General features: G+C 45.4%; 52 protein-coding genes and 1 pseudogene (1 of these 53 only partly in view). 27 read left to right on the forward strand and 26 right to left on the reverse strand.

The features are described 5' to 3' along the window. The 3 genes from ACR9Y8_RS03800 to ACR9Y8_RS03810 form a co-directional block, all read right to left on the reverse strand. Positions 1 to 463 carry the 5' portion of a hypothetical protein gene (locus tag ACR9Y8_RS03800; RefSeq protein ID WP_481211903.1) on the reverse strand. 722 nt of this gene lie to the left of the window's left edge, so 463 of the gene's 1,185 nt are visible here — the first part of the coding sequence; it begins with the start codon at positions 461 to 463; its stop codon lies off the left edge, out of view. Positions 464 to 473: 10 nt separating this feature from the next. Further along, positions 474 to 1,307, reverse strand: coding sequence for a hypothetical protein (locus ACR9Y8_RS03805; RefSeq protein ID WP_481211904.1), 834 nt, complete (start codon positions 1,305 to 1,307; stop codon positions 474 to 476). A 75-nt stretch (positions 1,308 to 1,382) separates the two neighbouring features. After that, on the reverse strand, positions 1,383 to 1,835 hold the full coding sequence (locus ACR9Y8_RS03810) for an Hsp20/alpha crystallin family protein (protein ID WP_481211905.1): 453 nt from the start codon (positions 1,833 to 1,835) through the stop codon (positions 1,383 to 1,385). Positions 1,836 to 2,033: 198 nt separating this feature from the next. On the opposite strand from ACR9Y8_RS03810, the gene ACR9Y8_RS03815 reads away from it, so the two are divergent. Beyond that, positions 2,034 to 2,954 carry a universal stress protein gene (locus ACR9Y8_RS03815; RefSeq protein ID WP_481211906.1) on the forward strand — a complete coding sequence of 307 codons (921 nt, stop codon included), beginning with the start codon at positions 2,034 to 2,036 and terminating at the stop codon, positions 2,952 to 2,954. On the opposite strand, the gene ACR9Y8_RS03820 is transcribed toward ACR9Y8_RS03815, so the two are convergent. Next, entirely contained in the window at positions 2,951 to 4,417 is a 1,467-nt protein-coding gene (locus tag ACR9Y8_RS03820; protein WP_481211907.1) for a trypsin-like peptidase domain-containing protein, read from the reverse strand. The two genes, ACR9Y8_RS03815 and ACR9Y8_RS03820, sit on opposite strands and share 4 nt — an antisense overlap. A gap of 154 nt (positions 4,418 to 4,571) precedes the next feature. On the opposite strand from ACR9Y8_RS03820, the gene ACR9Y8_RS03825 reads away from it, so the two are divergent. The 3 genes from ACR9Y8_RS03825 to ACR9Y8_RS03835 all read left to right on the forward strand — a co-directional run bounded on the left by ACR9Y8_RS03825 (position 4,572) and on the right by ACR9Y8_RS03835 (position 6,102). Then, on the forward strand, positions 4,572 to 5,225 hold the full coding sequence (locus ACR9Y8_RS03825) for a BON domain-containing protein (RefSeq protein WP_481211908.1): 654 nt from the start codon (positions 4,572 to 4,574) through the stop codon (positions 5,223 to 5,225). 78 nt (positions 5,226 to 5,303) lie between these two features. Beyond that, complete coding sequence (locus ACR9Y8_RS03830) at positions 5,304 to 5,528, forward strand: glycogen debranching enzyme N-terminal domain-containing protein (protein ID WP_481211909.1); 225 nt, start codon at positions 5,304 to 5,306, stop codon at positions 5,526 to 5,528. 115 nt (positions 5,529 to 5,643) lie between these two features. After that, positions 5,644 to 6,102 (forward strand): pyridoxamine 5'-phosphate oxidase family protein, encoded by a 459-nt coding sequence (locus ACR9Y8_RS03835; RefSeq protein WP_481211910.1) that lies wholly within the window; start codon positions 5,644 to 5,646, stop codon positions 6,100 to 6,102. On the opposite strand, the gene ACR9Y8_RS03840 is transcribed toward ACR9Y8_RS03835, so the two are convergent. Genes ACR9Y8_RS03840 through ACR9Y8_RS03850 form a run of 3 tightly spaced genes read right to left on the reverse strand, consistent with a single transcriptional unit; the run spans position 6,087 to position 11,443 of the window. Then, positions 6,087 to 8,594: a cation-translocating P-type ATPase gene (locus tag ACR9Y8_RS03840; protein WP_481211911.1), complete on the reverse strand. Its 2,508-nt coding sequence runs from the start codon at positions 8,592 to 8,594 to the stop codon at positions 6,087 to 6,089. The genes ACR9Y8_RS03835 and ACR9Y8_RS03840 overlap by 16 nt on opposite strands. A gap of 14 nt (positions 8,595 to 8,608) precedes the next feature. After that, positions 8,609 to 11,020 carry a phosphoenolpyruvate synthase gene (gene ppsA / locus ACR9Y8_RS03845; protein WP_481211912.1) on the reverse strand — a complete coding sequence of 804 codons (2,412 nt, stop codon included), beginning with the start codon at positions 11,018 to 11,020 and terminating at the stop codon, positions 8,609 to 8,611. Between the two features lie 27 nt (positions 11,021 to 11,047). Next, positions 11,048 to 11,443 (reverse strand): hypothetical protein, encoded by a 396-nt coding sequence (locus ACR9Y8_RS03850; RefSeq protein ID WP_481211913.1) that lies wholly within the window; start codon positions 11,441 to 11,443, stop codon positions 11,048 to 11,050. 133 nt (positions 11,444 to 11,576) lie between these two features. On the opposite strand from ACR9Y8_RS03850, the gene ACR9Y8_RS03855 reads away from it, so the two are divergent. The 3 genes from ACR9Y8_RS03855 to ACR9Y8_RS03865 are packed head-to-tail and all read left to right on the forward strand — an operon-like array spanning position 11,577 to position 15,036. Then, a complete protein-coding gene (locus ACR9Y8_RS03855; RefSeq protein ID WP_481211914.1) occupies positions 11,577 to 12,344 on the forward strand; it encodes an LOG family protein in 768 nt (255 codons plus the stop codon). 35 nt (positions 12,345 to 12,379) lie between these two features. Beyond that, positions 12,380 to 13,981, forward strand: a complete 1,602-nt coding sequence (locus tag ACR9Y8_RS03860) for a sensor histidine kinase (protein WP_481211915.1) — start codon at positions 12,380 to 12,382, stop codon at positions 13,979 to 13,981. Further along, positions 13,978 to 15,036 (forward strand): response regulator, encoded by a 1,059-nt coding sequence (locus ACR9Y8_RS03865; RefSeq protein WP_481211916.1) that lies wholly within the window; start codon positions 13,978 to 13,980, stop codon positions 15,034 to 15,036. The genes ACR9Y8_RS03860 and ACR9Y8_RS03865 overlap by 4 nt, the downstream gene beginning before the upstream one ends. 6 nt (positions 15,037 to 15,042) lie before the next feature. On the opposite strand, the gene ACR9Y8_RS03870 is transcribed toward ACR9Y8_RS03865, so the two are convergent. Beyond that, positions 15,043 to 15,879, reverse strand: a complete 837-nt coding sequence (locus tag ACR9Y8_RS03870) for a universal stress protein (protein ID WP_481211917.1) — start codon at positions 15,877 to 15,879, stop codon at positions 15,043 to 15,045. Positions 15,880 to 16,017: 138 nt separating this feature from the next. Here ACR9Y8_RS03870 and ACR9Y8_RS03875 point away from each other — a divergent pair, with 138 nt between their 5' ends. Continuing rightward, positions 16,018 to 16,677, forward strand: a complete 660-nt coding sequence (locus ACR9Y8_RS03875) for a DUF998 domain-containing protein (RefSeq protein WP_481211918.1) — start codon at positions 16,018 to 16,020, stop codon at positions 16,675 to 16,677. 74 nt (positions 16,678 to 16,751) lie between these two features. Further along, positions 16,752 to 17,757: pseudogene (locus tag ACR9Y8_RS03880) on the forward strand (alcohol dehydrogenase catalytic domain-containing protein). A 123-nt stretch (positions 17,758 to 17,880) separates the two neighbouring features. Here the strand turns inward: ACR9Y8_RS03880 and ACR9Y8_RS03885 are convergent. Both ACR9Y8_RS03885 and ACR9Y8_RS03890 read right to left on the reverse strand, forming a co-directional pair. Further along, entirely contained in the window at positions 17,881 to 18,642 is a 762-nt protein-coding gene (locus ACR9Y8_RS03885; protein ID WP_481211919.1) for an SDR family oxidoreductase, read from the reverse strand. A 462-nt stretch (positions 18,643 to 19,104) separates the two neighbouring features. Further along, positions 19,105 to 19,947 carry an RteC domain-containing protein gene (locus tag ACR9Y8_RS03890; protein WP_481211920.1) on the reverse strand — a complete coding sequence of 281 codons (843 nt, stop codon included), beginning with the start codon at positions 19,945 to 19,947 and terminating at the stop codon, positions 19,105 to 19,107. A 1,120-nt stretch (positions 19,948 to 21,067) separates the two neighbouring features. On the opposite strand from ACR9Y8_RS03890, the gene ACR9Y8_RS03895 reads away from it, so the two are divergent. The 5 genes from ACR9Y8_RS03895 (at position 21,068) to ACR9Y8_RS03915 (ending at position 24,774) form a co-directional block, all read left to right on the forward strand. Then, positions 21,068 to 22,084 carry a hypothetical protein gene (locus ACR9Y8_RS03895; RefSeq protein ID WP_481211921.1) on the forward strand — a complete coding sequence of 339 codons (1,017 nt, stop codon included), beginning with the start codon at positions 21,068 to 21,070 and terminating at the stop codon, positions 22,082 to 22,084. Between the two features lie 37 nt (positions 22,085 to 22,121). After that, entirely contained in the window at positions 22,122 to 22,514 is a 393-nt protein-coding gene (locus tag ACR9Y8_RS03900; RefSeq protein ID WP_481211922.1) for a S41 family peptidase, read from the forward strand. Next, a complete protein-coding gene (locus tag ACR9Y8_RS03905; RefSeq protein WP_481211923.1) occupies positions 22,507 to 23,556 on the forward strand; it encodes a sensor histidine kinase in 1,050 nt (349 codons plus the stop codon). The genes ACR9Y8_RS03900 and ACR9Y8_RS03905 overlap by 8 nt, the downstream gene beginning before the upstream one ends. A gap of 2 nt (positions 23,557 to 23,558) precedes the next feature. Then, positions 23,559 to 24,272 (forward strand): LytR/AlgR family response regulator transcription factor, encoded by a 714-nt coding sequence (locus ACR9Y8_RS03910; RefSeq protein WP_481211924.1) that lies wholly within the window; start codon positions 23,559 to 23,561, stop codon positions 24,270 to 24,272. Between the two features lie 79 nt (positions 24,273 to 24,351). After that, positions 24,352 to 24,774, forward strand: a complete 423-nt coding sequence (locus tag ACR9Y8_RS03915; RefSeq protein ID WP_481211925.1) for a helix-turn-helix transcriptional regulator — start codon at positions 24,352 to 24,354, stop codon at positions 24,772 to 24,774. Positions 24,775 to 25,913: 1,139 nt separating this feature from the next. On the opposite strand, the gene ACR9Y8_RS03920 is transcribed toward ACR9Y8_RS03915, so the two are convergent. Continuing rightward, complete coding sequence (locus ACR9Y8_RS03920) at positions 25,914 to 26,219, reverse strand: helix-turn-helix transcriptional regulator (RefSeq protein WP_481211926.1); 306 nt, start codon at positions 26,217 to 26,219, stop codon at positions 25,914 to 25,916. Between the two features lie 577 nt (positions 26,220 to 26,796). On the opposite strand from ACR9Y8_RS03920, the gene ACR9Y8_RS03925 reads away from it, so the two are divergent. From ACR9Y8_RS03925 to ACR9Y8_RS03945, 5 genes are all read left to right on the forward strand, one after another. Further along, complete coding sequence (locus ACR9Y8_RS03925) at positions 26,797 to 27,102, forward strand: hypothetical protein (protein WP_481211927.1); 306 nt, start codon at positions 26,797 to 26,799, stop codon at positions 27,100 to 27,102. After that, the gene (locus tag ACR9Y8_RS03930; protein ID WP_481211928.1) at positions 27,074 to 27,784 is read left to right on the forward strand and encodes a hypothetical protein; all 711 of its coding nucleotides are present in this window, start codon (positions 27,074 to 27,076) and stop codon (positions 27,782 to 27,784) included. The genes ACR9Y8_RS03925 and ACR9Y8_RS03930 overlap by 29 nt, the downstream gene beginning before the upstream one ends. 208 nt (positions 27,785 to 27,992) lie before the next feature. Further along, positions 27,993 to 28,985, forward strand: coding sequence for a histidine kinase (locus ACR9Y8_RS03935; protein WP_481211929.1), 993 nt, complete (start codon positions 27,993 to 27,995; stop codon positions 28,983 to 28,985). 253 nt (positions 28,986 to 29,238) lie between these two features. Next, complete coding sequence (locus ACR9Y8_RS03940; RefSeq protein ID WP_481211930.1) at positions 29,239 to 29,652, forward strand: hypothetical protein; 414 nt, start codon at positions 29,239 to 29,241, stop codon at positions 29,650 to 29,652. A gap of 174 nt (positions 29,653 to 29,826) precedes the next feature. After that, positions 29,827 to 30,096: a hypothetical protein gene (locus tag ACR9Y8_RS03945; protein WP_481211931.1), complete on the forward strand. Its 270-nt coding sequence runs from the start codon at positions 29,827 to 29,829 to the stop codon at positions 30,094 to 30,096. A 574-nt stretch (positions 30,097 to 30,670) separates the two neighbouring features. Here the strand turns inward: ACR9Y8_RS03945 and ACR9Y8_RS03950 are convergent. The 12 genes from ACR9Y8_RS03950 to ACR9Y8_RS04005 all read right to left on the reverse strand — a co-directional run bounded on the left by ACR9Y8_RS03950 (position 30,671) and on the right by ACR9Y8_RS04005 (position 41,673). Further along, entirely contained in the window at positions 30,671 to 30,889 is a 219-nt protein-coding gene (locus ACR9Y8_RS03950; protein WP_481211932.1) for a LytR/AlgR family response regulator transcription factor, read from the reverse strand. Positions 30,890 to 31,065: 176 nt separating this feature from the next. Continuing rightward, on the reverse strand, positions 31,066 to 33,063 hold the full coding sequence (gene mobC / locus ACR9Y8_RS03955; RefSeq protein WP_481211933.1) for a conjugal transfer protein MobC: 1,998 nt from the start codon (positions 33,061 to 33,063) through the stop codon (positions 31,066 to 31,068). A gap of 24 nt (positions 33,064 to 33,087) precedes the next feature. Continuing rightward, positions 33,088 to 33,699 (reverse strand): hypothetical protein, encoded by a 612-nt coding sequence (locus ACR9Y8_RS03960; RefSeq protein ID WP_481211934.1) that lies wholly within the window; start codon positions 33,697 to 33,699, stop codon positions 33,088 to 33,090. Next, positions 33,671 to 34,612: a relaxase/mobilization nuclease domain-containing protein gene (locus ACR9Y8_RS03965; RefSeq protein WP_481211935.1), complete on the reverse strand. Its 942-nt coding sequence runs from the start codon at positions 34,610 to 34,612 to the stop codon at positions 33,671 to 33,673. Before ACR9Y8_RS03965 ends, ACR9Y8_RS03960 begins: the two co-directional genes overlap by 29 nt. Then, positions 34,597 to 34,986 carry a plasmid mobilization protein gene (locus ACR9Y8_RS03970; protein ID WP_481211936.1) on the reverse strand — a complete coding sequence of 130 codons (390 nt, stop codon included), beginning with the start codon at positions 34,984 to 34,986 and terminating at the stop codon, positions 34,597 to 34,599. Before ACR9Y8_RS03970 ends, ACR9Y8_RS03965 begins: the two co-directional genes overlap by 16 nt. Before the next feature lie 240 nt (positions 34,987 to 35,226). Further along, positions 35,227 to 36,039: a hypothetical protein gene (locus ACR9Y8_RS03975; protein WP_481211937.1), complete on the reverse strand. Its 813-nt coding sequence runs from the start codon at positions 36,037 to 36,039 to the stop codon at positions 35,227 to 35,229. A gap of 90 nt (positions 36,040 to 36,129) precedes the next feature. After that, the gene (locus tag ACR9Y8_RS03980) at positions 36,130 to 36,396 is read right to left on the reverse strand and encodes a hypothetical protein (protein WP_481211938.1); all 267 of its coding nucleotides are present in this window, start codon (positions 36,394 to 36,396) and stop codon (positions 36,130 to 36,132) included. 357 nt (positions 36,397 to 36,753) lie between these two features. Next, positions 36,754 to 36,969 carry a hypothetical protein gene (locus ACR9Y8_RS03985; protein WP_481211939.1) on the reverse strand — a complete coding sequence of 72 codons (216 nt, stop codon included), beginning with the start codon at positions 36,967 to 36,969 and terminating at the stop codon, positions 36,754 to 36,756. A 256-nt stretch (positions 36,970 to 37,225) separates the two neighbouring features. After that, complete coding sequence (locus ACR9Y8_RS03990; RefSeq protein WP_481211940.1) at positions 37,226 to 38,224, reverse strand: AAA family ATPase; 999 nt, start codon at positions 38,222 to 38,224, stop codon at positions 37,226 to 37,228. A 279-nt stretch (positions 38,225 to 38,503) separates the two neighbouring features. Further along, positions 38,504 to 38,821: a helix-turn-helix domain-containing protein gene (locus ACR9Y8_RS03995; protein ID WP_481211941.1), complete on the reverse strand. Its 318-nt coding sequence runs from the start codon at positions 38,819 to 38,821 to the stop codon at positions 38,504 to 38,506. Positions 38,822 to 39,427: 606 nt separating this feature from the next. Continuing rightward, positions 39,428 to 40,420, reverse strand: coding sequence for a hypothetical protein (locus ACR9Y8_RS04000; protein ID WP_481211942.1), 993 nt, complete (start codon positions 40,418 to 40,420; stop codon positions 39,428 to 39,430). A gap of 782 nt (positions 40,421 to 41,202) precedes the next feature. Further along, complete coding sequence (locus ACR9Y8_RS04005) at positions 41,203 to 41,673, reverse strand: JAB domain-containing protein (RefSeq protein WP_481211943.1); 471 nt, start codon at positions 41,671 to 41,673, stop codon at positions 41,203 to 41,205. A gap of 314 nt (positions 41,674 to 41,987) precedes the next feature. Between ACR9Y8_RS04005 and ACR9Y8_RS04010 the strand changes: the two genes are divergently transcribed. The 4 genes from ACR9Y8_RS04010 (at position 41,988) to ACR9Y8_RS04025 (ending at position 43,704) form a co-directional block, all read left to right on the forward strand. Next, positions 41,988 to 42,200: a DUF6965 family protein gene (locus ACR9Y8_RS04010; RefSeq protein WP_481211944.1), complete on the forward strand. Its 213-nt coding sequence runs from the start codon at positions 41,988 to 41,990 to the stop codon at positions 42,198 to 42,200. Between the two features lie 4 nt (positions 42,201 to 42,204). Further along, positions 42,205 to 42,465 carry a hypothetical protein gene (locus ACR9Y8_RS04015; RefSeq protein WP_481211945.1) on the forward strand — a complete coding sequence of 87 codons (261 nt, stop codon included), beginning with the start codon at positions 42,205 to 42,207 and terminating at the stop codon, positions 42,463 to 42,465. Further along, positions 42,452 to 43,324 (forward strand): SOS response-associated peptidase, encoded by an 873-nt coding sequence (locus ACR9Y8_RS04020; protein WP_481211946.1) that lies wholly within the window; start codon positions 42,452 to 42,454, stop codon positions 43,322 to 43,324. The genes ACR9Y8_RS04015 and ACR9Y8_RS04020 overlap by 14 nt, the downstream gene beginning before the upstream one ends. 83 nt (positions 43,325 to 43,407) lie before the next feature. Then, positions 43,408 to 43,704 (forward strand): hypothetical protein, encoded by a 297-nt coding sequence (locus ACR9Y8_RS04025; protein WP_481211947.1) that lies wholly within the window; start codon positions 43,408 to 43,410, stop codon positions 43,702 to 43,704. Positions 43,705 to 43,804: 100 nt separating this feature from the next. On the opposite strand, the gene ACR9Y8_RS04030 is transcribed toward ACR9Y8_RS04025, so the two are convergent. Then, complete coding sequence (locus tag ACR9Y8_RS04030) at positions 43,805 to 45,004, reverse strand: hypothetical protein (protein WP_481211948.1); 1,200 nt, start codon at positions 45,002 to 45,004, stop codon at positions 43,805 to 43,807. A gap of 703 nt (positions 45,005 to 45,707) precedes the next feature. On the opposite strand from ACR9Y8_RS04030, the gene ACR9Y8_RS04035 reads away from it, so the two are divergent. The 4 genes from ACR9Y8_RS04035 to ACR9Y8_RS04050 are packed head-to-tail and all read left to right on the forward strand — an operon-like array spanning position 45,708 to position 52,253. Continuing rightward, a complete protein-coding gene (locus ACR9Y8_RS04035) occupies positions 45,708 to 46,442 on the forward strand; it encodes an ImuA family protein (RefSeq protein ID WP_481211949.1) in 735 nt (244 codons plus the stop codon). A gap of 1 nt (position 46,443) precedes the next feature. Next, positions 46,444 to 47,946 (forward strand): Y-family DNA polymerase, encoded by a 1,503-nt coding sequence (locus ACR9Y8_RS04040; RefSeq protein WP_481211950.1) that lies wholly within the window; start codon positions 46,444 to 46,446, stop codon positions 47,944 to 47,946. 15 nt (positions 47,947 to 47,961) lie between these two features. Beyond that, positions 47,962 to 51,186, forward strand: coding sequence for an error-prone DNA polymerase (locus ACR9Y8_RS04045; protein WP_481211951.1), 3,225 nt, complete (start codon positions 47,962 to 47,964; stop codon positions 51,184 to 51,186). 17 nt (positions 51,187 to 51,203) lie between these two features. Further along, positions 51,204 to 52,253, forward strand: coding sequence for a hypothetical protein (locus ACR9Y8_RS04050; protein WP_481211952.1), 1,050 nt, complete (start codon positions 51,204 to 51,206; stop codon positions 52,251 to 52,253). Positions 52,254 to 52,370: 117 nt separating this feature from the next. Here ACR9Y8_RS04050 and ACR9Y8_RS04055 read toward each other — a convergent pair whose 3' ends face one another. Beyond that, positions 52,371 to 52,742, reverse strand: a complete 372-nt coding sequence (locus tag ACR9Y8_RS04055) for a hypothetical protein (RefSeq protein WP_481211953.1) — start codon at positions 52,740 to 52,742, stop codon at positions 52,371 to 52,373. 1,075 nt (positions 52,743 to 53,817) lie between these two features. Then, positions 53,818 to 57,669: a PIN domain-containing protein gene (locus tag ACR9Y8_RS04060; RefSeq protein WP_481211954.1), complete on the reverse strand. Its 3,852-nt coding sequence runs from the start codon at positions 57,667 to 57,669 to the stop codon at positions 53,818 to 53,820. Positions 57,670 to 57,671: the final 2 nt, after the last annotated feature.

Below are 57,671 nucleotides of genomic sequence, written 5' to 3' on the forward strand. Positions count from 1 at the left end.
GCCCAATAGTACCATTGATTTTCAATTTTCCGGCTCCGGATTTTACATAACCTTTGACAATACCATTCATCAGTACCTCGCCACCACCAGCCAGCAGGCTGCCGGATATAACAGCCGTCCTGGCTATCTGTACATCGCCTCCTGTGATTAACAGGTCTCCGCTAACATCTTTCTCAAGCAGAAGCCTTCCCCCTGCGCAACGGATATCATCGCCCACGAAACCTCTAAAGGTGATCGTTCCTCCTGCTACCAGGATATCGTTGGTGACGGAATCATTAATGGTGACAGTACCGCCCGCCAGGACCAAGTCCCCGTGTACCGGGGCATTAATCGTAATTTTACCAGCGGTGATATAGAGGTCGCCATCCACTGGTTTATCTATAGTCACCTCAGATCCATATCTGAATTGCTGGCCTATTGCCAATACCGGGAGCATTAGCAGTATAATCAATAACTTTTTCATGATCTGCTTATTAATAGTGAGCAATAAAGACAGGTTGGCTGATCAGTCTTACCACAGGTGTGGCATGACTGGGCGCAAAGAAACCGGACAGCTGCCCTCTTCCAAAAGCGCCCATTACGATCAACCCGTTCTTCTGCGTCAGCAGGTATTCGAGCAAGCCCGCCCTGAGATGCTTGTCTTCCAGCACCACCAGGTCAATGTCGTTGTAATGTGCTCTTAGCCATTCCTTTAGCTTATACTTGTCTTCCATAGCGGTATCACCGGGCTTTGTAATATTCAATATCACCGCCTTACGGTCACGCAATTCGGGAAACAGATGAGTGAACTCTTTAATAGCAAATACGGAAGAGCGGGAATGATCGAAGGTGAAGATGACCCGGTCTATACCTTCAAAGGCATCGGGGGCAATTATCACCGGACATTCCGCGCCTCTCAGCACTTCCTTCACAAAACCGGTGGGAATGTTTTCCCGCTGATCGCCAAATGTGATAGACGGGTCTATCACTATAAGGTCTGCATACCTGCTTTCACTTACCACTTCGGCAGCGGGCATTCCACGGTCGCGGTGAATATGGCAATTCACCCCTCTCCTTTCGCAGCCCTCTTTGAATGTTTTGATCTGCTGTTCGCAGTAGTTTTCTTTTATCGTCCGAACCGAAGCATCCGGCATTGCTGTTGATACCGCGAGCTGCTGCAGCGTTTCCTTTGAGCGCACTTCATTTTCCATGTTCTCCAGGAAAACGCCAATGAGCCTTGAATGGGTAAGATTGGCAAGAAAACATGCAAAATCCAGGTGCTGCATGTTGAGTTTTACCGCATCTGTAACAAATAATATTTTTTCCATAAAATTGGTTTTTAATAGTGAAAGCCCTGCCCGTTTAAATTAGACAGGGCTTTTCAGCGCACAACCCAATTAATTTTATTTCACATCAATGTGCATGCTGGTCTCTGCCTTTTTAGCTTCTTCTTTCTTAGGCAGTTTCAGTTTCAGGACACCATCTTCGTATTGAGCTTCGATCTTGTCCTTACTTACTGCCTCAGGAAGGCTAAAGCTGCGGGAGAAACTGCTGTAGTTATATTCCTGGCGGCTGAATTTCTCGTTTTTTTCTTCTTTCTTTTCCTCTGTTTCAGCGCTAATGGTAAGCACATTACCATCCAGGTCGATCTTGAAATCGCCTTTCTTCATACCAGGCGCCGCCAAAGACATACGATAAGCGTCTTTATCTTCGCTGACGTTCACTGCAGGAACAGTCAGAGCGGCAAAAGAACGACCGCCATTAAAATCCTGCGCCCATTCTCTCCAGGGCTTAAAAAAGTCTTCAAAAAAAGATGGAAACAACGTACCGGATTTGGTTAATGCTTGAGATGCCATAATAACCTCCTTTTTTTTGTTTAATAATTTTATTTAACGCTAAATTAGGCCCTATCAAAGGATAGCCGAATGACCATGCTCAAGTCAGCAAATGATTATTATCAACTGAAGCGGTTCGGCCCAAATCATTCCCGGAACTGACAGCTGTCATTGAGCGAAACAACTCTGCAGGGGTATATTTGGAAAAAACCCGCAATTATGGAAAAGATATTATTAGTTGTGATCGGGTCTGCACCTGCAGCGAACGCGCTGGAATTTGCCTGCCACTTATCCGGGATGAGCCGGTCTAAACTGGCGGGATACTTTTTTGAAAGCAGCCAGTATGCTGCGCGTCCCAGCATGAAAACAGTATATGGCATGCCTTATGTGGAAACGATCCTGTCGACCGACATACCTGACTATGGCATAAAACATAAAAAGATGGAGGAGCATATTCGCTTATTCCAGTCTACCTGCGATCAGAAAGGTATTCCGGCATCCGTACACTACATGGAGGAGCCTGTTCTGGAAGGGCTTATAGCAGAAAGCCGCTTTGCCGACCTGATAGTGGTAGATGCAGCTGCATCTTATATGGCGAACAGCCTGGAGGCGCCTAGCCCCTTTGTAAAGGAACTGCTGGCAGGCGCCCAATGTCCCGTCATGATCGCGCCATCTGTTAATACTGCTATTGATGAAATCGTATTTTGTTATGATGGTAGTCCCTCTGCCTTATTTGCCATGAAGCAGTTCACCTATCTTTTACCTGAGCTAAGCGATACCAGAGGCACCATCGTCCAGGTCAGGAAGAGTGACGAGCTCCCGGCTGATGAAAAAAGACGTGCCTGCGCATGGTTAAGCCGGCATTTCAGCTATTCAGACTACGTTACATTGGAAGGTAAGCCGGAAGATGAGCTGATCAGCTACCTGCTTAAAAAGAAATATTGTATGGTGGTAATGGGCGCATATGGCAGGAATATGGTATCCAGGTTTTTCCGGCACAGTCATGCTGACCTGTTGATAGAGAACATTGACTTACCCACTCTTCATCACCCATTACTGATCTTAACCGGATCTTATCAAAAAGGAAAGGCCGGGCAGCATGGTAACTGCCCGGCCTTTTTTATGTTCTGTTACTATTAAAGGTCAAATGCTGCATAATACAGCGCCTGTGGATAATCATCATATATACCTGCTATCATTACCCGGCCTTTCAGACCTTTCAGTACCTCCAGCAACTCCACCCTCGACCCTACCGGCCGCCCATTTAACTCCAGGATCACAAAACCAGGTTCTATACTCGTTGAACGGAATATCTTGCCATTCCGTACCTTGATCACCCTTACCCCGCCGCCTTTAATGTTCAGCAGCGCTGTCTCATTGCTGTCGAGGTCTTTTACCTCAATACCCAGCACATTCAGCAGGTAATCATTCCCCAGGTTCATTTTTTCGACAGTCTCCTCGCAACCGTCTAATATCACTTTCAGATCGAGCTCTTTATTCTTACGCACAACAGTTACTGTTACCTGGTCACCAGGGCGCCGCGTGAGCATTATTTCATTAAAGGTAGCTTCTACTTCGATCCGGCGGCTTTCCACCGCAACGATCCTATCTCCTGCCCTGATGCCGGCTTTGGCAGCTGGTCCGCCGTGCAGCAGGCTATCCACCTGTACGCCGTGCATGTCTTCCACATCTTTCAGAAAAACACCCATATAGGCTCTATGTGCAATGCCATATCGTAGCAAATCATTGCAAACCTTTTTTACTATTTCTACAGGAATTGAAAACGCGTATCCCGTGAATTCACCTGTGGGTGTAATGATACCGGTATTGATACCTACCAGCTTTCCATTCACATCTACCAGTGCCCCACCACTACAGCCATCATTCATTACAGCATCCGTCTGTATAAATGAATGAAGCCCGCCTTTTTCTTCCAGGGTATTGACCGATCTTGACTTTGCGCTTACAATACCGGCTGTTACTGTGGAAGCCAGATTAAATGGATTACCGATAGCCAGTACCCAATCGCCTACTGACACTGAATCAGCAGCGCCAAAAGTGACAAAAGGCAGATCCTTTTCATCTATTTTTATCAGTGCCAGGTCTGTAAGGGAGTCGATGCCGATTACCCGCGCTTTGTAGGAGAGCTGGCTGTACAGGATCACCTCAATATCTTTGGCGCCTTTTACAACATGACAATTGGTAACAATATAACCGTCATTGCTGAGCAGCACGCCTGACGCGCTTCCTTTATCGCTATCAGTAGCATGATGCAGAGAATTAGGCCATATATTGTCCGGGTAGAACCGTGAATAAGGATATAACAGATCACCCCTGAAACCGGGGCGATAAGTTGATAATATATGCACTACTCCAGGAAGCGCTTTACCTGCCGCATAACGAAAACTAATATTTGCAGCGGGCGCTTTCATTGAAGGCGCCGCACCTTTTTTGTCGATGGCCACTGCCTGTTTTTCTTCAAACGTTGTGAAGGCCGGCCGGCCGGCAATGATATTCATCACTTTCTCCTGGGCGAAACAAAAGGGCAAAGACAAGTTATATACCAGGAATAATATGGCGGAGTGAAAGACCAGCTTTTTCATAGTTATTATTTTAGCTTCAAAACTACTCCGCACCATAGCAGGTGGAAATGATAAAGATCAGTTGGCGGGATAACAGCTGTCATTCGGATGGTACCCGGGTGAAGATACCTTTGTTCACAGCATACTTTCCTACCATCTTTAAAAAAGTTGTTTTATGCATACAGATTCTGAAATACAAAAGAACGTGATGGATGAGCTGAAATGGGACCCGATCCTGAATTCAGCTGAAATCGGCGTTGCAGTGACAGAGGGGATCGTCACCCTCATGGGCTATGTAGACAATTACAGTCAACGGCTGGCTGCGGAAAATGCCGCCAAGAGAGTGAAAGACGTCCGGGCGGTGGCCATCGATCTGGCCATCAGTCTTCCTGATGGGCAGCGGTGCTCAGATACAGATCTTGCGGCCGCAGCACTGAATGCACTGAAATGGAGCAGTTTTGTGCCGGAGGACAGGATCAGGCTGAAAGTGGATGGCGGATGGATCACTATGGAGGGAGAGGTGGAATGGCAGTTCCAGAAAGAATCCGCCTACAGTGCTGTGAGTGATCTTATCGGGGTTCATGGCGTCATTATCCGAATCACTGTCCGGCCTAATATTACTCCTGTTATTGTAAAGGATGTCATCAAAAAGGTGCTGGAGCGCAGTGCGGATATTGAAGCAGACAGTATTAACATTTCAACAGATGGTGGAAGGATCGTGCTGAAAGGTAAAGTACGCTCCTGGGCTGAACGGAAGGAAGTACAACGGGCTGTATGGGCAACTCCGGGCGTAATAGAAGTAAAGGATGAACTGATCATTGCCCCTTAAAAGCCTATTATATGGAAACCAGCCAGATAATACGTTTTCGAAGCGACATCATGTCTGCTCCGGAGAAGGCTATCAGCCGTGAATTCCGATGACGACCATGTGCTCCTGTCCTCACTGGATGAAAAAGTGATCGGCGGGGGAACTGCCTGGCGGCTAAGCACTCATCACTATAAGGACACATTTTATCCCGGAGGTTACCGGTATATCACTGAATATGTTGCCTGTCCCGCGCCACAATGGACGTATAGGTTTGGGAACGCTGTCCTGAAAAAAGAGCTGCTATTGAATGCGAGACGCAATTAACACTTACCGGCAGCTATACCTATACATTCCGGGTATTTGCCAAACACCCGCTGCTTCCTCACGGCAGGATTTCCCGCTGGTAATGTGGATCTGATAACAAAATAAACGATAGCATATGTTGGGCAAATTAAATACAGACCAAATCGATGCGGTGCTGGCTGCCAATGTAACCGGCCGCATCGGCTGTACTGATGGAGAAAAGGTATACGTGGTTCCTGTCAGCTATGCCTTTAATGGCAATTACGTGATCGCACACTCCAGGGAAGGCATGAAGATCAGCATGATGCGGACGCATCCGCATGTATGTTTCCAAGTGGATGAGATAGACGACTACGCCAACTGGCGCAGTGTGATTGCCTGGGGAGATTACGAAGAAGTAACGGACCCGCGGGAGCGGTACTATGCCATGAAATACCTGGTGGGCCATTTAATACATAGGCAGGTGAGCGAGACCGCCGGCGTAGACGAAATGCGCAAGGCGGTGGAAGATGCGCACGAACCCGATCATCACCCCCGGCCTGTTGTATACCGTATCAGGTTAAACGAAAAAACCGGGCGCTACGAGAAGAAGTAAGACCGCCCAGTTTTATATGCTTCAAACCAGCCTACGCTTAGCAGCGCAGTCGCGGTGCATAGCAGAAGATCAGGCAGGCCAAGCAGCACCAGGCCAAAAATAGCTCTAAGCGCTGGCAGCAGCTGAATTGCAAAAAGGAATAACAGGGAGATCATTATTACAACTGGGGCGAGGTTATTTTTGTAGCGCATAGTGTGAGCAATATTGACGGTGAAAGAGCGGTCCACGAAAGTGAGCAATATATTACTAATGATCAGTGTGATGAACACTATTGTTCGGGTCAGCTCGAGTGTATGCTGCTGCATATAGCTATGATAAAGCCAGAGCAGGCCCGCAGTTATCATTAGCCCCTGTATAATCGTTACCAGGAGCTCATCGGCCCTGAAAAGTCCCCGCTCAAGCCTGCTTGAATCAGGTCCCATTAAGCTTGTTTCAACCGGTTCACGTTCAAAAAATATGGAACAGGTTGGGCCCATGATCAGTTCCAGGAAGATGATATGCACAGGGGTGAAAATGACCGGATATTTCCAGCCCAGTATCAGTGGAAGACCAGCAGTAAATATGATGGGAATATGAATGGAAATGATATACCGGATTGCTTTTTTCAGATTGCTGTAGATCTTCCTTCCCTGCATAACAGCTTCCGGGATCATTTCCAGTTCATCGTCAGTAATCACCAGGTCTGCCGCCAGGCGGGCTATATCCGTTCCCCTTTTGCCCATGGCGATGCCAATGTGGGCTGCTTTCAGGGCAGGGCCATCATTGACGCCATCGCCTGTCATCGCAACGGTTTCATTATCTCTCTTCAGCGCATCAATCACCTTTTGTTTTGCTTCAGGGAACATACGCGCAAATACGTTCGACCCTTTTATCGTCTCCAGCAAGCCGCTGCCCGATAGTTCCATGATCTCAGCGCCTGTAACAATCTGCCCTGGGTTAGGGATCCCCGTCTTTTCCGCAATGTGTGCAGCTGTCCCGGGATAGTCGCCGGTGAGGAGCTTTACATTTATCCCGGCATTATGCAGGCGTTGAATCACCGCAGCGGCATTATGCCTGGGTGGATCATACAGGCTTACAAAACCTTCGAACCGCCAGTTGAAAAGGTCTTGTTCAGGCGGTAATGCGCCGGTTGTATGTATGGCGCTCGCGACACCCAGCACCCGGTATCCTTTGGAAGCCATCTCATCGACATACCTGTTCAGTTTTTCCCTGAGGGGACCATTCAACCGGCAAACTGTCATGATCCTTTCCGGACCGCCCTTGGCCGTTGCCATCAGAGCGCCGTCATAAGGGTAAACATGCGTCATCATGGGAGGACGGCCCTGCAATGGGTATTCATGTATCATCGTGGGTAAGGGAGGCTTTTGCGGATCCTCTTCCGAGAGGGCCTGCAAAATAGCTTTCTCCATATTGTCGAATGGCTGGGGCTCGCTTGCAAGGGCTGCGTAGCGCAGCAGGGATGAACCCGCGGGTACCTGCTCCCGTTCCAGGTCAGTAAGCAGGCCGGAGCGATGGTCGTATACCATCACCACTTTCATCCTGTTCGCCGTTATGGTTCCTGTTTTATCCAAACATACCACGCTGACAGCGCCAAGGTACTCTATGACCTGCGGATTACGCGAAATAATGCCTTTACGGGACATATAGAAGGCGCCGAGCGCCATAAAAGAGGAAAAGGCTACTGGTATTTCTTCAGGGATAGCGGCCATGGCCAGGGTAAGCGCTAGGAGAATGCTGCCGGCTATATCGTGGCTTTTCAGAAAATTAAATACGCAGATCAGTACAAAACCAATTGTGCCAAACAGGGCCAGCCTGCGTACGGTACGGTCAACCTGCCGTTGCAACAGGGTTTTAGGCATATCAGGTGCGCCGATGGCAGTCCCCAGTTTTCCCAAGCCGGTTTTGTTGCCCGTGGCCAGCACCTTCATAATACAGCTGCCTGTATTAATGGTTGTGCCCTGGAACAGCAAATTAGCAGTGGTCGTCGCATCTTTTTCCACCGGAAGCGATTCTCCGGTTATCAATGATTCGTTAACGCTAAGATCATTTGCCGACAGGATGATGCCATCCGCCGGTATGAGCTCGCCTTCGCGCAGTAGTACAATATCGCCTGGCACAAGATCTTCTGCATCGATCATTCTTTCCATGCCGTTACGAATTACCGTGGTTGCGGGCGCAGTATATTGGCGTAATGCTTCCAGCGCCCGTGAACTTTTCACCTCCTGATAAAGCGATATTGCTGTTATCATCAGAATGGCGGTGAACATCAGATATCCTTCACTGCTCTCGCCGAGTATGAAATAGAAAACACATGATGCGAGCAATAAAAGGAACATAGGTTCCCTGATGATGCTAACAAGTACGGTAAAAAATCCCCTGGATTGCGTTGCCTGAAAAATATTCCGGCCATACTGCTGTTGCAGATGAGTTACTTCATCCTCACTCAAACCAGTGCGATCTGCCGGAGCCGATATGTTAACCACCTTATCCATCTTGCTATCGGGGCTTATATTAACACTGGTACAGGCAGATTATCCATATTCATCTTTTCTTCTGCGAGGCGAATATTCGTAATTCCACTGAGCAATGCATCAGGATTAAAAGATATACTGTTAATTCCCTGTTCCACCAGGAATGATGCAAAATCCGGAAGATCGCTGGGCGCCTGGCCGCAGAGCCCTACCTGGACGCCTGCCTTTTTTGCGGCACCAATCATCATGGCTATCATCTGCCGGGCTGCGGGATCTTCTTCATTGAAGAGATTTGCCACCAACGCTGAATCCCGGTCTATTCCAAGGGTAAGCTGGGTCAGATCATTGGAGCCAATAGAGAAGCCGTCAAAGACATCAGCAAACAGCGCCGCCTGCAGCACATTGGATGGCAGTTCGGCCATTACATAAACTTCCAGCCCATCTATTCCCTGCTGAAGACCAAATCCGGACATTACTTCCAATACTTTGCGGCCTTCCTCCACCGTACGGCAGAAAGGTATCATCGTCTTTACGTTCCTCAGGCCCATTTCTGTTCTTACTCTTTTGATGGCTGCACATTCAAGCCCGAAGCCTTCCTTATACAATGGGTTGTAATAACGGGAAGCGCCACGGAAGCCCAGCATGGGATTTTCTTCCTTCGGTTCAAAGTCTTTACCGCCAATCAGCTGTGCATATTCATTGGTTTTGAAGTCGCTCATCCTCACGATCACTTCCTTTGGGTAAAAGGCGGCGGCAATGGTGGCAATACCCTGTGAAAGCCTGTCAATAAAGAACTGCTTCTTGTCAGGGTACTGGCTAGTCAGCGCGCTGATCTGTTCGCGTACCGATGCATCCGTTAATTGATCAAAACGTACCAGTGCCATCGGATGAATGCGGATGGCATGTGTAATAATGAACTCCATGCGCAATAAACCTACGCCGTCATTGGGATAGGCAGCAAGACGGAATGCCCTGTCCGGGTCACTGATAATGAGCTTTACTTCCGTTCCCTGCGGTTTAAGCAGGCTGCCCGCATCAATCAGTTTCTCTTCAAATTTGAGTGTACCGTCATATACATAGCCGGTTTTACCTTCGCAACAGGAGATGGTGACGGCTTGTCCGTTCTTAATACTGGTAGTTGCATTCATCGTACCCACGATAGCCGGAACACCTAACTCCCTGGCCACAATGGAAGCGTGGCTGGTGCGCCCGCCGGTATTGGTAACAATAGCGCCTGCTCTTTTAAGTACCGGGTCCCAATCAGGACTGGTAGTATTAGTCACAATGATCTCACCGTCCTGCAGGCTGTCTGCTTCTGCCGGGGACTGCAGTACCCTGGCGATGCCGGTGGCCACCTTATTGCCAATGGCCTCTCCCTTTACCAAGCATGTTCCCTTCTGGAGTAGTTTGTATTCCTTGCTGTCATCTATGTTTTTACGGGAATGTACTGTTTCAGGCCGGGCCTGGACGATGAAGAGGTCTCCTGTAAGCCCGTCTTTTGCCCATTCAATATCCATGGGCCGTTGATAATGTTGCTCAATGACCATTGCCCAGCGGGCCAGTTCCATGATCTCCGGATCGCTGAGCACAAAATGTTCCCGTTTATTGGAAGGTGTGGCAAGGGTGACAGTGCTATCTCCCCCGTTATTATTGCTTGAGTAGACAAGCATATTGGCCTTATCTCCAAGTTTCTTTTGGATAATGGCCTGCTTTCCTTGGAGAAGTGTTGGTTTAAAGATGTAGAATTCATCGGGTACGACTGTACCTTGAACAATCGTTTCTCCCAGGCCGTATACACCGGTAAGGAGGATCACATCCCTGAAACCGGATTCAGGCTCCAATGTAAACCCTACGCCAGAGCATCCGAAGTCCGAGCGGACCATCTTCTGTATGCCAACGGCCAGGGCCACTTTGCCGTGCTCAAAACCGTTATCTTCACGGTACTTGATGGCTCTGTCAGTATATAGCGACGCGAAACACCGTCGTACGGCATCCAACAGGGCTTCTTCCCCTGTTATGTTCAGGTAGGACTCATGCTGACCGGCAAAACTGGCCTGCGGCATATCTTCTGCTGTGGCACTGCTGCGAACGGCAACTGCGGCAGGCATCCCTCCTCTCATGGCCTTATAGGCTTTTACAATACTTTCAGCGAGTGCGACTGGCATTGTTCCGTCCAGGATCAGCTTACGGGCAGCGGCCCCGGTTTGCTGCAGGTTGGAGAAATGTTCACGGTCCAGCTGCTGCATCAGTTGATCCAGGTGTTTCCCTAATTTATTATGATCAAGGTAAGCCCGGAATGCCAAGGCGGTAGTTGCAAAACCATCGGGCACCCTGATACCCTCACCAGATAATGAGGCGATCACCTCGCCGAGGGAGGCATTTTTTCCGCCTACTGTGGGCACGTCGGACAGCCGTATATCTGTGAATTGTTTAATAAAGGATTCCATATACAAGATTTTAGGGAGCTTAACCGCTTATTCGGCAGGTTCTTCCGGGTAAAAAAAAATATGCTTTTCCGCCATTTTCCCTTCCTCGTTGAGTTCCTTAAGGGACCAGTTATCAGTTTTGGTGGTTTCCAGCCACAGATCACCGGATTTACGCATTATCTGCACATTAAGGCCAAATTCATGGCGAAAGTCATGTTCCAGGTCTACCGCAGTACGGTTTGGGCTGATATCTATCCAGCCGAAACTGTGCACCATCCGGATATCCTCTATCGGTGTTGCAGACGGGATCTTTTCCCAGGCCGGGGACGCCTCGCCTGCTTCATGCGGCTGCCAGTAGAACTCCAGTTTCAGGTAGGGAAATGCCTCCTTAAAATCGTTCTGGATATTGTTGATTGTAGCGTCTTCGCTTATATAGATCTGCATGGTAATAGATTTTATGATACAAGTTTAAACCCATGCTATTTGGCCGGAAATGAGGGGAATCAGTCAACCGGATGACTGTTATCATGTTAGATAACCTTTGATTTTAGGATATTAGCAGGTAAATACGAGAATTATGCCGGAAGAACAGGTCACCAGTAAACCAGGTAAAGCGGAACATAGCCGTTTTCCCGGCAATGAGGAAAAATATTTTCTAGAAGGCCCACGGTCTCGTGCTAGGGAGCTGCTTTTCTCACTACGGGTGTTATGGGAGTTCGTCCGTGGTTTCAGGGTTTTACATTTTGTAGGGCCCTGCATCGCGGTTTTCGGGTCTGCTAGGGTGAAACCCGGAAGCAAATATTATGAACAGGCCAGGGAAATGGGCGCCGGCATTGCAAAATTAGGGTTTACCGTTATGACAGGCGGCGGGCCGGGGATCATGGAAGCATCAAACCGGGGGGCCAGGGAAGCTAGCGGGCGCTCTGTAGGCTGTAATATTATACTGCCTAAAGAACAGGTTCACAACAAATTTCTTGACCGGTGTTTCAATAGCAGGTATTTCTTTATCCGAAAAGTGCTCATGTTCAAATATTCATACGGTTTTGTGATCATGCCGGGTGGCATCGGAACGATGGATGAGTTCTTTGAGGCGCTAACGCTGATACAAACACATAAAATACATGATTTCCCGGTTGTGCTGATGAATAAGAGCTACTGGGAGCCGGTGATGCCCCTGTTTCATAAAATGCTGGACGAGTATATGATTGACCCGCAAGATCTGAAATATATGTTATTTACAGATTCAACCGAGGACGCATTGGAACATATTAGTAAATTTGCCGTAGAAAAGTACCGAGCCAAACGTAGAGTTATCTTCAAAAAGAACCCCTTGTTAGGGGAATAATGTGGACAAAAAAGCTGATCACCAAAAATTGTTGAATGGATTCGTCTATTAATGATCTGGATATTCATTTCCCGTTGTCTATGTTTGCGGCAATTATGGAAAGGGGTGGCGGCTTAGTGGCCGTAAGGGAGAAAGATAGCGGCAGGTTGCTATATATTAGCGAAGCAGGCATGAAAATGTTCGGCAGCACGGATCTGTCCACCCTCGAAGAACTGTTGCAAAAGAACAATCTTGACGGCTGCGACCTTTCCCCAGTAGATGGCGTTTCCGGCAGCCATCCTATGCGCGAAGAACGCGAATGGTCCAACAGTACCGGCCAACGTCAACATGGCATATATGAAAGAATACTATTTAAGCATGCCGGTAAAGAATACTGCTTTTGCCGTTTGACAAATACCAGCGCAGACAGCTACTATCAAAAAGAGATAGAAAAGGAGCTACAGCGCTTTGGGGCATTATTCGATTATGCCAGTATTGGCATATTGGTAACAAATAAACAGGGAGAGATCATTATGATCAATGACTTTGCGCTGGAACAATTTGGGTACCAGCGTAAGGAACTCCTGGGACTTACCGTGGAACAATTGCTGCCCCATGAACTCCGTAACAGGCATATAACCCATCGTGAACGTTATGCCGCCCACCCCCAAAGCCGCCCTATGGGTATTGGTCTCGACCTGTTTGCCATCCGTAGAGACGGTACCGAATTTCCTGTAGAGATCAGCCTGAGCCATTACCAAAATGAAGAAGGAAACTTTGTCATTGCCTATATTAACAACATCACAGCCAGAAAGCAAGCTGAAGCCAAGATAGAACGGCTCAATAATGAGCTTGAACAAATGGTGGAAGAACGGACGCAGCAGCTCAGGGAAGCCATGGAGATGCTGGAAAGGTCCAAAGAAGATCTTACCATGGCCCTTGGTAAGGAAAAAGAGCTCAGTGAGTTAAAATCACGTTTTGTTTCACTGGCATCCCATGAATTCCGCACCCCGCTCAGCACTATTTTGTCCTCTTCTTACCTGGTTAAACAATATAGCAAAGAGGTCGATCAGGATAAGCGAGACAAACATCTGCAGCGGATCGTTATTTGTGCGAAGTTGCTTACCGACATCTTGGATGAATTCCTTTCGGTAGGCAAAATAGAGGAAGGAAAGATACAGGTGCGGCACGTCAATATTAAAGTAAATGATTTCTTCCAGAATGTCATACAGGAAATGCAAGGGATTACAAAGGAAGGACAACAGGTTGATTATCTGCATGAAGGGCCACCGTATGTAGCATTGGACCCCTCATTGCTCAAGCATATCGCAATGAACCTGTTGAGCAATGCCATAAAGTTTTCGGCTAATAACGCTTCTATCCTGGTACGTACACACCTGGATGAAAGTGAATTCAAACTGAAGGTAGCGGATCAGGGAATAGGAATGTCACGCGAAGATCAGCAGCATTTATTTGAGCGTTTCTACCGTGGATCTAATACCAGTAATATCCAAGGAACAGGTCTAGGCTTACATATTGTCAGTAAATACTGCGAACTGATGAACGGCAGTATTTCCTGTGACAGTGAGCTAAATAAGGGTACTACTTTTACCATCATCTTTCAACTAAACGCTAATTCTTCAATCAATAAGGCATGAAAACGATCCTGCTAATAGAAGACAATGCATTTATCCGGGAAAACACGTCGGAAATTCTCGATTTAGCCGGATATAAAGTTCTATCGGCGGAAAATGGAAAAGTCGGCGTTGAACTTGCTTTGGAGCACGTTCCGGACCTGGTGATCTGTGATATCATGATGCCGGTATTGGATGGGTTCGGTGTACTGCACATGCTGCAGCGTAATAAGGAAATGAAGGATATCCCATTTATATTCCTCACTGCCAAAACAGAACGAAGTGAATACCGGAGAGGAATGGAGATGGGCGCAGACGACTATATCATGAAACCTTTTGAAGCTACGGAGCTGTTGCACGCCATAGAAAGCCGGCTGAAAAAAGCCGCCCTCAGAAGAGAGGAGTTCACGCCTAACTTACAGGGTCTGAGCAACTTAATGGAAGCTGCTACCGGCAAGGCATCGATCAAAGCATTAGCAGAAGGGCGAGACATTGAGAAGTATAAAAAACGACAAACTATTTACACCGAAGGGAATCATCCCATCAACCTTTTTTACATACAAAAAGGGAAAGTGAGAATCTTTAAAAGGAATGACGACGGCAAAGAATTTGCCGTTGACCTTTATAATACCGGGGACTTTTTCGGATATGTTCCCATGCTGGAAGGAACCATATATAAAGACACCGCGGAAGCCATGGAAGAAAGCGAGATCGCACTCATACCCCGTGAGGACTTCGAGGAGCTGATGAGTAGCCAGATAGACGTAGCGGCACAATTTATCCGCATGCTGGCCCGGAACGTGACCAGTAAGGAACAGCAGCTATTAGGCCTGGCTTATAACTCCCTGCGCAGGAAGGTGGCTGAAGCATTATTATCTCTCTGCCGGAAATACAACGAACAAAAAGTAGAACCCTTTGCCATTGACATCAGCCGTGATAACCTGGCCACCATTGCAGGTACCGCCACTGAATCGCTGATCCGCACCCTTGGTGACTTCAGAGAGGAAAAGCTAATTGATATCCGTGAAGGATCAATTGTTGTCCTGAATGAAAAGAAATTAGCCAATATGCTGTATTAGATGCTGCTATTTATTATGGGCGATGAACAAAGGCATTATTATTTTCTCCATCAGCTCATCCGCCATGCTGGGACGGAACCAGCGGGAAACCATTCCTCTCCTGTAGGCGCCCAGTACGGCTAATGTGCCAACCGGTTGTTGTTGCAGATAAGTGGCAATCTCATCTTCGGGCCGGCCCTGGGTAATTTTATACAAAGCCTTCGGAAAATGCCGTTTCATAAATTCCTTCATCAGCCGCTTATCAGCCAGGTGTCTCCCTTCCCCTTGCTCATTAACTGACAGGACCTCTGTTTGCAGCTCCTGCAGGCAGGGCATCAGATAACTAAACATTTTTATCGCATATACAGATGAGGGCTCACCGTCGTATAACAATACCAATCTTCGGATCTCCTCGTATTTTTGAGGAACTAACAACACAGGGCATTGTACATCGATCAGCAAGTCCCGAATGAACCTGGTAGGAGGTTTAGCGTCGTCTGTTACGAGCGTTTCATCCATGTCAATGATTAGCAGATCCGCATAGATGCTTTCATGCAGGACGTCCTGGATGGCGATGCTACGATCGTGATGTATGCTGTAGTTAAGCCCTGCGTCCTGGCAGGTTTGTTCAAAATGCCTGGCAGATATTTCGCGTATCTTCTCATCTTTGGCTTCCAGCTCCCTGATCTCGGCGTCAGTGGCACCGGCTTTCAGTAATTTGTACATACTGAAGCTGTTATAGGTAAAATCGTCCAGGAAAAGCCCTACCAGGTGGGACGGTTGTTGTTTGGCCACTGCTATTGCATATTGCAATGTGCTCGCTGAGAACCTCAAGCCGTCAAAAACAGCAACTATCTTTTTCATTGCACTCATTTTTGCCAAAGATACATGTGTAAAAAGGCAGAAACTAGAATAACGGTTAGTGAAAAAAATGACCGAGATCATTTGCCGGTTATAAAAGCTGTAATAATATTGGGTCTTCACTTTATATATCCTAAAAACATGAAACTCATCAGACAGCTATTATTCCTATGCGGCATTTTATCCTCCGTGCTGTATATCAGCGCGGATATTATTTCTGCCGGGCGCTGGAAAGGTTACAGCGTCTCATCACAGACCATCAGCGAGCTAATGGCATTAGACGCCGTATCACGGCCGATAGCCGTACCCCTTTATATTTTTTATGATACACTGGTAATTGCTTTTGGATCAGGCATACTTATTTTAATCCCCAAAAAGCGACCGCGCTTCGCCGGCGGGTTGATAATTGGCATTGGGATCACCGGCCTTATTACAACATTATTTTTTCCAATGCATCTGCGGGGAGATTTACCAACAATTAGTGATTCCATGCACATCGTCCTTACCGGCATTACTACTGTTCTGATTTTGCTTACAATAGGTTTTGGTTCCACCGTAAATGGAAAAGGCTTCAGGTACTACTCGATCTTAACAGCATTGATACTGCTAGTATTTGGAATATTAGCCGGAATGGATGGTAAAAAGCTTGCGGACCAGCAACCAACGCCTTGGCTCGGAATTACGGAACGGATTACTATCGGTGCTTACCTGGTATGGATGGCTGTATTGTCTGTTATACTATTGCGCAATTCATCCCCGGTTACCTCATACCGTACAAGATCTCTGGAGAAAGCTAAATAAACATAGTTCCCTATAAAATTCAATAGCCTTAGTTACTTTCAAAATTATTCACTATGCCGTCAACAATGCTGGCCATGATTTTAACGGAGCCTGGCACTCCTTTGGTTCTCAAAGAAGTACCGGTGCCTGTCAGCAAGCCAGGACAGGTACTGATCAAGGTAATTGCCTGTGGCGTTTGTCGAACTGATCTGCATATTTTTGATGGTGAACTTCACAACCCAACTACCGTTGATCCTTGGGCATGAAATTATCGGAACAGTGGTTTCCGGGGGAAATCATCTTGTACCAGGCACCATAGTGGGCATTCCCTGGTTAGGTTATACTTGCGGAAAGTGTAAGTATTGTCAGGCTGGGAAAGAAAACCTTTATTCAAAGGCCGGTTCTACCGGTTATACTATAAATGGAGGTCACGCGCCTTATACAGTTGCATGGGAAGATTATTGCTTCCCGCTTCCCAGCCCTTACTCTAACGAGTCAGGCGCTCCACTCCTTTGTGCGGGGCTGATTGGTTACCGCGCTTACAGGGTGATTGACGCTCGTGCAGTGAATATAGGTATATACGGATTTGGTGCAGCAGCTCATATTATAGGTCAGATAGCCGTACACCAACACAAGTGCATCTACGCTTTTACCCGTCCCAATGATGTTCTGGCTCAAAGCTTGTCAAAAGATACCGGCGCGACCTGGACCGGCGGCTCCGATGTGAATCCGCCAATAAAGCCTGACGCAGCCGTGATATTTGCCCCCGACGGCCGTCTAGTTAAAAAAGTGTTAGGCGATGTTGATAAAGGAGGAAAGGTCATTTTCGGAGGCATCCATATGAGCGACATACCATCGATTCCATACCAGCTACTGTGGGAAGAGCGCAGCCCGAAATCCGTAGCTAACCTTACACGTGAAGACGCAGATCTGCTATTCAATATCGCATTGACAGTTCCCGTCAGAACAACCACACAGCTATTTGAGCTCCATCAGGCCAATGAGGCACTCGAAAAGCTCAGAAACGACCAGATAACAGGAGCCGCAGTTCTTGTAATGTCGCCTCACCTCGAATGTGGGCTGTATCGAATATGGCTGTAAACTTATAGTTTTTGCAAATCGTCCGCGAGAGGTTTTCCCTATGGTGGGGATGAGAAATGCTAATAATGGAGAAGTTAATAACGATGAATAGATCGATATATCTGCAAAGCAATAGCGTAAGCTTCAGGAGGCGATCCACCCTCCATCGACCGGCATCGCATGTCCGGTTACAAAAGACGCAGCATCGGAGCATAGCCAAACAACCGCTTCCGCCACTTCTGCCGGTTCTCCGAACCGGCCTACCGGTTCCATATCGATGAATTGCTGTTCCGCCACTTTATCTTTTCCGGTGATCCTATCGACCATAGCTGTCCTTATCACTCCCGGGCATACAGCGTTAACTCGTACTCCCAGTTTCGCGTTCTCCAGTGCAGACGCCTTCGTCAAACCTATCACCGCATGCTTGCTGGCTACATAGGCCGGGAGGCCTGCAAATCCAATTAGACCGGCAACAGATGCACAATTAACAATAGCCCCTTTCCCTTGTTTAAGCATATGAGGCAGCTCATGTTTCATGCACAACCACACACCTGTCAGATTAATAGCAATTGTCCTCTCCCAGTTTTCTTGAGTGCATTCCTGTGTTAGAGCTGATACACCCTCGATGCCCGCATTATTAAAGGCAAAATCCAACCGACCAAAGGCAGAAAAGGCCTTATCGATCATTTCTGTTATATCTGCTGCCTTCGAAACATCGCATTTCACAAACAAGGCTTCTCCTCCTGCCGCTTCGATCTGCTTTAGAGTGGCCTGTTCATTGTCTTCGACCCAGTCAGCTATGACCACCTTTGCACCTCTCCGGGCGAAGGCCACGGCTGTTGCCTGGCCGATTCCAAAACTGCCGCCGGTTACAATAGCAACTTTATTTTCAAAAATCTTTTCCATACCAATTTTTTAATTAATGAATGTCCCGCGTTCCAGGTGCGTTCAATACTACTATTGTATTCTTTTTTATTAATTAAATATGAGCCGCTATGCGGTGACCCTAATGCTTCAGCACCTTTTTTGAACTAATTTCGCTGCTTGCTATGTATTAAATGATGACAGCGGTCAGTCAGTGGAATGATTATCGGCGAGATATCCTTCTCCGTCCTTACTCCTATAGTCTTATAGGCTACTGACCTAATTACCTACTCTGTACTTAAAAATCTGAAAAACCTCTACATCAATATTTCGCATGTAATATTCAATCCCGCTAACAGTGGTATCCAAGGCACTATAGGCAATTTTGTACTCATGACTGTTTGGGCAAACTTGGAATTGGAGTTTTTACTTAGCAATTTATTGGTGCTTTCAGGAACTACGGTAAGAAATAATTTTGCGAACTCGCCTGCCAGTTAGGGACGTCTATTTCTTGCGCCGGTCTTCGGTTTCCTGCATACCATCGATAAAACGCTTACGCAGCTGATCAATATATTGGCTCATATTGCTTCGGTAATACATCTCCTGCTTTGCCCTCCAGATGTTGTCCAGCTTCACGCCATAGATGGCACTGAATGCGGCGGCCAGTTGTTTGATCTCCGCCTTGCCTTTATTAAAGCTGCCATCATAGAAATGCGCATAGACCATTTCTTTTAAGGCCATGGGTGATTGTGTCCATTGGAGCCCGAAGTCCTGGAAAGTTGTCTGCTTAGCCCTACCGCTTAACAGATTTAGGCAGTCGTTCAGCTGCTGCTGCAGCATTCCGTGCGCAAGGATACGCGACAGCGTAAAGGAAGCGGTGGTGCAAAACCGCCGGTCGAGGGCAAAGGAAAAGGCTTCACGTATGGTAAAGGGATCATCCCGTTCCCTAAGAAAATAATTTTCGTCTAAGAAAGTCGCCCCCTTGCGGACGTATTCATAGAAATCTTTATGTGTGACAAAAAAGCGTGAGATCCTTCCAAGCCAGCTTTGGTAGTATTGCTTTTGAGTAACAGTCGTGCCTTCCGGTTTTTGCCGCTCTATTTTCTCCAACAATATAGCGTAGATCAGCTCGGCCTGGAAAGCAGGTAGCTGGTTCTTAAAAAAATGGATCTCTTTTGCCGGGTCGATGAAATTATGCTGTTGTAGTTGCTCCTTAAGCTTCTGTAACGAGCCCTGCAAAACATTTATAGTACCCTCAATGAGTTCAAGATCATTTGTAGTGCTTTGTTCAAGCAGTAAGAGCGCCTTATCTTGACTACGGCGCAGTTCAGCAATAAAAGATTCCATAATTTCAATCTTTATTTGGTTTTGGTCACCACCGCAGCAACCTGCATAGCTAGGTGCACCTTGAAGGTTAGGACTTGGTTTGGCCTTTAGCAGGCAAAGTAGATGTTCGCACTTGAGAGTCCTTGAAATTCATCTTTATTTTCAAAATTATCGCAGGTGGTAGCATGTGAGCAAATTACAAGGCCTAAAATAAGTGTGAAATGGCTAAAATCCAGTTTATGTCGCAAATGTCTTGCGAAATGCTGGTTCAGCTTAGAATACTGAATAGTATGCTCTTAAAAAAAGTGGACTTCCTCCTTCATTTTTTTAAAGCTGTATTGTGTCAAGGACACATGGATAGCAGAAATGGAGGCTGTTAGCATGTTGATGGCGCCCTCAATGTCTGCGGTTTCAGTTTCGGTTCTTTCTTCCAGCTCATTGAGCCTCTGCTGTTGCTCGGGGCGCAGATTGGCGATAACTTTTCCATAATCGTGTGTTTTTTTTCGAGCGTATCGAGAAAATAATGGGTCAATATTAATTTGAAAGTATTATCAAAACAATGTGGTACGTTCATTACAGTATTTGAAACAATATGACAGTCACGTAATTCTTACTGTAAATATGCATGCAATACAAATTTCCTATTTATTGGGTACTGAAGTCAATAAGGAATTCTTCCGATTTTAATTAGTGGAAATACTAATCAATCTTCGCAAACGACCAATAGTATTTGCCAATGTAAATCTATAATCATCTTATATTGTTCCATGTTTATAACATTAAAGTATTTTTGTTCAATAAAAACACCTTTTTATATCTAAATTCCACCCGTTCATTCAGCTACTTATTGTAGTTTGAATAATATTCAATAAATTGTAATTGTATTTTTGATAACACAATTATCTCATACTTAAAACCCTAGACAGATATGATAACCCGTTCAAAAAACTCTCAAAAGAAGCTTAAGTTGGAAAAAAAAATAATCATTAAGCTTTCGACTGCAATTCCATATAAGATGCCCACTCAGGAGGTCCCAACCAAATCATGCAGAACGTGCGCATCATTAATTGACAATACCTGCGGAACTTACGGCTGCTAGATTCTATCGACGCCTCGGTACTTTTAAAACAGTTCACTTGCTATGATCTTTCGTTTGAAATATTACTTCCTTCCTTTAGCGATAACTTTCACAATAGCAACTGCTTCGGGTCAAGATTGTAATTGTAACGTCAACCTCGACAGCCTAATTTATAGCATAGAGAGAAATTATGTTGGATTTGAAAATAAGCTGGAACACGATAGTGGAGTGGCATATAGACTTTTTAGGGATAGTCTGAGAGCAAAATCCCCACGTAATAAAGGCTTTGAATGCTATTCATTACTAAGGGCCTACGTTAATTACTTTAAAGACCCACATCTAACACTTTTTATAGTCGGTTCTGGTATACCAAATCATTTAAAGGATAGCTTACGCAAAATGTTTATAAACTTCCCAAAACAAGAACTAGATACAAACCAATTACAGCTATACTTTACTACCAATAAGATTGACAAAATTGAAGGAATATGGAAAGCAAAAAATGCAAACTATACAGTTGCCATTCTAAAATCTAAAAAGTCAAATAATAAATACGTAGGAACAATCCTAAAAGGAGACAGTGTTACTTGGTTCCCAGGGCAACTAAAAATGGAGATCGAAAAGTTAAATCCAAATAACTACCGAATTCTATTTTACAGAAGCGACCACTTCCCAAGAACGGTTGTACCATTATTTTCAAGAAATTCCATGAACTTAGGCAGCAACGGAAATTGGGAAAGAATCTTTCCTGAGAATTTAAAGTATGATGAAGACGTTACCCCTATTGTTGGATTCAAAAAGATAAATAAAGAAGTAAACTTAATATATATACGAGATTCATGGATAGAAGCGAAGAGAAGCCTTGACAGTATTGTCAATACAAATTTGAATAAAATAACTGGATCTAACTTTTTAATAATTGATTTGAGGAATAATGGTGGTGGTCATATAATGACATACGACACATTATTACCGTTTCTCTGTACTGGCCCAATATTGCAAGATGGTTTTATTGTTAAGTCTTCCGAAGACAATTTACAGATGTATAAAGACGGACTGAAATCTTCCAGAGTATTCTAAGGAGGATGTTGATGCATTCAAGAAGATCATATCAAAAATGGAAACTAACCCCGGCAGGATGGTGAAAATATCTTCCGTTGATACAATCAAATGCAGGCAGGTGCTTAAACAGCCCAAGACGGTGGCTATTCTTGTTAATGAAGGTACTGGAAGCGCTTCAGAGCTCTTTTTGTTATTGGCAAAACAAAGTAAAAAGGTAACAATCTTTGGAAATAACACAAAAGGCGCTTTGGATAATACCGAAATTGGTGACCCAAGAAATCTACCTTGTCCGTTTATAAAATATTATTGTCCCATGGGAACGAGTGAATTTAAAATATATCCTAGAATCGACAACATCGGGATTGCACCGGATATCTATATAAAGAATGAAAATGGAAATTGGATAAATTTTGTTTTGAATCATTGGAAAGTCCAAGGTAATGAATAAGCATGCTATGAATAATTTAAGTAGCAGAAGACAAATTAAGATAGTATCTATTCACGTAGCAATCTGGGTTGTTTATGCAATGTTTAACTACCTGATTAACTACATACAGTATCTGGGCGATACTTATATTGAAGATATTTTAACCAAGTTTTTCATCGCAGCTTTCATTTTCTATTCAAACGTTATTTTCGCTCTCCCACTATTCTATAAGAAACGTCGGTATGTTCTTTTTGGAATAAGCTTACTTATACTTTTATGGCTATCTTTCTTCCTAAAGGAAGCCATTTTTTACTGCTTTGAGTTGTGGCTCGACTACCCACCTAGTCCGTATTCTATGTCACAGTCATTTATCATGAATACTTGGTGGTGGTTTCAGTACACGTTATTTGCTTTTGGCTTCTGGTTCGCCAAAGAGCTAATTATGAAGGAAAGGGAGAAGGCACTATTAGAAAAAGAGAAACTTCAAGCAGAATACAGCTATTTGAAGGCGCAGGTGAATCCTCATTTCGTAATAAACGTGTTAAATTTCTTTTATTCTCATTCTTTAGAGGTATCGCAGGTCTTATCTGACGGCATTTTATATCTCGCAAATTTTCTAAGATACTCTATTACAAATATTGAGGATGAATCTGGAAAAATACCCCTACAAAGCGAAATAGACCAAATACAAAACTTTATTAATATAAATCAACTTAGATTTTCAAATAACTTGAACGTTACTTTTGAGAAATCCGGCAGGTTATCAGGAATTAAAGTTATTCCATTTGTATTCATAACATTGATTGAGAACGCATTCAAGCATGGAAGGTTGATAGAGAATGATGAGCCGATAATTATAAAACTCGCGCATGATCAGAAAAGCAATAGCCTATATTTTTTGGTACGAAACCGGAAAGAGGCTAAAAATAATTTTGATAAGAGTGATGGAATAGGATTAAGTAACATTAAGAATCGTTTGAGCCTCGCATATGGCAAAGGATATCACTTAGAAATTAAAGAAGATACTTTTTTTTTCACTGTTAATCTCAGTATAAAATTATAGCCATGATCAGATGTTTAATTATTGACGATGAGAAGGCAGCCATTGAGGTGATAAAGCATCATGTCAATAAAACACCTTTCTTAGAGTTGGTCGGTTGTTTGAACAATGCTATTGAAGGAATAAAAATGGTTAATGACTATAAAGTTGATCTAGTATTCCTGGATATACGAATGCCAAAAATGAATGGCTTGGAGTTTGCAAAGAGCGTGAATGGCAGAACAAGAATAATTTTGACTAGTGCCCATAGTCAATATGCTTATGAAGGATTTGAGTTGGATGTGATAGATTATTTACTAAAGCCCGTAGAGTACTCAAGGTTTGTGAAGGCAGTTAATAAAGCGAACGATATTTTAAATCTGACAAATATTAAGAGAATGGGTGATACTGACAAAGACGGATATATATATGTAAGATCTGATGGCCAAGTTGTCAGGATAGCATTTCCAGAAATTGAGTATATAGAAAGCTTCAAACAGTATGTAGAGATCCATTATTGCAAAAGTAGTGCTATCGTATTGAGTAGCTTGAAGGAACTAGAAGAAATTTTGCCAACACCCAAATTTCTACGAGTTCATAGATCGTTTATCATTTCAACAGATAAAATTAAAGCAATTGTTGACAACCAGGTGATTTTGCGTGATTTAGACCTGGCTATTCCCATTGGTGATGCATATAGAGAAGAATTTCTAGCTATTATCAGACCCAGATCATTATAGACTGTATCAAACTAAAAGCGCGTGCTGGACTATTAAAGCCTAAAGATGCTTGTTATAAGTTTTAATAAAAATGTGATCTATGGAAGCCAAACAATTATTCAATCAGATATCGGAGTACCTTATTTCAGTCTTGAACAAATTTCCAGAACATAAAATAGTTGTACTACCTGTTATGATTGATGTCCATAGTTTAGAGCCATTGCACCCGAGGACCAAAGTAATGCAGGCGGATATCAGTAATAAATTAGCGCCGATCGCAATTAAGCTTACCAGGGAGAATGACAGAAGTGATTATGAACAGTTTATGGAGAGATGCCTGCAGTTTGGCCTTACCTCGAGGGAGACAGAAATTGCATGGTTAATGTGTAAAGGTTCTGGTTATAAAGAAATTGCCGGAAATCTTTTTATTTCCGTTAAAACAGTCGGAAAACATGCTGAGAATATTTTCCGGAAGGCTCAAGTAAAAAGCGTAATTGAACTGGTAAACAAGTTATTTATGTGATGAATCAAAGAAAAAGCAGCTTCATCATTGTATTAATCGGATTTAAATAAGATTAAAACGATTTAAACTCCAATTTCGATATAAGCGAGATGAAAAACTGAACAGATACACACTCCGCATATGTTCGAGAAGGTTCTGCACGAAATAGGCCACAGGTACTATGGATGCTCACGAGTATTTTATGCAGGAATATATCTCAGACGAGTACTTCTTAGAAGTGACCCTCTACTTCCATGGACCGCCTCTTCATAACTCTGTTCTAGTTGAAATTTCGAGGTATCAATAACTTTCTTTTATATAATCATCCATTATAAACACTTTTGCAATGTAGATTCAGCCGGACCCGTGAGTGCTATCCCCTACCGCTTTTTCGAGGCTGCCATCATATTAACCTGCGCTCCCACGGGATCCTGATCTATAATTAGTCATGAATTCGGTCGTACATTTTGCAATGTGATTTCGCAGCCCGGTCCCCTCCAACTTAAATGATTCAGCCATTAATGTAACCGCCTTAATATCTGTCCGTTGAATTCCGCCGCTTTCCTTTATAACCCGCAACGTAGCTATTCGGCGCTCGTATTCATCCTTAAGGATCCCTACTTCGATTATTAACTTATCAAGGGGGTCAAGTTCCATTCTCCGAAAATTTAAATACGGAAAAACAGGGCTGAATCAGCTTAACCAATCCGCAATGAAACTCGCAGGTTTCCCATAGTAACATTCTGTAACCCAGAAGCTTCAGGAATTCAATCTATTGTCGGATGTTAATTTGCTCGCGGACTGCCAGGCAGTTGTTGCAGTCCTTAACCACTGGATCGGCTGCAATTTCTAGCCCAGCGATCAACAGAAAAGCTTCCTGGCTATAGCTCCTGCGCTCGTTCGTTTTAACTGGTGGGAAGTTATCGCTGAGGCCCACAAAGGGCACCGGCAGGTCATTATGGCTGCACTACCAGCATATGAGCCGTCGGAGAACCAGGCAATCATCATTAACATTTTTGGGGTCTTAAAATGGCGCCTTTCACTTAGTGGGGTAAACCCGATCACAGGTGACCTACAGGTAAATATCAACGATGATGCTGTAGATTAATAGATGAGCTGAAAACAGAAGCCCACACAGCCACTGTGGGCTTTCTTAAGCATTACTTTTGATGCGGGCCTAATCCAGCCTTCAGCACGGAGTTGATCAGCGAGGTAGGTTCCACCCCAAGGGCAATCGCAATTTCAAATAAGGTCGGCAGGTCGGGTTGTTTTTCGTTGCGGCACCAGTTGGAAATAGCGCTAGGCGTTTTCCCTAGTTTGGCTGCCAGCTCTTTATTGGACACGTTTTCCTCCGCCAGCACCGCTTTGATACGGTTATAGGCGGGCTTCTTGGAAACGTCTTTTTTACTGCCTTTGGGGACACTGCGGTCGCTTCGCTTATTATCATTTCCTGCCAGATGTTTCATGATAGATTCGTATAGTCGCATAAAGATAATGCCTGGCAGAAAAATGCTTTTATCAGGTTTATTTACCTTTATGTATATAAAAATAATCTCTTAGAGCATTTTTTATGTTCATAAGGTAATTTTATGAATGTTTTATTATTTTTGAGACAGAAAGAATATTTTAATTACTGCTGCGTAATATAAAAGCTACTTACGGAGCATTATGGTAAGGATATTGGTATAACAATCAGCATCGTGCCAGTTAGAAAATATATATTGCAACTTCTAAGATATTGAAGCTGCTTCTTATAGTCTCGTCTCGCGGAACGTAGGAAATTCTAAGAGGGACACGTAGACAATAGGGAGTTGGCTCACGCTATGGCGTGGGCCCTTCCTTGTCGTGTCCTTGGGCTTCCTACGGCCTCGCGGGCGGCAGGTTGGGTTCTGCGCCTTTTTCTTTTATTCTCCATCTCTGGCACTCCCCACCGCCTTTTATATCGAAATAAACATGTATGCAGTCCCATTGAAGTTCCAACATGGCTTTTGCTTTTGGACGGGATGGCCCTGCTATGTTCACTATGAACCAAAACATACCGAAATGGATAACCAGACCAAAATTCCCTTTGAATTAATGTCATTCCCTCAGTGGCACAAAAAACCCTTCAGGTTAAATAAATACGAAATGATATTCCCTACAAGCGTCGTAGAGCAATATTTTCAAACCTTTGATTTAACCGAGGTAAGGGATCATTTTCAGGACCTTCTCGCTGATGCGCTGGAAGCCGATGAACCGGAAGCCGGCAAATCACCTGTTTTTCCAGCAACGGACAGAAAAACTGGTAGAAGCTATTTATTGGATAAATGTACAGGGCCATTTGCGCTTCAGCGAAGAACAGCAAAATAAGATCCAGTCTTTCATAGCCGCTTACCTAGAAGAAATGACCAAGTCCAGCTTGGTCTTAGCAGAACTGATAGCAAAACTTCGGAATTGCAAAGAGTTAGAGGAAAGTAACCTCACACCTGAAACAGGACAATTATTAACGAAACTAGAGCTAATGGCCTGCCAGATGTGTGCTGACCAGCGCAATATGGCAGCAACGGTGAAGCCAGATGAAAACCACCACCCTGATCCCAATTGCCACGTTAAGAGCTTTGAGACCGTCCCTTTTATTAAAGAACGCACTGAGTTCTTCCAATCATTTGATAGCACCTATAAAAAGGGTTTCCAACTGACTATTGACGAGCAACTGCCGCACACTATTACAGCGGACCAATTAACACTGGAAATGCTACTGGATCAACTCTTATTTACGGCGTTCAGCTTTTGCCCGCCACAGACTAAGTTGGAACTGACCTGTCAGACTTTAACAGATGCTATAAGTTTTACTATTTGTTTTTCTAAACAGATACTGGCCACAGGTATTAAGGAACATTTCGGACGTTATGAGTTATTTGGCAACAGTGCGATAGCCGGAGCATACCTGTATGAAAGCGGCGTAGAGGCCCGTGACCTTGGTGGATCATTGCAATGTTGGAGCGCAGGAGGAAAGACCTATTTCCAGTTGAAGCTTCCTATTCAGGAGTAAGGCAAAGTGGCATAATGTAGCCCGGACGTTGAGTCTTCAATGTCTGGTTTATTTACGCTATTTCAGCATCAGTAGATTTAGTCACAGTAACGTAAGTGCAGGTAATATTTGAAAAATGTAGCATGCCAGATTACTCACTATAACATGCCTCCTTTTTAGAGAACCAACAACAACTTAGTATCGAATTATAAACCTCAAATCAACGACTATGGCAAATAAAAACGAAATTCCCATGCACCTAAAGGGGCGTCCTGACTGGCAGCAAAAGCCATTTCGCATGAATAAGTATGAATTAGCTTTTCCATTAACGGTTATCGAACGGTACCGTAAAATTTACAGCCTTCCTGAACTACGCGATCTATTTAAGGAACTGGTTTGGGATGCGGCCAATAGTGAAGTCGCCAGTGAAAACGACAACCTGGCCTTCCAGGAAGAGACGGAAAAGGTTCTGGAAGCTCTCTACTGGATGTATGAGCAGGGAGCTTTAGGGCCCGCACCGGAATTTGAAAAGAAGCGTAACGAGTTCTTGAAAATGTTTTATGAACAAATAGGCAAAAAAATGTGCGAGGTATCAACTTTGTTGGATTGCCTGCAAAAGCAAAAGGAAACGGAAAATAATGTCTTAAGCCCTGAATTAGTATCTGCTTTAGTGAAGTGCAAAGTACTCGGTTGGCAGGTAGGTAATGCCTATAAGAATTTGGGATTCATGGTAGGGCATGATAACGTTTTTACCGATAACAAAATATCGGATCGCGGTACAATCCTTACCACCGATTTTATCAAAAGTTGTACGGAACCGTTTTATGACTTTGCTGTTGCAGTCAATAAAGGCTTGGACATCCACATTCAGCCTACAAACCCGGAGACCGTGATCGTAGACATCGCCAAGCTGCGGTCGATAATCACTAATCTTTTACACACGGCTTTTTATTACTGTCCACCTGGCGATAAAGTGTCCCTAAAGTCCGTAGCACTATTTAGAGGCATAGAGATCACGATCGGCATAGAGGCGCAAATCCTGGATTTTTGCAAACAAGAATATTTCCCTCCTTATGGACTTTTTTGTCAAAGTGCTATCACAGGTACATTGTTGTCCGTAACAAAAATCCTGGCAGAATCGATGGGTGGACAAATGTATGCGATGTATCAGAATGGCCAAACCAAGTTTATAGCTACGGTTCATTTTGAAACGCACTGCTAACTTATGTCGGTTGATGCATTTTGGGTTTTCATATATAGCTACCAAACCCGACCCTTGATTCTTCTTGGGCCCGGCCCTTTAACAGAAAGCAGAGCAGCAAATGGAGTCCTGGTCTTTGAATCTTTCTTAGACCGGTTCTACTTAGCAAGCTACGCAACAAAAACGAGCACTATAGAAAATATCGTATTTGAAATGGACGAGCAGAAAAAGCTTTACAGCAAATATTATTTAATCAATTACAAAATTCAAAACCATGAAAAAGCTAACAAAAAACAATTTTAACGTACAAAACCTGGAAGGCAGTGCAGTTAATGTCGAGAACCCGGCGGAAGTGGGGCCAGATATTGAACAGCAAAACAAAAGAACTGTCCATGTGCAAAGGCTGGCAGAACAAGGTATTGTACCAATACCAGCTACCATAAATAACGTAAACACCCTAGCCGACATTCACATCCGTTTCATGGATTTGGCCAGTAAGCTTCGAGAGAAAATTTGCGAAGAATGTGCATGGAGCCTGCCAACTTATTATCGTAAGTTGAAGGTGGCAGAACGGCTCATCAGTAATGCTGAGCACGATAAGATAAAAAGCGTTCAAAAGCAATGCATCCAAGAGCTTATGGTTGCTGCAGGTTTGCAGGTTACAGATTTGCCTGGAGCGGCTGCATGAGATGCACTGCGTCAATTCGGGGATGCCGGCGTCAAGTGGCGCCGGCTTTTTATTGGGCTATCAACGTTTTGCTTTCTGCGCCTTCAAATAAGCAATAATATCTAACCTAAGCGTGCCTTTACCTTTAATAGCCTCCTAATCTGGTCGTGCGAAAGACCAGAAAACTGCTTGTGCATGTATTCCACTTCACTGGGATCGTTTGTTTCTCTGACACTTCAAACACCCGGTACTGTGTATTTATCCGGCCCTGATGGCAATGGAGCTGGACAAATCCAAAAGGAAGAACTGAAATTTCCGGTATTTTTAATAACCAGCCCATCTGAGGTAGCAAACGTTTTAGGACTTACCCTTGATATACTCTACCAGGCAGCTGGAAGCGAGCAATGTCCCGAAACACTAAAGCAAACAGTTAAGAAACATTTTCCCACCACAGATATGTCTTGATCCATGAAATCAATAAAAACCCAAGCAGACGAAAATAATCTAACGGAAGCTATTTCCAAAGAAATAGTATCGACAACTGTGGATACAGGTACTGATTATGCCGAGATGGTTCTGGATGACTTCTTGGATGATGGGATCCTATAGGAGATACCCATTGTAAAAACACTTTACTCAGTTGGTAAAATTGGCAAACGGATTGAAGAACGCCACTTTATAAAGAAACTGCTGGTGTTTTTAAAAGAGCTTCATACAGGGATGGACGACGGTGATAAAGTAAATGATTTTATGTACCGGTTTGATACAGATAGAAAATACAGAAACAAAGTAACCGAGCACATTACCATCTGGCTTCCATTTAAATGAAAGTAACAGTATGAGCCTTTGCTTTCACAATACATGATATCGTCCACGTTTATAATCTGAATGGCATCGATATGGCGTAATACAATCCTGCTTTTTTTTTGTAGTACTGGTGGGGAAAAGGTGTTCTGATGTACCTCGAGGATTTTCCGCAGTTGTTGCTCCTGTAGTCGGTTTCGGGTGACTCATTCCAACGCCTCGAAAAACTCAGTCTTTACGATAAATTTGTACGGACATCGAAGCCGCTACCATCCGCCAATTTGATGTCCAGGAAAACTACGTCTGGACGAGTGAGGCCAATTAAGCGAACCGCTTCTTTAACTGTGCTGCAATTTCCTTCTACTTGAAAATTGTCAGTTGACTGGAGGTATGTTTCAATTACGTCACATACTCTCAGATCATCATCAATAATTAGGGCGCGTGTCATTGACATGCGCTAGCAAACAGTTGCGTTAACAGTGGAAATCGAATTTAGTTTAAATGACTGAATATTATTTACTTAGCGAATAATCCATTACTGCTTCTAATTTTATATGGCATGATGTATACTGCATTTCTACAACGTTCGGTTGTCAAGTATTACCTGGGTCGTCATATTTTATATACTGCTTAAGGTTGCTTATCACTTTTCTTTTCGACGATTAGTAAATGAGCAAGCTGCGGATCATTCTTAATCCGCCCTATCTCCGAATCCCTTAGCTCTTCTATGTCACGAATTACCTGAAGATAGTTTTCCTGTATTTCCTCTGGGCTTATATCAGGATAGGGAATCTGCCGGTAGGAGGCCTGTTCTGCATTGATCGCTACCGGATCATTGAGAATATAGGAATGAAAAGCTTTGTTCTTTATGGGCTGGTCAGGATTATCGGCGACGACGCCAGCGAACTCTCCGGAGGAAAAACGGGATATTTTGGAGGCCGGCACCGCAAAGTCCAATTGCGTGTTACGGCTGTGGCTGGCATCATGACGGTTTACGGAAGTGCTCTCCCTGGTTTGGACGATTTTGCCGATAGCTTCTGAGGCGGCTTTGGCAGTATCGCCCATGCTTTGACCAACGATAAGGTTCCCGGCCAGGTTAAAGATAACATCTGCCTGCTCACGACCATAGGACTTCCGTAATTGGTTCAAATTTTGCAGTGCGAGATACACAAAGATTTTATACCCCCTGCTATACCCAAGAAAATTCTCAATGCCATTGGCGAAAATCGATGCGAATTCATCGGCAATGATTGCACACGGGTTCATATCTTTTTTGGGAAGAATGCGGAATAGGCGGTTGAGGTAAAGGGAAATAACGGCGCCATAGATTTGTGTTTTTTCTGGGTTGTTTGCCAGCACTACCATTTTCGGATCATTGGGGTTATTAATATCGAGGCTGAAATCACTGCCCGTAAGCACGTAATATAGCAGCGGTGAAGATAACCTGGCCAAGGCAATTTTTGCTGAAGCGACCTGTCCCTCCAGTTGCTCCATAGCGCGGTTCTGGTAGGCGGAAATAAAAGGGTTTAACAATGGCACTGCCTCACTTACGGTAGAGACAATTGGGAAAAGGTCTTTGTAGTCCAACATCATGAGCTCGATAGCATGGGGTATAGTACAGAATTTTCCGCCCTGGTATTTTTTGAGATACCATAGTATCGCCGTAAAGAAGTTTATTGGTGACTCAACAAAGAAATCACCTGTTTTTTTGATCCACTCCATGTTAAGACCTAATAGCATGGTGCGCGCGCTTTCCGCTGCGTCGGTGATGTCCAGCATTGTGCTTGGTTCAATAGGGTTACACCGGTGAACAGGCTTATCAAAGTTGATCACATAAAATTTAGGTGGAACTCGGTGCTCGTCCTTTACCCTCAACCAGGAATTGTAGGCAATAAGGGCGAGGTCAGGGTATTTGAAATCGTATATTAAAAGAGAGGTAAATTTACGTCTCTCTATTTTTTGCTTTAGAATTTCCCTAACGAGAAAAAAGGTCTTTCCTGCACCCGGACTGCCCAGGATCATGACCATCCTGGCGCCATTAATGATATTGATCCACATCTGGCGCCATTTGCCTTTGTACCGGTATCGTGCAGGAATATTTACACTATATGCATTTTCCAGCAACCTCTCTTCCTGTGGAAAGGTTTCATTTTCTTCATTGAAGACATCATCGTGCAGTTTCTGTTTGAGGATCCGTGATAGTAACGATCCGCCACTAACCATAAACAAATAGCCGGCAGCAGTCATTGCCATATAAGCACCGGCCATAATGGTGACTTTACCGGGAATGATAAGGAAGCAATGGCTTAAAAAGTACAATGTAAGACCGGTAATAAGGTAGGCCAATGCCGTTTTATAACTAATCTTTTCGTCCTTTTTGCCCTTTATCCCTGCAAGGAACACAACGAGTAATAAGAGAGAAGACGCCTTTGTAATAAGGGGATGATTAAAGATGGGAAATCTAGCAATATTTAAGATAAGATTGTCCACTATACTTGCTGTCAGCTCCCACTGCTTTAAGGCAGCATGACAATCTTTATAAAAATGGATCAAGAGCAAAGCAATGCTCAGCAGTCGGGTGACGTCAATAACCGACCGCAGCCCCTGTTCGTTTTCGCCGGTAGCCATAAATTATAGGTTATAGATGTAGTGTTAAATGCGTCTTCTCTTTTTCTTCTTGGGCGGCTTTTGCAGCACTGGCCCTTCGGTGGAAGCTGGTGCTTTTAGAAATTCTTCTATGAAGTTTTGAAGCTGTTGATGGCTACTATCAGGTGGTGATACGGGACGTGTACCTCGTGATGCCATGCTATCATCTGCCGTATCACCTTTACGCAAATACAATTGCTTTTCAGTTTCCAGTTCTTGTGATAGCCTGCGGGTCATTCCATTAACAGAGAAGTAAGCGTTCCACTTTCTGTCTAAAGGCAGGTAAACTTTATCTGGTACCCTATAGTGGCCTATATAAAATTGATGGTTTTCGTCGCTTGTTTCCTGTACGGTGATGCGAAGGCCTTTTCTATACAAAGCGGCTAGTATGGCAGGAAAACCTTTTGCATAATCCAGCTGTTTTAAGGTTTCAGTCACATAACGGTCGTTCCAGTTTTTGTCAATTAATTTATCCTTGGGTTCCGTTGCCAGGCGCTGGAGCAGCCGGGACGCGCTATATTCTTTTCCCAGGTCACTCCCGTTAAAAACTACCTTATCCTGGTGGTCGATGAACGTAATCCCATAGGCTCTACCTGCTTCGTTTTGACGAAATACCACCGAGATGTTTTCTTCCCTGCAGGGCTGACGAAAGCTGTTCCGGGTTTAGGATCCCCCCGGTTCGAACAATTGCATCTATCAGCTTCCTAATGTTTTCTCTGTAGAACTTTTTCTGTTCCCGGTTCTTTTCAAAACGTTTCTGAAGTTCCTTTAGGGTTGGCTGGTTGTATATCTGGCTTGCCTTAATGGGGACCCCGATTTTTCGTCCCTGTTCATCTAATAAGAAGTATTGCAGGCCGCCTTTCTGTTGCATCCTTGTCCCTTCAGTGCCGGAGTCGGCTACTACATTGTATTGTTTGAGTATAGCATTGAGTTCGGCAAGGGAAGCATATTTGTACGTGGGAATTACGGTTGTGAGTACATTTGAAATGCTGGCTTTTGTTTCAGATTTGCCATACAAAACCGTATTAGCTTCAACAGGTTTTAGATACATCTCCTGTTCGCTATTTCTTCCCTCAGCTGGTATGAGCCCGAATTCCTGCTCGATCTCCTTGCGTGCCGGCTCGCTGACATCCTGCCCAATATTATGAAGGGAGATCCGCTGTCCACCATCTTTGATATTAGTAGTGACCAGGTGAGCGTGAGGGTGGGCTGCGTCAAAATGTTTATATAAAAGAAAGGGCTGACCTGCAAAACCAATCTTGTTCAGATAAGTAATGGCAATACATCGCAGCGTGTCATCGTCCAGGTTTTCCGTGGGATCGAAGTTCAGAGAGATATGCACCGTATTGGTTCTACACCGGGAATTCTGGGAAGTTAGCACCTGAAACCGGGCGGCTTTTTGTACCAGTGAAAGGTTGTCGGAAGGAAAATTATAGGCAAGGATCTTCTCCGCCTTTCCCTTAGATACTTTCTGTTCATTATAGCGTATGGCGCCTTTAATGCTTTTGCCGGTGACTATTCTTGCAACCATCTTTCAGCTAGCTTTGAAATTATTGTGAGTAACTGATCCACCTTTCGCCCTACCACCTGGTACTGGTCGGCAATGCTAGAAGCATACCGAAGCCTCTGCCTCGGATCAGGGTCCGTGTTAAAATATCTGGTTACCTGATTGATGTTAACGCCTATGGCATTAAGCTCTGAACGCAGTGCAGATAGTTGTTCCATGACCTTATCCAGTGAGGTGTCATACGTCACGATTTTTATATTTCGGTAATAAAGAATATCACGGATCAGGTCGCTCATTCTTTTACTTTTTGTCTTTGATGCAAGCTCTTTGAGCTCTTTATATTTTACTTCGTCCACGCGGGTTTCTATCAGATGAGGAAGCTTGTTTTTACTGCTCATGGTTGACGAAAATGATCGGTTAAAGACCTGCCATAAATGCCGAGTTCCGAGGTATCGATAAACTCCTGCCGACTCCGGAGGCAGGGGCAAGAGGCGTTTGTATACAAACGTACATCTTGCTCCTAACCCGCGTTAGACCACTCCTAACAGGAGCCTTGCAGGGCAAGGATCTTGCTGAGGATGTAATATTGTCAGAGGTCAAAAATTTATAGCAGGCAATGTGGATTACATAATAAGATTTCAGAAGAAAAGAAAGCGACGGTACTCCGCCTTTTTGAACCATAAATGGCCTGGGTCTTTTGATAAAGTAACCTCCCTGAAAGCCTCGAAAACATCGGGCGAAGCCGGTGATCGGAGCAGGTATTCTCGGTTTTCCTCGTTGGAAAGCTCAAGCAGAAAAGTTCGGTCAAAGGGTGATCTTTTCTTTCCTTTCGTATAAAAAAAGGTTTGGAAGGCCGGCACTTTTTCAAAATTTATCGGGCCAGTCGTGAAGCAAAGTAAGGGACTTGTATGCAACCTATTCATAGTGATTAGAAGATTTATCAACGCATGGACCATCAGTTCTTGAGGTCTTTCAGTATAATCAACAAGCGTACAATCCAATACTATTAGCACAGGATCAAGCATACTCATCAATCGCAAAATATCCTCAATGTTTTGTGCCTCATCGATACTTGTCCGGTAGATTGCCGTGTGGTAAGGCGGCATTGACAGCTCTTTGTTTTTGCACAAAAGCTCCATCATTTCTACGATGGATTCTTCCCGAAGCCCATCGTTGATAAACAATGTGTTGCCTGGACGCACAATAGGATGACCAATAAAATTTCGTAATGCCCCTGAAACTGCAAGGCACAATTGCAGCGGGAACAACCGTACTTCTGTGGAATTTTTGTTGATGAAGTGTATCAGCTCCCCTTCGCTGATCAGCTCAGCGACGATGCTTTTTGGAAGACCAATGTCCGGTTTCTTATCGGTGAACAACCCTTTGCACTCTGGCAATGTGGGTGTGCAGAAGAGTATGTTTTGTTTGATATGTTGGTTATTATTCTTCATGATTCGAAATGTTTAAAGGATGGATAAATTAACAGGTTAGGAAGTGGTTGGCCTTTGCTTACAGGTCAACCACATATTCATTAGTGTTCGTTAGCGGTCCATGAGATTATGATATACAATGGAGCTTACAGCGGCACTCATATCGGTAATTACATCATAGGGTAACTTTAGCACCCAGCCGATCACCATTGCAGCTGCATCTGCCAAGCCGGCTTTGACTGCTGCCCTTACAGTGCCAAGTAATCCCATCGTATATACCAGCTTGGTATTTCCCCATTGCCCAAGCGTACCAGTGTGCAGTGGTATACCTGGCAACGGAAGTTGTAGAGAGTAGCATCCGACGCTGATCTTCTCCAAGACTTCTGTCTTGCAGTATCTCATCCTCAAGCCTGGTGATCCTTCCTTTAAGTGCAGGGTAGTTAGCGTCCTGGATGTTGTTAATCTCAGCCCAAAGCTTGTCCAGGTATCCTTTAACCTGTAACGGTAATTTATAGGAGTCGAGATATCTTTCACCATACGCAGCTATACCATAATCCACCGCAGGATCAATCTTTGAAAGGGTAAGGCGTGGGTTAATGCCGATCGCTCCATGGAACACTTGTGCTATTCTTTCATGAATGCCGGCCCCACTGGTATCGCCGGTACGATCAATGTATGCCTGGCCCGAATCCAGCAACAAGTTGTGCAGCATCCCTGCTTTATCATAGGATTCTTCTAATTGGCCGGATCCCAGGCCGGGTCAAGCGGTGCCGTTTGTGCTACTAGTTCATCATTGGCGGTTGATGAAAAAGCCGGTTTATCCAGGTTTTTCCGACAGCTAGACGCAAGGATAAGAATACACAGAAAGAGGATGTTCATTGCGCTGAGTCTTGGAATGCTGGACGTTTGGATATTGGTAAGGTTGCTGACAATAGATATAAGCTGTTTCATGAATTGTGATTTTTATCGGTGATTGGATTTTTGTTCCATTTGTTCCATTGCTTGTTCCATTTTTTCAAGCAGGGAAATTGAAATTCAATGCGTTAATCGAAAATTCCGTTCCACCACATTTTTGTTCCGTTTTTGTTCCATTCTTGATTTTTGTTCCATTTTTTCAAGGGTGAGTATTGTTAATCAATAAATTGGTTCCTCGTGTTGTTCCACTCTGGCACGTGAGTGAGTGGAACGGAACAAAATGTGGGTACAGCTACTGCGGTGGCGAATTATTTTGCTCTTCAACTTCGAAGTCCCTAAGCCATCGGTGAATTGTTGTTTTGCCTTTACCAAGGATCTGGGCTATCTCATCCAGGGTCTTTTCCTGTTGGCGTAATGCCCTGGCTAAGTCTTTTTGTTCTTCTTTATCACGCATGCTTTGAATGCCGACATGCTCTGCTTCGTTCACTTTTTCGGATATAAGTTCAAACCATATGGTAGTTGGATTGAAGCGGAGTAGTTTGGCGCCATCTGCTTCTTCGAAGTGCCTGGACTTTCCTCGCTTTAGGATTCTGAGGTGTTTGTCCTGGCCGCTTTTTCTTAAAAAAAAGTCCCCATCCGATAGATCAGTTTTAATTCCTGAACCGGTCTGCAGGTCGGAGTCGCTTAGCATTGAGCTGGTGTGTTTACGGAAATGATCGGTTATTAACACTGATGTTTGAGTACCTTCACAAAGAGCGAGCAGGGTGAACATCAACCTTGTGATCTCTTTATTATTATTGGTATCTACATCGGTAAAGGCCATCCGAAGATTATCAATGACGATTAAAACCGGCTTATATTTTTCAACAATGGTGATGACGTTTGGAAGGTCATCAATCAGGTTGCGGCGAGAGGTATATACCATAGCTTTGTAGCTTTCACCTAATGGATATGGTGTGCGCTCCAGCAATTTCTTTGAGCGACGCTGAATGATCTTTTCACTCAGTTCAAGATTGATGTATAGGGTATTGCCATGAAGGGTAATACTTTCTCCGAGAAAAGAAGGCCACTCAGCTGCAACTGCTATACAGAGCTGCATACAGAACCAAGACTTCCCAACGCCCCGGGGAGATGGAAAATGTATCAGGCTGTTTTCAGGTATATAGTGACCAAATATCATCTTCAGATCCTGCAGTTCAGCACCCTCTTGTGCGAGTCTTTTAATTGATTTGAGGCTTGACCTTGAATAGAAGGAAACCTGCTCGGATATCTTATGGGTATTACCGGCCATGGTTTATGGTTGAGGTGGAAATTGTAGGCGTAGCTTTACTTCTATAGTAGTTGGCTTGGTCTGTTGGTGAAGAAGTATCCAGTTCCAGGCTGCCGTTTTCCAATTCCTAAGGGGACGGCCTCGATCTGTTTTCCATTTTCTGGAATTGTAGTATTGATAGAAGCCGTCAGCAGCTTTTGCGACAAGTCCATTCTGTTTAAAGTAGCTCCGGACTTCAGCGACCGTCGGGCGCAATGGTGAACAGTGAGCTTTTTTACTTGAGTTCATCGGTTGCGTGTTTTACTCGTTAGAGGTTTTGCTTTTCTGAAGCATGTGCTCGATGTCATTAGGATTATAGAATATCACTCTGCCTATTTTTGTATATGGCAGCTCTCCAGAGGAACGGAGCTTGAAAAGTTTGCCTGTTGATATCTGAAGCAATCGTTTGACCTCATGTGACTTTAGCCAAGCCGGTGGCTGAGGGTTGCTCTTATTGTCAAATAGTTGCTTTATCTCAGAAACGATTTGCAGCTTAGCCTCGTTCAAATCAGTTACGGTAACAAGTTGGTCTAAGGTGACCATTCTCTTTTCGCTATTTCGGGATTCTTTAGCTCTCATGATGCAATCAATTTTGCATCACGAAAGTGGAACTAAAAGTGGCCTTGGTACTGTATGTTTACCGTCTAGACGGTTTGCACATACATCAACGTGGGAGGTCTAGGCACATATTGACCTGTAAATTGTAGCGAACTGGATGGCAAGGGGGTATACTAAAAAATTGGCAACTTCGATATCGTAGTGTAGCCATAGTCACTTTTTGTGTGACGCGGCCACTTGATACGTTAAATCGATGATATGAAAATCGATTTAGTCACAAGGCAAGAAGCAGAAGAAGGTATTATAATTAAGAACTTGCTTTCAGCATTGATTTGGCAAATGATACTTTACCTGGTAATTGTCTGGCGACTGAATGTCTGGTGTATTTGCAGTTATGCTGCGCTGGCTTCCGAGTTAAAGGATAGAGAGGTCATTTGTTACTTAAAAGTACAATCGATGACGTACTCAAATATGCACCGGTAAGTAACCAATGCCCGGACTAGTTGTTCGGTCGCTTCACTCGAATGATACATATCGAACATTGCCCGCGCGAGCCAACCCTATCATATCCAAGGTAGACGATTCTTCTAAGTGATAACCACCTTTTGAATAGTTTCGGATTTTCATTTATACGGGTAGTTGGCTCGCGGGAAGATTGTAGCAGAGCGAACTAATGCTCTCCATCTTCTCGACGACCGTGGCCAGGTGATTGAGCAAATCGGGATAATGAGTAGTCATTTCTTGACTAAAGGTCTGAGAAGGATTTTTGTAATCACCTTCCATTATCCGATCGGCAATTTCCAACGCCTTCACAGTACATGCCTTAGGATCTAATTTAATTCCTGGAATTGACCGTATGATTGTATCTATAAGAATGTTCGTAGCCCACATTAAGCGTATATAAGGATGAGGATGTTCATGATTCATAAAGTAGACATCCGGATATAGACCAGCAGTCTTCATAAAGAATACGAACACAGAAGCCAGCGCTACGCTGCACAATGTACTTAGCTCTTCTCCATCAATAGCCAGAACACCATCTTGATTGTGCGTGGCACCTAATACATTGGAGGCTAATTGGGAGGCGGCCAGGAAATCGGCATCCAATTCAAGTGCATGACTTTCCAAAATATCGTCGACAATACCATCGTTAAATTCCCGATAGTTTATTTCAGCATTTTTACCTTTCTGCACAAGGTGGCCGTATTCGTGGTAGGTGACAAACATCTGCGAGAGCTGGAAGAAGGTATACCAATATGGGTTAATGAACTGTGCCAAAGCCTGATGTATGTCACTAAATTCAGCACCATCCAATAAGTTGCCTTGTTGTTCGTAATAGTCATAAATCAATTGTATCATGCCATGAGTAAAAGCAATCCTCTTAAAATCAGGAGTTGATTTTGCAAATGCGTTAACGGTTTCATCTGAGCGGAAATATATGAAACAAGGAGGGAATCCCTGGGCAAGCGCCTGTTCTTGTAACCAAAGATTCGCAGATTCAAAAAAATCATCATAAGCATCGGCCCGATGGTCGTAGCTATAATCGAAGAGCTTCTCTCCCTGATCAAGTATCTGGGCTTCTTGGATTTGCGCTACATTGTCTATGTAAGGTTGCCTCATATGTATTCAACTTTATAATCTGTATAAATAAAGATAGTTTATTTGACAAATGTCTCAGGCTTAAAATTCAGATGGCGTTGACCCAGGCCGCTCTCGATGGCTAATGCCACTTTGGGTCAGGTGCCGCGGGACTATTCAACTAGACTATTAAAGATTAAATATTTTCGGGGTACCGATATTGGAATAGAGTTTTCTATCGTTATACTCGACAGTTGGATCAATCTTTTCTTCAAGATAAATATGAAGCCCATTGGGCGATTGAGTGGTTTTAATCAAGTCAAAATAATCCAAAAGTCCCTTAGGGAGAAGAAATTCTATTAACTGTCGGTAGTGCTGATCGAACCTTGTTGATTCTTAATGAGCTGCAAAACAACCACTTTTAACCTTTCCCCCAAGAATTCAACTTGATCCGAAAAACTCCTAGTAGTTTTACCGCTGTTTTACCCATAAAAAAAGCCCTTACGGATCCGGAGCAGTGGTGCGTATAAGAACACGCGCTTCGGTTACTGTAGCGCAAAGTCCGATCAGATTGATGTCGCTCCGTTTTCGAAGCCGTGATGCCGTGTACTCGCCAATATCCGGTTCATCTTCGACGACCAGGATTCTTATTGGGCCTCGTTTTATGCCTGGGTCACTGGCTGAGGTTCCAGTTTCATTGCGATAGTGTTCGGAGGTGATTTCAATGGGATTATATGGTTAAGTTATCATAAAAAATGGTACCAATTATATCATTTAGACATGTATTTTATTACGGAATATTTATTAATACCTGCTTCAAACTGTTATTTTGTATTATTGAACCCCGTAATTTCATACAGTGGCTGACTTACTGCAGCAAGACAGCCGAACAAAAAAAGGGATGCTGCTACAGGCATCCCTTCGCCGGCAAAGGAAAAGTAACCTTCCCGGGTAACGATAATATGGTCGGCGAGCGGTAGTTCCAGAAGAGTTCCAATATCCTTTGTCCGTTGCGTGATAGTCCGATCATTGCTGCTTGGGGCCAGGCAACCAGAGGGATGGTTGTGGGCTACTATAATCCGGTCGGCACATGCTTTCAAAGCAGCAGCAAAGATCAGTTTATAATCAGCAATGGTCAGGCTGCAGGACCCTTTGAATAACGGAACGATGCCCAATACTCTGCATTGACGGTTCAGCAAAAGCAGCTTGAATTCCTCCACGAATTCGAGGCTGTCCTGGTCCCAGTTTGCCAGCAACAGCTGGAACGCGTCGTGTGACGATACTACTGTTTGCATCTGCGATACCGGTATTGCCGGGATAACTGAGCTTGATCTCTGCGATCTGATGGTTTGCGATTCCTGCCTTCTTTTCCATGTTTTAAAGATTTTATGATGCGCAGGCACCAGGCAGAAGGCCGCCAAGGCAAAAAGGAAACGGAATAAATGTAACGCTACGCATATGCTACCATACCCCGGTTTTATGCCGTAGTCTTTTGGCCGCTTCAGCGGCCTCTGTGCCTAACTTTGCGTCAGAATAAAGGCTTTAAACCCCTTATCCAAACGGAATATTTGTTGTATATTACAACTATCACAATATAAACGTAATGCCAATGGGATGGGACATACAGTATTTAGAGGAGCATTTTGCGACAATGACACTTCCGAAAGAGATGGTCTTGGGCCAAGGCGTTCGGATTACCGATTTGCCCAGCTTTATCGAGAGCCACCTCAATACACTAAAAGCAAATGAAGGAAGGCCGGTATTCGAGGTCTTCTACATGCGTCTGCAACAGGTGAAGGAGAACCTATCGAAACAGCAGTAAAACCATGGATGAGAGCAAAAAATACAAGCTGGAGCTGCAGGGAAAGGCTGTGTGGGTGTTGCCTGTTGATCATGCGAACGCCCAACTTTACAAATGCCAGATTGAAAAGGAAGTATTCATCCTCACCCGGGCAACCAGTGCTGCTGATAAGATTTTCTGGGCATCTCTGACTGCCGGCATCGACAAAAAGACAGTGCAGAAGATTGGTGCACTGATAGACCAACACGAAAGCAAAACGGACAACAAACAGAATGTGTTATTTTAATGGAGTTAAGGTCTCCCGCGACGAGTATATACGCTTAAAGGAGCTAGAGCGGTCCATCACTGAACTGGCCGATTTGATACGGCCTTTCCAGGATGCCTTCGAGTTCCAGAATTCCATCATTTTAAAGCCTACCGCCGATAAGGCAGGTTTTGATCTTGTTCCGATGGAGTGGGGTGTTATCCCACCCTGGATTAGAAACAGGGAAGACGCAATGAAGATGCGGCGCGGTTATAAGGACACCCAGGGCAAATGGGTGCAGGCATATGACATGCAAAACGCCAAGGGCGAAGAGATGCTGGACAAACGGTCTTATCGGGAAGCAGCCCTGAAGCGCCGTTGTCTGGTGTTGTCGTCCGGATTCAACGAATGGCGTCACTTACCCAAAATAGGCAAGCAGGGCCAGGAGCTAAAGGCGGTGGACAAGTTCCCGTATCACATCTACATTAAAGGTTTGCCTTACTTCTTTATGGCTGGTATCTGGCAGCCGTGGACCGACCAGGACACCGGAGAGTATGTAGAAACGTATTCTATTGTTACCACAAATGCTAATCCGGTTATGCAAGTTCTGCATAATTCGAAGAAACGCATGCCGACCATTCTTCCCGAGGACCTGGCCGCCGAATGGATCTACGGTGATCTGTCCGAGGAGCGGATCAGGGAGCTGGCAACATATCAGTACCGCTGGCAGGAGTTTCAGGCTTATACCATCTCCAAAACATTCAAGACGGACCCGGATCCGCTGAAGCCGGTTCGACAAGACGCCGTTCCTCCCATCATCATCGAGGGACTACGCATTGATGTGCCCTATCCCGAAGATGGCTGTGAACCGGCAGAGCTCGAACAGGCATCGTTATTTTAAACAATTTTTTTCTCCAGGATCTTGACGTTTCCCCCGCCCGGCCGGGCATGTTTCTTGGTGTGTTTCGAGTAAACATACACCGTATGAAGCAGATGACTGTGGACCCAGGGGCGGTGATCCCAACTGATTATAGTGCTCAAGCAATACCACCTGCAGCACAAGCATTACGTCCCGTCCTGTATTGGGATGGCAACGCTGTTTGTTGCTTGTTGGGACCGGACCCTCAGGAAGGAATATTTGGGTGTGGCGACTCAAAAGAACAGGCACTCGCCGACTGGAACGAGCATTTGAAAGAAAGGATTACAAGCGCAAGCGAAGAGGATGTGTTCGCCCAGCAGGTGATCCAATTGCTTCAGGCAACCAAAAACGATGTATGGTAGCTCTGTCGGACAGGTCACGGAACACCACTATGCCAACTGACGTCGCTCCAATGCTCAATACACTGTTAAGGGCGCCAGTGGGTCCCATTAACGTATAAGTCTATAGAGTGGTTGCCCGCACCCGCGAATAGTATTTGACCAATAGTTCCAGTTGCTCATGGTGTGTAAGAAAGTTCGTCTTTGCATGCTGTTCCTCGAGAAATTCTCTAATCAGGCTTTCCGAATATTCCATCTCGTCCTTATTGCTTCCAACAAGTGTGTAGATCAGTTGCTGGGGCACATAATTCAGATAGTTGCCCAATAAACGACGATTGTTTTCGTCTTTAAAATACTTTCGGTAGTAGAAAACCTGACCGAGGGCCTCATTGAACTCCTGTAAAAGAACAGGCTTCCTTTTCTTGCGTTGAAGCAGTTTCAGATCCGGTCGTTTCACCTCCAGGATATTGGTTGGGATATAATCGGGCAATTCGGAGGGGAGAACATAATCGGGCTCCTCATACCTCATCGTTCCCTTCATAAGCGCGGGCTCATACAATGGCTGCTGAAAGACGTCACGCTTAAGTACCCATGCGTTGTTATTGTAGAACCGGTGGAGGATGCTCTTTTCTGAATGGGTCCTATCGAACTTCTTTGTCCGCAGAATTTCCTCGTACTGATGAATAGACCGTTCGATGTCTAAGATCCGGTCCATCATCCAGTCATACCGTAGCTTGCGAGGCCGACCGATGAAGTCTTTGCTGAGGACCGTGGTTTTTGTTTCCCAATAGTCACTATTCTTCATGATCTTCAACCTGTAATATAAATCCAAGTGATTGAACTGCGCCCGCTGGAGCGTTTCAAAATCAATGCTCAATGTATCTAGATCATCGTAGATTCCATTGCGAAAAGATTTTACCACGGATTTGATACTGTGGAGCAGCGGAATATGGTTATCATATTCATTGCGCTCGACAATGGCGCTAAAGCCATAGCGCCCGAAGTTATTGCTGCTCCGTATTTCCCTGTCAAATAAAATAACAGGTATTGATTTGACTTTGAAGTTTTTCTTCGAAAAATGCAGTCCCGATTGGTTTTTCCAGTCAGTTAAGTGGACGTCATAGGTGCCTTGGAATATTCTATCTGCTGTAATTATTAAGTCGATATGCCCGCCCTTATGGTGCAGGGCGTTTGCAATAAAATTTTTTGCCCTTTCAAAGTCCGGTACCGCGATCACATTTGGTCGCTCGGCAATATTCGCTTCATGCAATGCATTGGTAAAGTACTCACGTTCTTCCAGGGTATTGACGAGAAGTATTCTCATTGTGTTTTGGTGTTAAGAAATGGTCAGCTGTCGCCTTCCTCACATGCACTATCTAGATCTTGACAAGCCGATGCTCTGTTCTGCCTGCCCATAGTTGCTGATACCTGGCTCTCACCGTGTACAGCGGGCCGAAAAAAGACGTAGTAATTTACAACTATTGCTTCATATATTCAAAATATTGATATTCAATCGATGCTATTGGAAGGTAATGGTAGCAGTGAATGTAAACGGAAACCAAAGGAGATGAGTCAAGAACTTGCGATCCATATTTGAAGATTGGATCAAATTACTCAGACCCGTTTGTCACTGTGGAGAACTTTCAGCGTTGTCGGCGTTCGGACAATCAGCACTCCCCAACACCGCGCTGGTCGCTCTATATCGGCAAAGTGACAAATTGTTTCCGGCTTCATTTTTGCCCGCTATTCAGGGAAAGAATTGACCCGTTGTAAAAAACAACTTGTTTATTCAGTCCCTTGTAGATATTATTGATGTCGAAACAATGGCATTATTAATGCCATTAGGCCTACGCCAATAGAAGAGTAAGAGTACAACCGCCAATTAATCGAATTATTGCCAGGCTTTTGAGGTTCCGCCTTGTGCGTAGAAACTTTTTAGCGACGATGCCAGCCAGACGGCGCGCCGTAAAGCATTATTATGCTTTTAAATGCTAAAAAATTTAGTAATCAGATAATTCGTAACCAATATGCCCGAAACGAAAGAAATCATTGCCCAGCTGCAAAAGGACATTCTGTCTTTGCAGGGCCACAAGCCGATGACAGGCACCCAAGCGGGCCTGGTCGATATCGGAGAGGTCAATACGGCCTTTCCCAACAACACCTTCCCAATCGGTGTTGTCCATGAGCTGCTGAGCAGCGGTGACGAACAGGTGGCAGCAAGCACCGGGTTTCTAAGCTGCATCCTTTCGCAGTTAATGGCGCATGGGGGCATCTGTGTTTGGGTCAGTGCTACCCGCACTCTTTTCCCTGCAGCGCTGCCCGCCTTCGGCATCTCTCCGGACCAAATCGTATTCCTCGATGTTCCGCGACCGAAGGATCTGCTTTGGACAATGGAGGAAGCTTTGAAGTGCCCGGGCCTTGCAGCAGTGGTCGGCGAATCCCGGGAACTGGACTTTACAGCCTCGCGCCGCTTACAACTCGCTACGGAGCGAAGTCGTGTAACAGGCTTTGTGCTCCGACACAACGTCCAGAACTATGGTAACAATACCTGTGTTGCCCGCTGGAGAGTCCGTCCTGCATCCAGTCAGTTAAGTGGAAAAATCCCCGGCGTTGGGTTCCCAACGTGGCATGTAGAACTACACAAAATCCGCAATGGTCGCCCTGGAGCCTGGCAGGTGCAATGGTCACAAAGTCGGTTCAGGGTATTGACTGCAGGTCCTATGGTTTCACATTCCGCGCAGCAGCGGCGAAAAACGGGTTAGCATGGCCAAGAGATTCGTATCGATCTGGTTCCGTCATTTGCTGACAGACCGGCTGGCCATCAAGCATCCCGCGTTGAAGCAGAAGCCCTTTGTACTGGCCGCTCCGCAGCATGGCAGCATGGTGATTACCGCAGCCAATGCACTAGCCAATCACCAGGGCGCTCGAGTGGGTATGGCTGTGGCAGATGCAAGGGCTTTGATTTCCCGCCTAAAAGTGTTGGATCATCAGCCGGAACTTTCTGCCAAACTGCTGGAAGCTCTTGCGGTGTGGGCCATCCGCTTTACGCCGATTACAGCCGTTGATCCGCCCGACGGGTTGATCCTGGAAATCAGTGGTTGTGCGCACCTGTGGGGAGGAGAGAAGCCTTATCTGAAGGAGATCGTTACACGGCTGGAGGCGGGGGGATATTCTGTACGTGCCGCCATAGCTGATACCATCGGCGCCGCTTGGGCAGTAGCCCGATTCGGGACTGTTACGCCAATCATTGAACCAGGCGGTCAGGCGGAGGCATTGCTATCCCTTCCACCTGCTGCCTTACGTCTGGAAATTCCTATCCTGGAACGGCTGCACAAGCTGGGACTGTACGAAATACGAAGCTTTATCAGCATGCAGCGCTCGGCATTACGCCGTCGCTTCGGGATGGCGATGCTGCAACGGCTGGATGAGGCATTGAGGCAGGAGCTGGAAGTCATTGAACCGGTGCAACTAGCAGAACAATACCAGGAGCGGCTGCCTTGCCTTGAGCCCATCCGGACGGCTACAGGTATTGAAATTGCGCTCAGAAAGTTGCTGGTATTACTCTGCGAAAGATTGCGCAATGAAGGAAAGGGCATTCGCACAGCAACATTAAGGGGCTTTCGGGTGGACGGCAGAGTCGAACAGATCGGCATTGGCACGAACCGCCCGTCCCACAACGTCGAGCACCTATTGAAGTTGTTTGGCGATAAGATCTCCACCATCGAACCGGACCTTGGAATTGAGCTATTTCTGCTCGAGGCACCAATAGTTGAGGAGCTGACTCCGCATCAGGAGCAGATGTGGAGCGGTGTCCGCGGCCTGACGGATACGGGGCTGGCAGAACTGTTGGACCGCCTCACCAATAAGCTGGGTCCGAACCTCGTTCACCGCTATTTGCCCGATGAACACTATTGGCCGGAGCGATCAATCCGGCTGGCTGGTTCCCTGGCCGAACAACCAACGACACCCTGGCCGCGTGACCGCCCGAGACCTGTCAAGCTGCTTGCCACACCGCAGCCCATCCAGGTAACGGTCCCGATCCCAGACTATCCGCCAATGCAGTTTATCTACCAGGGGCAACTTCACAAAGTGACCAGAGCCGATGGTCCCGAACGCATCGAAACAGAATGGTGGCTGGATGATGGGGCGCCACGGGACTATTACCGGGTAGAAGATGACGAAGGTTGCAGGTACTGGTTGTTCCGGGCGGGCTACTATACAGATGATAATTCCCCATCGTGGTTTATCCACGGATTTTTTGCGTGATAACGAAATGTGCGTATGAGTCAACAATATACAGAGCTGGCGGTAACCAGCAACTTTTCATTTCTGCGCGGTGGCTCCCACCCGGAAGAATTGATAATGCAGGCCTTTGACTATGGATACAAGGCCATTGCCATAACCGATCGCAACACCCTTGCGGGGATAGTGCGGGCCCATACGGCCGCAAAAGCCAACGGCATTCGACTTATTCCTGGTTGTCGGCTGGATCTCCAAGATGGTCCGAGCCTATTGGCCTACCCGACCGACAAAGATGCCTATGGCAGGCTCTCTGCTTTATTGACGCTGGGAAACCGGCGTACTGAAAAAGGAAAGTGCCTGCTGAGCAAGGCAGATGTCTTCAAATATTCGGCAGGGATAAAGTTGATAGTACTATCTCCCGATGCACTGACCGAAACCTTCGAGTTGCCGCTGGCTTTTGAAATGGCTTTGTGCGAATACCGCAAGGCATTGGGCACTGAGCTATACCTGGCCGCTTGTCGCTATTACAACGGCGACGATGGAAAAATCCTGTACCGGCTTGCGGAATTGGCCGATCGCCTGGGTGTGCCATTGGTCGCCATCAATGATGTTCACTACCACAACCCTCAGCGCAGACAGCTGCAGGACGTACTGACATGTATCCGCGAGAAATGTACCATCCAGACAGCGGGCTATCGGCTGCACGCCAATGCCGAACGGTATTTAAAACCGAATGAGGAGATGCTGCGCCTGTTCCGGCAATACCCGGATGCGATCCGTCGCACCCAGGAGATAGCCGATGCCTGTCAATTTTCGCTCGACGAGTTGAAGTACGTGTATCCGCATGAGATCATGCCGGACGGGCGAACTCCCTTGGAGGAAGTGACGTGCCTGGCCTGGCAGGGTGCCCGCGAGATGTTCGGGGAACCATTGCCCGCTAAGATCATCGCCAATATTGAGCACGAGCTGAAGTTCATTAAGGAGATGAATTACGCCCCGTACTTCCTTACCGTGTATGACATTGTTCGGGAGGCACGTTCACGCGGCATCCTTTGCCAGGGTCGCGGCTCTGCGGCCAATTCCACGGTTTGTTACTGCCTCGGCATAACCTCAGTGAATCCGGAGAAATTTGATTTGCTGTTCGAGCGCTTCATATCCTCAGCTCGAAACGAACCGCCGGATATCGACGTGGATTTTGAGCACGAGCGAAGAGAAGAGATCATTCAATATATCTACGATAAATATGGCCGGGACCGCGCTGCCATTGTAGCCACGGTAACACAGATGCACCAAAAGGGAGCTATCCGGGATGTAGGAAAAGTGATGGGACTGTCCATCGATACCATCAATCGACTATCCAGCGCTATCTGGCAGTTTAGCCCCGAATGGTTTGATGAGCCGCTCATTGTCGAGCAGGGCCTGGATCCGGCGGACCCACATTTGAAAAAGGTGCTGGAGCTCACCGGACAATATGTTGGATTCCCCCGCCAGCTCGGTCAGCATACCGGGGGCTTCGTGATCACGGAAGGCAAGCTGACCGATTTATGCCCTATCCTCAATGCCCGGATGGAGAACCGGACGAATATAGAGTGGAATAAAGACGATATTGATGCTCTTGGCTTTTTGAAGATCGATGTGCTGGCTCTTGGGATGCTGACCTGTATCCGCAAGGCGTTTGACCTGGGCAAACGACACTACAACCAAGACTGGACATTGGCTAATATCCCACAGGACGACCCTGCCGTTTATGAAATGGTAAGCCGTGGAGATACCATTGGTGTATTTCAGATCGAGAGCCGCGCCCAACAGGCAATGCTGCCACGCATGAAGCCGAAGTGCTTCTATGATCTGGTCATTGAAGTAGCCATTGTGCGACCGGGTCCCATCCAGGGCGATATGGTGCATCCGTATTTGCGGCGCCGCAATGGCCTCGAACCCGAGGAGTATCCTTCCGAAGAACTTAGGGAAATCCTCGGGCGGACCAAGGGCGTTCCATTATTCCAGGAGCAGGCGATGAAGATTGCCATTGTAGCTGCAGGTTTCACGCCCGCGGAGGCCGACCTGCTGCGCCGGAGCATGGCAACATTCAAGGTCAACGGTCTGGTTGGCCGGTTCCGTGATAAGCTCATCAACGGTATGGTAGGCAGAGGGTACAAGCAAGACTATGCGGAGCGGGTGTTCAAGCAGCTGGAGGGCTTTGGCAGCTATGGCTTTCCCGAAAGCCACGCCGCTAGCTTCGCACTGTTGGTCTATGTTTCCAGCTGGCTGAAATGCCACTACCCGGACGTTTTCGCCTGTGCGTTGCTCAACAGCCAGCCTATGGGCTTTTACCAACCGGCCCAGATTGTCCGTGATGCACGCGACCACGGCGTAGACGTGCGTGCAGTGGACGTCAGCTATTCGGAATGGAACAACCTGCTGGAGCCGACAGGTCGAAAGCACCACACCTTGCGCCTGGGCTTTCGTCAGATTCACGGCATGCGGGAAGCGGATGTTGAACAGCTACTCGCCGCCCGGCAAAAGGGCATTCGCAGCATTGAAGGCTTGCGCAATGCCGGTGTACCGCAGTCAGGACTGGAGAAGCTGGCAGAAGCCGACGCCTTTCGGTCCTGGGGGCTGGATCGGCGCAGGGCTTTATGGGAAGTCACCGCCCTACATGATCGCCCGGTTGCCCTGTTCGATGGACAGCCTTCTGAAAGTACAACGGAGAACACGTCGTTGCCGGAGATGTCTGCTGCAGAACATGTGATTCAGGACTATGCGGCGACTGCTTTATCGTTGAAAGCCCATCCTGTAAGCTTTGTGCGGGAGAAGCTGCAAATGCTTCACATCGTTTCATGTAACGAGCTGGCTACACTCGCGAACGGTACACCGGTTAAGGTGGCCGGTCTGGTGTTGGTCCGCCAAAGGCCAGGGACGGCCAAAGGCGTCTGCTTTATTACCATAGAGGACGAGAGCGGGGTCGCTAACCTGGTGGTCTTTCAGAACCTGTTCGACAAGTACCGGAAAGCCATTCTGCAATCCCGCCTGCTGATGGTCGAAGGCAAGCTGCAACGGGAGGGAGACGTCATCCATGTCATTGCTCAGAGCTGCCACAACCTGACGCCGATGTTCCGGAATCTTAACGAAAGGAATAGCGACACGATGGTACAGACACTGCCCCGTGCAGACGAAGGCGGAGCGTATCCTATTCAGAGTAGCCAGACGCAGAACCAGGAGCTGGCTAAGGACAAGGTGCTTCCCGCTGCGAGGGATTTTCGATGATCTTATCTTAAAAATGAATGCGAATCATTTATATTGCATATATGTGTATATACTATTTAGATCGGGAGGGTTTGCATTATGATAGTGCTGAGCACATTTTTCCAGCTGGCATAGGTGGGACTACAAAACTGCCTGTTGAATGGGTCAGCAGAGAATTTAACAATTACAGCTCCCGGTTTGAAACAGCCTTGATACAGCGGTCAGTTGTAGCTCTCCCAAGGCAAATGATTGGACCGGGAAAGCGTGGAAAGCTGGATCCTAGCAGCGCCACCAAATCATCTATTCAAGTATTTCCTCGTGTTCCCGATGATGGATCATACACCTTGGGGTACATTCAACTTGGGAAACCATACGAAATTCCGCACGTATCAATTAACACCCAGACCCGTCAGGTAAATTATGGATACGATCCTCGGATTTCTACAGACGGCCTGCAGGAAATATTGCACGCATTGAAGAACCGGGAGAAATTAAGAATGAGAATGATTTCTTCAAAGTACTTACCCGAACACCAAGTCATTATTGGCTTCAAAAAAGGTGTTGAACAAAATTACGACTGTTTTATCGCTACACCCGTCGGCAGCAACTTCAATTTGACGGCTGTCTTGGCCGAGGCTATTATCCAGAATTTGGAGCAGGGCGGTCACGAGGGGACGCCTCAATCCTATAAAGTTCTTGCAAATGGTAGGGCAGTAATGAACGATGATGTCTATAAATGCTGTGCAAAGATCACAATGAACGTCATGGCTCATTTGAGAGGTGCTGATTTTGTCAAAATGAACCGATTTGATCCGATAAGGAACTGGCTTGTCAACGGTGGCATGAACGATTTTGTAAGTGAAGCATTATATAAACCAGCGTTTTCACTTCCATCGGATGCTCATTATGTGATTATTGGCAAGACTGGAAATATCCTAACAGCGGTAATTTGCTTTTACTCAGCCTTTGCTTATTCTGTAAAGCTTACTGACTCACATACTTCCACAGACTTTTCTATTCCGGATGGCCTGGCCTGCGACTGGAGAACCAAAACTGAATTACGCATTGGACCAGCACAGCTCATATAAAGGGCCTGTCGAGGTCAATAAATCATCTTGTTCTTACGATGGGAGCAATCCCACATCTACGTCAACATTTAACTTTTTCCACGCGGAAAAGGAGCTAGGTCGTACTTCCCGGTTATTCTAGGCTTTACCTTCCCGTTTTTGTGCCTCTTGACGGCCCGAATTGGGGCTTATCGAAATCAAGATGGTAATACCGTCCACCAGAGGATGATGGATCGGCAAATCCGGCTTTGCTTGTTTCGGGTCGCCTGCCGGCTGTACGAGATAGGGATACCGGTTGGAGATCATTTCCGCCCATCGCGCCGCTGCCAACCTCCAGTTGGAGATCGGTTTCCCTTTGCTGTTTTTCCAGCCCTGCAGTTCGTAGAAATTGTAAAACTGCCAGGTCTCCACTGCGCTCAGGCCCTTTTGATAGAAGAACTCCTGGACCTCCTTCACGAGTGGCGCCGGTATACGGTTAGCTGGCTTGCCTTTTCTTGATTTCCCTTTCATGTGCTTGAAATGGTGAATGACTATAGCGGTTTCGTTAGGCAGGTCTACCAAGGCACCCACCAGAGCACGTCAAGCCAGTAGGAACTGGTCGAGGCTGACTCGATAACAACCTGTTCTAGCGCGGTGCCACCGCCGACGACTCCGCCGACTGCTGCGGCCACATCTGAGGTCACCGCGGCCAGCCATCTGATGACTCGTCCCTTGCCATTTAATACGGGGGGTGATCGGTTCTGAGAAACTGATCCAATATCTTCCAGAGTGCCGGGCAATGGAGCTGCAGCGCAGGATTACTTGTCGGTGTTCGGGACGCAAGGCGGCGTCTCCGGATGCCCGTTGTTCAAGGGCAACAATCGCCTGTTCCGTTTTTGAGTATTCCGAAAGTTGACCAGTCGATTCCAGTAAAAAGAAGATCCCGTTCAGGTAATTGGTTACCGTCTCCGGGTAACCTGACAAACGGACAATACAGCGATAGAAGCGTGAAGAATCGGAAAGCACCCGGCGTGAATTACCGGAAATTGAATTTTCGATCTGCAATTTGAACTGCCTGAAAGCGAAGTCTGAGATGTACTTAAGTCTGGATTCATAGTCGTGATTTCCGGTTTTTCCGATTTCCGATTGCACGGAATCCAAAATCTCATTGTGCAGTTTTCCTGCCCATTCATATGGATTTTGAAAATTGACTACCGGAGTTTCCGGTTCTAAAAGTGGTGTGGCCGTTGCCGTGTGATCTGGTTGGTCAGTAGATCACGCTCTGCAGCATCGCTAGGAGACAATAACCATAGAGCATTCAAATTATAGATGAAGGAGCTGCAATGAATAGATTGGAAATACAATAGAACACGATATCGCCCCATTTTCGGGTGTAAACAGAAAGCTATTTGCAAATTTTAATAGAAACGAAAAGTTTGCACATTTACTACGCTTGGCGGTGCCATGAACGCTAAGAGCGTCAGCTTTTTAAATCCTAGGAGCAATGTGTTTAAGCAGCCTTCACCAATTGGCCGAATAAAGATGGGTTATGCCAAATATTTAGACTACAGATACTCCGGCTCATATTGGGCTCAGCGGCCCTTAGTTACTTCGGTGCAATCGCATCAAGGGCGTCGCTTAAATCCTGCAATGCTAGTACTTCCAAATGTGGCAGCAGCGAGAGCTTTTCTCTTAAAACCGGAAGTATCCGCGCTGACATGGGTGGTACGCCTTGTAGCATGCTGATGAAAATTGCCTGTGTAAACCGTGACTGCTGAGCCCGTCCCAAGTATGGCGAAAGGTAGAGCTCTTTAACGAACTCTAGAGCTTCATTTAAATTGTTATCAGACGGGTTCCATTCAAGGTTCAGATTTTCCAAACAGTGTGAAAACAAGCTGTCTTTATTGCTGAGGAGCTTGATAAATTCTTCTTGTAGTAGTGTGCGATTTATATCCAGACCTACAAATTTCCGTTGGAGCATAAATTTACGGATGCGTTGGTAGTCCTCGTCGGAAAGAGTGTTCGTTAAGTAAAAAGTTGGTCCTTGTACTTTATTGCTATGATAACCGGGAACAACACAATAGAAGGTGTCACATGTCAGTAAAATGAAATGTTCCTGTTGGGAGAGTAATAAGTTATCGAATAGATACTGAATGATTGGTGTGATTTCTTTGGTATCATCGTTCATCGCCAATAATACGTCGAGTGTTTCGACAACTGGAATGGCCTCACAGTTTGACTTTATCCAGTCCAAATAGTCGCTGAAAAAAGCCAAACGATTTTCATGGTACTTCTCCGGATATTCTGAAGCGGTCACTCGCGAAGTTGAGATGTCCAAAGACATTTTTGGTTTGCGGCTAAGTCGTAATTCAGAGACGTATCTTTCAATAAAAGTCAACAGCAAATTCGAAATCACAAATTTTGTTTGGAATTGTGTCTTGAGTTCCCGAGATAATTCGAAGAATAATATGGAGGTCGGAATATCAATGATGAAACGGGACTCTGGATCAAGTTTTACACCCATGGATTTGCTCGTGGGTATTGCCCTCAGTAGGTTGCTGCTTGTAGAAGTTAGACTGACGTAGGCTTCGAACTGATTGCCAGCAAAAACTGTTTGAGCAAGTTGCGAGTATGATATTTCATTGGCATAATATCTGTCGAACTCTTTTTGAATTGCGTCCGTCCGGAACTCACTGTGTGCCCCAAAATGTTCACGTAGAGCGTTGATGAGCGCTTCTGGTTCGTGGTGTGTATTATTGTCTTCGGCAAACTTTATTACTTCAAAACCTAAGTCAGCGTGGGGGCTTTCTGCTTCGCGTAAGATTTCCTGCAGCAAGTTTGTGTATCTATTCATTATACGTTCAATGACGCCAGTGAGTTGCCGTAGACTCACATTTGTGGTGAAGATGAAGCTGTCGCCTTTCGATTTGCCGATGATATTCTTGTGGAGCTGACCGTCTGTGCTACTTTTATCAACCGCAACTATGTGGCGTTCATTACCGACTTTATACATAACAAACGAACCCGGCGTAACGGTCTCGGGATCCCGGAACAGATCATCAGGAATCGCTAAAAGCATACAAGCCACGTACCTTTGCCTGGCAATTTTGTTTTCTTTGTGTTTTGCTATCTCAAAAAGAATTTCAATAGCTTTTTTGTACTGTCCGTTTTTGATGATGATCGATGCAATATCAATAGAGAAGTTTGTATCAACGTTCTCGAGCGCCTTGTCCACTAATGAAAGGTTTCCCGCTATACTGTCAGCATCATTTTGAGCGTCCCAAGATTTAAAAAGTAGGATAGTGAACAGTTTATTGCCCGGGAAAACTGAAAGTGAATATAAGCATGCCCTAGAAAGCTCTTTCCACTCATTTAACCTGTCAAGAATGTGAGTTTCTAGACGTAGTAGTTGTGCGTTTTTGCCATTGAAGTCTTCCCGGTGGCGTTTCAAAAGGCGCTTTAATTCAGCATTGTTGCCACTTTTGAATAAAGCGTAACAATATATACCAAACGTTGTGGAGTTCTGGTTCGGATTGAAATGGGCTCTTAGGAAAGCTGTGGCTTCAGTGAATTGGTTTAATTGCGTTAATGTAGATGCAATTGTATTTAGTACCAGCTCTCGATCATCAAGGGAGATTTGCGGAAAATCTTGACTTAACGGGACTATCAGTTCCTTAGCACTCTGTTTTTGGTCGTCATCTCCAAGCCAGCTGAATGTATAAGCGACTAGTAAGTCTCTTAGCTCTTTTGGATGGAACGTTTTCATCTCTACAATGTTACTGACAGTTGCGAGTATTTGTAATGAATCTCTTCGCGGATCTGTTAGAAAGAATCGAATAATATTTGCCAAGGCCAATTCCGTTATTGTAGGCAGCGATTGCCAATATTCGTCAAATACTGTTTTAGCTTCAACGAAAAATCCCAAATTGTAGAGGATAGGTATTTTGAACAACGCTAGGCTCCCGTCTTTCCTGAGGGCGAGTTGTTCATCTATGATGCCAACGGCTTTGCGATAATTGTCTTGCTGCCCAGTCGAGTTTAGAGCCTGAACCATCAGCATTACAGCTACGGCTGGAAGGTGCTCTTTATGCGTACTGTATATTTTCGCCATTTCATGCACGTGTGCCAGATTACCGCTCTGCGCATATCTGAACGCGTTGAAAAAAAATGAAAGGTAGCTTCCCTGTTCTTGGATCTCAGTGCCATCAATTTTTTGTAGAATTTTCTCAATGATCCGCTCTATTTGTCGGATCATAGGCAAATCATTCTCATCTATTTTCAATTCATGGCTAGATTGCACAGTATGAACTGAATAGTAATTTGAGATATAAAGCAATACCCAGCTGTACCAAAACCTGAAATTTTTTTGTGTTATGTGGTCAGGCTCTTTCAGGTGTGCGTCAAAGCGGCTGGTGAATAATTGGTGCACTTCCTGATATCGCTTTTTGGTAATAAGGAATTGCCCTAAAATCGCAATGAATAATTGATCTTCGGCGACGATTTTTGGAACGTTATTGCCAATGAAGGTATTAATGTCACCTTCGCTCAGGTATGAGGCGACGAGCCAGGCATTAAGATTGTAGTCCTGGTCTTCCAGCAACTGTTCCATTACTTCCCGGGCTTTTGTTAGATCGCCAATTGCGTAGTAGGACGAAACCGCCTTGCTTTTGTATTCAAGAGTGGCCGGTGCAGTTTTCCAAGCTTGGATAAAGTGTTGTGCGCAATCTGATGTTAGACCATTGGACTGGAGCAAAGACAACCCTTTTAAGAACAGAATTTTTGCTTTGATAGAGGGCGATACATGGCCGTTTATACGGTCCTCAATAGCGTTCAGGCGTTCGAGAGCAGTATTCGGTTTGAAATTATCAATGTTTTCCTGAATTTCTTCAAGTTGCGATTTCCATTCGCTTTGCAAATACAATGTACCGAGTTCTTCACTTTTAACCTCCTTTAGCTGTTGGATTGCTAGAGTGGTTTCATCCCATTTCTCTGAAAGTAGCCGTGATATCTCGAAAACTTCCTTTTTGTAGTTATATTCAATGTTTAAGTCATGCAGGAAGGGATTAGAAGCTATCCGCTCGTCGAGTATCCTCATAAAATTTTCCAGCTCAGTTCTTGTCGTAGGAAGAATGCGGGTATCAGCTTCGAGGGCGGCGCTAATTTGTGTCAGATCATTGTTTTGGGAAAACTTTCGGTTTAACAATGCGGTTAGTAAGGCTTCAGACTTGTAAAACGGAATTTGGTGTGCTGTTTCTGGCGTCGGCGACAGCTCGTGATATACATTTATCGCTTCGCTTACCACCTTCTCCAGTTCTCCTTTGAAAGTCGTTTGTGACCCCGTGAGGGCGTTCCAGATTTTATCTACGCTCTTTCCAACAAAAAAATCCCGGCCTTGTTCAAGTAAATATGAAAAAGTGTTGGCTGCAACCACCGAACATAAAATAGTCAATAGGGCCATTG

The organism is Chitinophaga sp. SVR4-12A, from assembly GCF_056754765.1.

What these genes read in the sequence shown, in the direction of transcription:
- ACR9Y8_RS03805 (WP_481211904.1), bottom strand. Translation starts at nt 1,307, where the DNA reads ATGGAAAAAATATTATTTGTTACAGATGCGGTAAAACTCAACATGCAG.
- ACR9Y8_RS03810 (WP_481211905.1), bottom strand. Translation starts at nt 1,835, where the DNA reads ATGGCATCTCAAGCATTAACCAAATCCGGTACGTTGTTTCCATCTTTT.
- ACR9Y8_RS03815 (WP_481211906.1), top strand. Translation starts at nt 2,034, where the DNA reads ATGGAAAAGATATTATTAGTTGTGATCGGGTCTGCACCTGCAGCGAAC.
- ACR9Y8_RS03820 (WP_481211907.1), bottom strand. Translation starts at nt 4,417, where the DNA reads ATGAAAAAGCTGGTCTTTCACTCCGCCATATTATTCCTGGTATATAAC.
- ACR9Y8_RS03825 (WP_481211908.1), top strand. Translation starts at nt 4,572, where the DNA reads ATGCATACAGATTCTGAAATACAAAAGAACGTGATGGATGAGCTGAAA.
- ACR9Y8_RS03835 (WP_481211910.1), top strand. Translation starts at nt 5,644, where the DNA reads ATGTTGGGCAAATTAAATACAGACCAAATCGATGCGGTGCTGGCTGCC.
- ACR9Y8_RS03840 (WP_481211911.1), bottom strand. Translation starts at nt 8,594, where the DNA reads ATGGATAAGGTGGTTAACATATCGGCTCCGGCAGATCGCACTGGTTTG.
- ppsA (WP_481211912.1), bottom strand. Translation starts at nt 11,020, where the DNA reads ATGGAATCCTTTATTAAACAATTCACAGATATACGGCTGTCCGACGTG.
- ACR9Y8_RS03850 (WP_481211913.1), bottom strand. Translation starts at nt 11,443, where the DNA reads ATGCAGATCTATATAAGCGAAGACGCTACAATCAACAATATCCAGAAC.
- ACR9Y8_RS03855 (WP_481211914.1), top strand. Translation starts at nt 11,577, where the DNA reads ATGCCGGAAGAACAGGTCACCAGTAAACCAGGTAAAGCGGAACATAGC.
- ACR9Y8_RS03860 (WP_481211915.1), top strand. Translation starts at nt 12,380, where the DNA reads ATGGATTCGTCTATTAATGATCTGGATATTCATTTCCCGTTGTCTATG.
- ACR9Y8_RS03865 (WP_481211916.1), top strand. Translation starts at nt 13,978, where the DNA reads ATGAAAACGATCCTGCTAATAGAAGACAATGCATTTATCCGGGAAAAC.
- ACR9Y8_RS03870 (WP_481211917.1), bottom strand. Translation starts at nt 15,879, where the DNA reads ATGAAAAAGATAGTTGCTGTTTTTGACGGCTTGAGGTTCTCAGCGAGC.
- ACR9Y8_RS03875 (WP_481211918.1), top strand. Translation starts at nt 16,018, where the DNA reads ATGAAACTCATCAGACAGCTATTATTCCTATGCGGCATTTTATCCTCC.
- ACR9Y8_RS03885 (WP_481211919.1), bottom strand. Translation starts at nt 18,642, where the DNA reads ATGGAAAAGATTTTTGAAAATAAAGTTGCTATTGTAACCGGCGGCAGT.
- ACR9Y8_RS03890 (WP_481211920.1), bottom strand. Translation starts at nt 19,947, where the DNA reads ATGGAATCTTTTATTGCTGAACTGCGCCGTAGTCAAGATAAGGCGCTC.
- ACR9Y8_RS03895 (WP_481211921.1), top strand. Translation starts at nt 21,068, where the DNA reads ATGATCTTTCGTTTGAAATATTACTTCCTTCCTTTAGCGATAACTTTC.
- ACR9Y8_RS03900 (WP_481211922.1), top strand. Translation starts at nt 22,122, where the DNA reads ATGGAAACTAACCCCGGCAGGATGGTGAAAATATCTTCCGTTGATACA.
- ACR9Y8_RS03905 (WP_481211923.1), top strand. Translation starts at nt 22,507, where the DNA reads ATGAATAAGCATGCTATGAATAATTTAAGTAGCAGAAGACAAATTAAG.
- ACR9Y8_RS03910 (WP_481211924.1), top strand. Translation starts at nt 23,559, where the DNA reads ATGATCAGATGTTTAATTATTGACGATGAGAAGGCAGCCATTGAGGTG.
- ACR9Y8_RS03915 (WP_481211925.1), top strand. Translation starts at nt 24,352, where the DNA reads ATGGAAGCCAAACAATTATTCAATCAGATATCGGAGTACCTTATTTCA.
- ACR9Y8_RS03920 (WP_481211926.1), bottom strand. Translation starts at nt 26,219, where the DNA reads ATGAAACATCTGGCAGGAAATGATAATAAGCGAAGCGACCGCAGTGTC.
- ACR9Y8_RS03925 (WP_481211927.1), top strand. Translation starts at nt 26,797, where the DNA reads ATGGATAACCAGACCAAAATTCCCTTTGAATTAATGTCATTCCCTCAG.
- ACR9Y8_RS03935 (WP_481211929.1), top strand. Translation starts at nt 27,993, where the DNA reads ATGGCAAATAAAAACGAAATTCCCATGCACCTAAAGGGGCGTCCTGAC.
- ACR9Y8_RS03940 (WP_481211930.1), top strand. Translation starts at nt 29,239, where the DNA reads ATGAAAAAGCTAACAAAAAACAATTTTAACGTACAAAACCTGGAAGGC.
- ACR9Y8_RS03945 (WP_481211931.1), top strand. Translation starts at nt 29,827, where the DNA reads ATGTATTCCACTTCACTGGGATCGTTTGTTTCTCTGACACTTCAAACA.
- ACR9Y8_RS03950 (WP_481211932.1), bottom strand. Translation starts at nt 30,889, where the DNA reads ATGTCAATGACACGCGCCCTAATTATTGATGATGATCTGAGAGTATGT.
- mobC (WP_481211933.1), bottom strand. Translation starts at nt 33,063, where the DNA reads ATGGCTACCGGCGAAAACGAACAGGGGCTGCGGTCGGTTATTGACGTC.
- ACR9Y8_RS03965 (WP_481211935.1), bottom strand. Translation starts at nt 34,612, where the DNA reads ATGGTTGCAAGAATAGTCACCGGCAAAAGCATTAAAGGCGCCATACGC.
- ACR9Y8_RS03970 (WP_481211936.1), bottom strand. Translation starts at nt 34,986, where the DNA reads ATGAGCAGTAAAAACAAGCTTCCTCATCTGATAGAAACCCGCGTGGAC.
- ACR9Y8_RS03975 (WP_481211937.1), bottom strand. Translation starts at nt 36,039, where the DNA reads ATGAAGAATAATAACCAACATATCAAACAAAACATACTCTTCTGCACA.
- ACR9Y8_RS03985 (WP_481211939.1), bottom strand. Translation starts at nt 36,969, where the DNA reads ATGAAACAGCTTATATCTATTGTCAGCAACCTTACCAATATCCAAACG.
- ACR9Y8_RS03990 (WP_481211940.1), bottom strand. Translation starts at nt 38,224, where the DNA reads ATGGCCGGTAATACCCATAAGATATCCGAGCAGGTTTCCTTCTATTCA.
- ACR9Y8_RS03995 (WP_481211941.1), bottom strand. Translation starts at nt 38,821, where the DNA reads ATGAGAGCTAAAGAATCCCGAAATAGCGAAAAGAGAATGGTCACCTTA.
- ACR9Y8_RS04000 (WP_481211942.1), bottom strand. Translation starts at nt 40,420, where the DNA reads ATGAGGCAACCTTACATAGACAATGTAGCGCAAATCCAAGAAGCCCAG.
- ACR9Y8_RS04005 (WP_481211943.1), bottom strand. Translation starts at nt 41,673, where the DNA reads ATGCAAACAGTAGTATCGTCACACGACGCGTTCCAGCTGTTGCTGGCA.
- ACR9Y8_RS04010 (WP_481211944.1), top strand. Translation starts at nt 41,988, where the DNA reads ATGGGATGGGACATACAGTATTTAGAGGAGCATTTTGCGACAATGACA.
- ACR9Y8_RS04015 (WP_481211945.1), top strand. Translation starts at nt 42,205, where the DNA reads ATGGATGAGAGCAAAAAATACAAGCTGGAGCTGCAGGGAAAGGCTGTG.
- ACR9Y8_RS04020 (WP_481211946.1), top strand. Translation starts at nt 42,452, where the DNA reads ATGTGTTATTTTAATGGAGTTAAGGTCTCCCGCGACGAGTATATACGC.
- ACR9Y8_RS04025 (WP_481211947.1), top strand. Translation starts at nt 43,408, where the DNA reads ATGAAGCAGATGACTGTGGACCCAGGGGCGGTGATCCCAACTGATTAT.
- ACR9Y8_RS04030 (WP_481211948.1), bottom strand. Translation starts at nt 45,004, where the DNA reads ATGAGAATACTTCTCGTCAATACCCTGGAAGAACGTGAGTACTTTACC.
- ACR9Y8_RS04035 (WP_481211949.1), top strand. Translation starts at nt 45,708, where the DNA reads ATGCCCGAAACGAAAGAAATCATTGCCCAGCTGCAAAAGGACATTCTG.
- ACR9Y8_RS04040 (WP_481211950.1), top strand. Translation starts at nt 46,444, where the DNA reads ATGGCCAAGAGATTCGTATCGATCTGGTTCCGTCATTTGCTGACAGAC.
- ACR9Y8_RS04045 (WP_481211951.1), top strand. Translation starts at nt 47,962, where the DNA reads ATGAGTCAACAATATACAGAGCTGGCGGTAACCAGCAACTTTTCATTT.
- ACR9Y8_RS04050 (WP_481211952.1), top strand. Translation starts at nt 51,204, where the DNA reads ATGCGAATCATTTATATTGCATATATGTGTATATACTATTTAGATCGG.
- ACR9Y8_RS04055 (WP_481211953.1), bottom strand. Translation starts at nt 52,742, where the DNA reads ATGAAAGGGAAATCAAGAAAAGGCAAGCCAGCTAACCGTATACCGGCG.
- ACR9Y8_RS04060 (WP_481211954.1), bottom strand. Translation starts at nt 57,669, where the DNA reads ATGGCCCTATTGACTATTTTATGTTCGGTGGTTGCAGCCAACACTTTT.